At 40.0% G+C, this 41,248-nt stretch carries 22 protein-coding genes and 2 pseudogenes; 1 reads left to right on the top strand and 23 read right to left on the bottom strand.

Going from position 1 to position 41,248, the window contains the following annotated elements; all coding sequences use genetic code 11:
• Window positions 1-294: 294 nt before the first annotated feature.
• From BW716_RS29885 to BW716_RS29850, 7 genes are all read right to left on the bottom strand, one after another.
• Complete coding sequence (locus tag BW716_RS29885) at window positions 295-846, bottom strand: hypothetical protein (RefSeq protein WP_143709120.1); 552 nt, start codon at window positions 844-846, stop codon at window positions 295-297.
• Entirely contained in the window at window positions 836-2,029 is a 1,194-nt protein-coding gene (locus BW716_RS29880) for an RHS repeat domain-containing protein (RefSeq protein WP_179091330.1), read from the bottom strand. The genes BW716_RS29885 and BW716_RS29880 overlap by 11 nt, the downstream gene beginning before the upstream one ends.
• Before the next feature lie 346 nt (window positions 2,030-2,375).
• Window positions 2,376-5,096, bottom strand: a complete 2,721-nt coding sequence (locus BW716_RS29875; protein WP_143709118.1) for a hypothetical protein — start codon at window positions 5,094-5,096, stop codon at window positions 2,376-2,378.
• 854 nt (window positions 5,097-5,950) lie between these two features.
• On the bottom strand, window positions 5,951-7,021 hold the full coding sequence (locus tag BW716_RS29865; protein ID WP_083729736.1) for a hypothetical protein: 1,071 nt from the start codon (window positions 7,019-7,021) through the stop codon (window positions 5,951-5,953).
• 19 nt (window positions 7,022-7,040) lie between these two features.
• The gene (locus BW716_RS29860) at window positions 7,041-7,940 is read right to left on the bottom strand and encodes a hypothetical protein (RefSeq protein WP_083729735.1); all 900 of its coding nucleotides are present in this window, start codon (window positions 7,938-7,940) and stop codon (window positions 7,041-7,043) included.
• Window positions 7,941-8,068: 128 nt separating this feature from the next.
• Window positions 8,069-8,761 carry a hypothetical protein gene (locus BW716_RS29855; protein ID WP_083729734.1) on the bottom strand — a complete coding sequence of 231 codons (693 nt, stop codon included), beginning with the start codon at window positions 8,759-8,761 and terminating at the stop codon, window positions 8,069-8,071.
• A gap of 64 nt (window positions 8,762-8,825) precedes the next feature.
• Window positions 8,826-10,991, bottom strand: coding sequence for an RHS repeat domain-containing protein (locus BW716_RS29850; RefSeq protein ID WP_083729733.1), 2,166 nt, complete (start codon window positions 10,989-10,991; stop codon window positions 8,826-8,828).
• Window positions 10,992-11,110: 119 nt separating this feature from the next.
• Here BW716_RS29850 and BW716_RS39235 point away from each other — a divergent pair.
• Window positions 11,111-11,311: pseudogene (locus tag BW716_RS39235) on the top strand (transposase); the annotation flags it as partial.
• An 889-nt stretch (window positions 11,312-12,200) separates the two neighbouring features.
• Here BW716_RS39235 and BW716_RS29835 read toward each other — a convergent pair.
• From BW716_RS29835 to BW716_RS29760, 16 genes and pseudogenes are all read right to left on the bottom strand, one after another.
• A complete protein-coding gene (locus tag BW716_RS29835) occupies window positions 12,201-12,665 on the bottom strand; it encodes a hypothetical protein (protein WP_083729731.1) in 465 nt (154 codons plus the stop codon).
• 7 nt (window positions 12,666-12,672) lie between these two features.
• A complete protein-coding gene (locus BW716_RS29830) occupies window positions 12,673-13,101 on the bottom strand; it encodes a hypothetical protein (protein ID WP_143709117.1) in 429 nt (142 codons plus the stop codon).
• Window positions 13,102-13,363: 262 nt separating this feature from the next.
• On the bottom strand, window positions 13,364-13,690 hold the full coding sequence (locus tag BW716_RS29825) for a hypothetical protein (RefSeq protein ID WP_083729729.1): 327 nt from the start codon (window positions 13,688-13,690) through the stop codon (window positions 13,364-13,366).
• 139 nt (window positions 13,691-13,829) lie between these two features.
• Entirely contained in the window at window positions 13,830-14,060 is a 231-nt protein-coding gene (locus BW716_RS29820) for a hypothetical protein (RefSeq protein WP_083729728.1), read from the bottom strand.
• An 83-nt stretch (window positions 14,061-14,143) separates the two neighbouring features.
• Complete coding sequence (locus tag BW716_RS39230; RefSeq protein ID WP_220388864.1) at window positions 14,144-14,359, bottom strand: transposase; 216 nt, start codon at window positions 14,357-14,359, stop codon at window positions 14,144-14,146.
• Between the two features lie 1,017 nt (window positions 14,360-15,376).
• On the bottom strand, window positions 15,377-15,841 hold the full coding sequence (locus BW716_RS29805) for a hypothetical protein (protein ID WP_143709116.1): 465 nt from the start codon (window positions 15,839-15,841) through the stop codon (window positions 15,377-15,379).
• 39 nt (window positions 15,842-15,880) lie between these two features.
• Window positions 15,881-16,432, bottom strand: a complete 552-nt coding sequence (locus tag BW716_RS29800) for a hypothetical protein (RefSeq protein WP_143709115.1) — start codon at window positions 16,430-16,432, stop codon at window positions 15,881-15,883.
• Window positions 16,433-17,840: 1,408 nt separating this feature from the next.
• Window positions 17,841-17,996, bottom strand: a pseudogene (locus BW716_RS38255) (IS701 family transposase); the annotation flags it as partial.
• A gap of 524 nt (window positions 17,997-18,520) precedes the next feature.
• A complete protein-coding gene (locus BW716_RS29790) occupies window positions 18,521-19,165 on the bottom strand; it encodes a hypothetical protein (protein WP_083729723.1) in 645 nt (214 codons plus the stop codon).
• 17 nt (window positions 19,166-19,182) lie between these two features.
• Window positions 19,183-27,648: an RHS repeat protein gene (locus BW716_RS29785; protein WP_143709114.1), complete on the bottom strand. Its 8,466-nt coding sequence runs from the start codon at window positions 27,646-27,648 to the stop codon at window positions 19,183-19,185.
• Between the two features lie 103 nt (window positions 27,649-27,751).
• Entirely contained in the window at window positions 27,752-30,010 is a 2,259-nt protein-coding gene (locus BW716_RS29780; RefSeq protein ID WP_083729721.1) for a hypothetical protein, read from the bottom strand.
• A gap of 8 nt (window positions 30,011-30,018) precedes the next feature.
• Window positions 30,019-37,776 carry a DUF5977 domain-containing protein gene (locus BW716_RS29775; protein WP_083729720.1) on the bottom strand — a complete coding sequence of 2,586 codons (7,758 nt, stop codon included), beginning with the start codon at window positions 37,774-37,776 and terminating at the stop codon, window positions 30,019-30,021.
• Between the two features lie 111 nt (window positions 37,777-37,887).
• Window positions 37,888-38,127, bottom strand: a complete 240-nt coding sequence (locus BW716_RS36460; protein WP_143709113.1) for a hypothetical protein — start codon at window positions 38,125-38,127, stop codon at window positions 37,888-37,890.
• Between the two features lie 459 nt (window positions 38,128-38,586).
• The gene (locus BW716_RS29770) at window positions 38,587-39,885 is read right to left on the bottom strand and encodes a hypothetical protein (RefSeq protein ID WP_083729719.1); all 1,299 of its coding nucleotides are present in this window, start codon (window positions 39,883-39,885) and stop codon (window positions 38,587-38,589) included.
• A gap of 147 nt (window positions 39,886-40,032) precedes the next feature.
• Complete coding sequence (locus BW716_RS29765) at window positions 40,033-40,596, bottom strand: nucleoside monophosphate kinase (protein WP_083729718.1); 564 nt, start codon at window positions 40,594-40,596, stop codon at window positions 40,033-40,035.
• Window positions 40,597-40,616: 20 nt separating this feature from the next.
• A complete protein-coding gene (locus BW716_RS29760) occupies window positions 40,617-40,892 on the bottom strand; it encodes a hypothetical protein (RefSeq protein WP_083729717.1) in 276 nt (91 codons plus the stop codon).
• Window positions 40,893-41,248: the final 356 nt, after the last annotated feature.

The raw sequence follows: 41,248 nt of genomic DNA, 5'->3' as shown, positions 1-41,248 counted from the left end.
AAAAGTTTAAACAACTTCAATAAATAAAATGGAAATTAGTATTATAGTAACCCCTAAAATTTTAAACATACTATTTATTATTATTACTATTATCTATAATTGAAGTAGTGAATGCTTCGGAAAGCTTTACTTCACCCCCCAATAGGTAGGCTATTTTTCAATAAAAGATGTTACCCTTTTTATCAGTAACAACACCCTGTTCATTCATATTTCCTTCCTGATATACAATAGTAAAGTGACCTATGATACTCACTAGTATCATAGGTCACCGTCCTCTCCCGCTGACCTCTGCTATTAATATAGTATAAATCCAGTATTCCGAAATACATTCGTGGTCACAGGATCAACTCTTACAATATGTATATTTACCATTTTCTTTATAATAGCAACTGGTTGACTGTTAATCGTGAGAGTTACGCGTGAGGCCGGCAAAAAATCTTTCCCTTTCACATAATATACTACCGCTGGCATTGTAAGATATACTCCCAGAGAATCAATTCCCAAAGTATCACAATATGCAAAGTTCATCTCCATGTCACAAAATCGTCCTAATTCTACCGCCTCCAAATTAGCTCCTGGGTTCAAAATGCGCTGCTTTAAAATTATACTATCTTTTAGCTTTCCAGAAAAAAATAGACTCCCAATCAAATTACTATCATTCATTTGAAAGTATTTACGTGATTCGAAATCCATTGTGTCAATATTAAGTTTGGTCATATTATAAAACAAGATTAGACCGGTTTCACTTTTGACAACCTTATTAGCCGGAACAAAGAAAGAAATCCCACATGATGATTGCAGCAATATGAAAAACAAACCGAGATATGAGATTTTATTACCCTTCATTTTTTTTATTTTTTTCAGCATATTGTTTTAAATGATATTCTTTCTTATCTGCCTTATACTGTTCTTTTCTTTTATCACTAACATCTGAATCCGGCACCAGTCTTAAACCTCCTGGAACTTTCCGGTACTCAATTTTCCCCGACAGTATAAAGTTATCTCCATTTGTTTCTGCCATTTCGAGCAATTGAGAACCCCAATTATCATACTGGGCTTGGTTTAACTCTTTTCCTCTGCCTCCCATCAAGTTATTCTCAAATCCATCATGAGGTAAAAATCCTGTAAACCTTTCATTACCTGTTTCTGAATACATGTAATAGAAAGAAGAATATCTATCCGTAAGTCCTAATAGATGACCTGTTTCATGTGTCATATCTGCATATTGTCCTCGCGAGTTCATATAAACAGTATTACCTAAGGTTATTGATCTTCCATCTTTGTCTATGTTAGTGTTTTTATTGTCCACCAACGCATAATTATCTCCTTTTCCAAACTGTTGGATACCTGAATAAACATATTTCACATCAAATTCTATACGCCAAACCTTACCATTTCCGTCGCTATACTTTCCCGATTTAAAAGATTCTTTGCCTCTTTCATTATAATAATACGGTAAGTTGGCATTCCTATTTAAGTTACGCCCATCGATGTGAACGACTGTTTGAATTTTAATAACCCCGCTACCATCTTTGTTGCGAATAATACTTACTCTAGCATCCTCACCTTGATTATCTATATAAATTAACGGAGAATTTAACGCAAAAAGGTATGGTGAATTATCAGGATACTGCTTAACTAGTGGATCAATCGACAAAAATCGTCCTATTCTGGAGTCGTACATTCTTTCACCAAAATCTACTTGATTCCCTTCACCCTTGACTTCATTATCATTCTCCTGCCCATTAAACCCATACCTATACACACCTCCCGATTGCCTCCCCGGCATTAACATACCAAACGGATAATATTCCTGGCTGGAACTCATAGTTGGCTCATAATGATCTACCAAAGTCCCATCCGTTGAAATACCTACCCTACGATCTGACACCGTAGATAACACATTACCCAAATGATTACTTAACTCAAAGAACTTCTCTCCACGGCTAAAATTAATATTTATTCCTGATCCTAATCCTGTTATATTTACTCCGGGTAGCACATTCCCATCTTCTACATTGACTTTCATTGCGTTAATTCCCAATCGGCTGCTTCCGTATAAATTTGCCGCTGTCTGACTCAGGGACCCATTGTTAACCGTACTATCACCTTTCGTATAGATACTCATCACATTACCCGTAGCATCTCTTACATACCACGTCTCTACCCCATTCACCCGCTTACTGATCCTGTTCCCTCCTACATCATACGTATAATTGATCTCACTTCCATTCGATTTCTTTATCCTGCTTATCTTCCCATACAATGTCCATGCTATACTATCAATTCCAGCTCCCTGATCCGATATCAGATCGCCGATTGCGTCATATTGATAATGAATGCACTTTGAAAATTCTTCATTACTATATCTGTTATTAATACAAAATTAAATCACACTTACCAATAGAATATGCCAAATACACCAATGCTATCCAACCACCTACAAGAATTGTAATAAAGACAATTCTTCTAAAGCAGTTCCGTGAAAAAATCATCAGTATTATTAAATGAAAAGAACCATAAAGTAGGTAAAACCAATTCGGGAAGGATTGTAATAGAATTAAGTCAAATATTATAGCAACCAAAAAACCAATACCACCTGTCAAAATAATATATCCACCTCGAACCTTAAATCCTAACAGTATATAAACTGCACCAACTGCATACAATATATGCAAACATAATTGCAACAAAGATGTTTGAAATGTATGCACATAGATTCTGTAAGTATGAGGATCATTCGACTGGATGATGCTCAAAACATAAAAGGCAATAACTAATACCGAGTATGTCAGCAAGAGCAGACACGGCAATCTTTTAACTCTATGTAATAATAAATTCTTCATATTAATAATTATATTTCTTATTTGAATACCATCATGACTGGTTTCTACATTAGTAACCCTGTTTATCGCATCATAGGTGTACCTGTGATAAAAAGCATCCTTCTGCCCCGGTTGATAGTCTAACTGATTTGTTTTACCACTGATCAGGTCATAATGATATACTAATTTTTTAAACCGGTTATTTTGCTGCTGCAAAATACCTTGCTTATAGTCATGTAAAACTGTATCAACACTTCCTCCTATATCATAACTATAGAAGGATGCAGATGCAAACCCCATGGTATCTAATGCTACTACATCATTAAATAATGCTGTCCAGGAAATTCTATTCCGCAGGTTTCTTGGCGTAAGCTGTAATTGGGACAAAGAACTATAAGCATTATCATAATTAGTTCTTGCGATCTCTTTCCTGGATGTAGATGCCGCCGCCAACCAATTGGATAACAAAGTAGTATCCCTGCTGATGAAATCATTCATTACTGCAGCACTCGTCAGCTCTCCGACTTCATTTATTCTTCCAATCTCATCATAATTAATATATCTGTATCTATTTTCTTTCAATTGATTGCCATCCTGAGATAATATTATTCGTCCCAGCCTATCATACCAGAAATGAGTGATACCTCCATCAGGTGATATCTGAGCGACCTTAATATTTAATGTATTATAGCGGAACTGCGTAGCCATTGTATGTGGAGGAACAAGTGTTGTACCTGCAGCTCTGGCAGCCCTTACCCTATTCACCCAGTCAGTTGAACGATCGATGACTACACCTGCAGGAGGGATGATCTTAACAAGGTTCCCTGCCTGGTCATAATAACTCAGTGTATAATGATACTCACTCGTACTATAAGTCACGGTAAACACCTCCTGCTGACCACCCGCAATTGCCATCGCCAGGTAATCGACATCAAAGCTGCCATTCAGGGAATCCTTGTAGGAATTATAGATCTCGGTTCCCTTACTGACCGCAAAGAACTCATTATCCGTACAATTTGTGACACTATTCACAGCCACTGTTCCAAATACCGGTGTCGAATTGCCACATAACAATAGCCCCTTATGTAAGGTATAACAACCCTGCAGCCTGCCGTTACAACCTGTCTTTTTATGGATCGGATGTACGACAATGGCTGTTACACTATAATCAACCATATAACTGCTTTCCCACTTGTAATTGATCGCAAATTTATCGGTAGTTGAATAATCTGTACTCAGCGTATTCAGGGTTACTTTCACCGTGCTATCTGAACAACCTCTCAGACCTGATGGCTGGGTGAACATCAGGAAAGCACCATTATTATAACCGCCACTGCCTACATAACTACTGTCTCCCTGCTGTAAAACACAGTACATAATCATACTACTGCCCATCCTCGTCCAGTTGGATAACCCGATGGTTTTATCAGCATTGAACTTCCTAAACACCACCTGCGTCTTACCGCCATAAGTAAAGTTCTCTGCAGCTATCAATCCGCCATCCAGTGTCACAAACGTCGGCATAATCTGCGTTGATACTGAATCTAAGGGGACAGACATACATTTGTTGTACAGCACCCCTCCGCTATTTGATATGCCTAAGAAGCTATTGTTCGTTTTTCCGGCGGAAGTAGTATTGGCGATGTTTAATGCATAACCATCAGAGGTTTTATTGATATAATCTGAATAGTTACCTATTGGGGTGTAGCCATCCAGCGTGTGATAGCACCTGTTCAATTTTTTTACCGTACCATTATACCGGTTGAACATGGCCAATATCGGACGGTAATAAGATGAATAAATCGCACACCCAAAAGCCACCAATGTGTCTCCATTCTGGACATGCGAATAACCTTCGTCTCCACTATTATAACCAAACTGCCTGATCCATTGAGCGGTACCATCAGCTGAAACAACACCGATCATGCCATCAGTAAGACTACCATAAAAATTAGTTTTACCTATAAAGGCATAAGAACTATCCGTTTGCTGGATCACATCCTGTCCTATTTCTCCATTTGCTGTGTTAAATCCTAAACGCTTACTCCATACAACCTTTCCCGTGTCATTGGTCTTCACCAGCCAGAGATCTCTTTCTGCAGTTCCCGTATTGGTAACCGTACCTACAGCAATATAACCTCCATCGAAGGTGGGTTTCATCCGGTTAAAGTACTCGTTGCCATTGGCCTTATATTTCTTTGCCCATACTACATTTGCAAATGAGTCTTTATCAAAGCATACTTTGCGGATCAATAGAGGGTTAAATCGCACTTACCAATATAATACGCTCCCAATATTAATATTATCCAACCACCTATCAGGATTGTCATAGGGGCAATTTTTCTAAACCAACCCCGTGAAAAAATCATCAGTATTATAATATGAAAAGAGGCATATAGAAGGTAAAACCAATTCGGGAATGATTGCAACAATAATAAATCCAATAATGTAGCTACTAAAAAGCCAATGCCACCTGTCAGAATAATAATTTCACCCCGATGTTTAAATCTCAATAGTATGTTCATTGCGCCGATCGCATACAAGGCATGCAAACATAATTGCAGCAATGATTTTTGTAATGTATGAACATAGATGCTGTAAACATGGGAAAAATGCGTCCTGACTATGCTACAAATATAAAAGGCAATAACCGATAAAGAATATGTCAGCAAGAGCAGACTGGACATTTTTTTCAATCTATGTAATAATTGATTCCTCATAATAATTGAGTTTCTTTTACTGAATCGAATAATTAATCAATGAGTTGGATTTTTCCATAAATGTATCAACATCTGATTCCTGCTTTAGTGCAAGGCAGATTTGGTTCCTGGCTAAATCCCAACCCAATAACCGCATACCTGCATTGATTTTCAATTGCACTTTTGAAACTGAATTCAATGTCTATTTGCTGGCATCAGAGGCAATACATAGCAACTAATCTCGACTTCAGTATCCAAGTCAAAGCTACTTAAACGGTATAGCCAACTGCATAAAATCAGTTGGCTATACCCTTAAATGTGAATAGGATATTTTATTTCATCACTTCTTTAATTGCTAAAAAAAGAAAATGGCGATCCATAGTAAAACAACTGGTAGAAGCAGGGAAATTAAAAAATAACTATAACTTATTCCATAATTTGGAACTTTCCAGAGCCTGCATAAAACCAGGCTTTTACCTTATCATTGGCATTTAAAAAATAAAATGGCTTAATATACTTCTCTTTTTCAAAACTGACAACCTCCCAACTCTTGCCATTATCCCGTGTCTTTAATATTTTATTTGATACATCTGCATCACCTCGCTTCCCTGCAATAATCCACTCTTCCTCCTTGTTATTATAATACCCCTGGGGAAAGTACGTATTCTCTTTTAAATAGGAATATTCATATTTAACTTGATTATCCTTATCCAAAGAGTAAACAGCAAGATGCCCATCTTTGAGACCTGATAATTTTATTTCATTATTGTAATTCGTTAGAAAATAACAATCAAACTCATTTGGCAGTTTAATGACCTTCTTCGTACTATCACCTAAACTATATTCAACAAGTAAGTTCTTCCGGTAATCCTTATATTGATTTGAAGACAGGTAGAATAATTTACGCCCACGCATAACAGCATCAAATATGAGCAAATTAGATTCGCTAATGCTCCATGACCGCCCAAAGTTTCTTGACACCTGTATATATGTCTTGATCAAACTACTATCTGATGTGACTGCTAAATAACCGCTATCTATGGAAAACAGTCGCCCAATTTTTTGAGGAAATGATTTTTCCTCTTTCCAATTCGCCCCTAAATCATCGGAAGAATAAGTAAAGGAATGCTTACTTTCTTTACTAGACTTTATGGCAAAAATTTTACTCCCAGCCTGTATAATATCCGTAAAACTACCTTCTCCAAAATCCTTCTTTCCCCATATCCTACCCGCATCGGTCGTTTTATATAACAACGCTGTTTTGGCTACAAATGCAAACTGATTGCTATCTTTTTCCGGAAAATCAGGATTATGTGTTACAATATCTGAACTACCCGCAATAAAGCCGACATCCTTATTGTAGAACATTAGTGCGTTAAGCCCTAAATTTTCTGTCTCTAATCCTTTGGACTCAATCATATCAAACTTATTAATACTCCTGCCGCAAGACAACATATTAAAAAGTATCGCTGCTATTATTATTAAACTTGCCTTCATTTTATTGTGTGTTGCACTTTTAAAACCGGAATGTTGGAAAAAACATATCTCTTACTACACCCATAATTTTATGTTCAGGGTCTGCCCAGCCTTGCGGATTCGTTTTGGCTGCATCATCAAAGAACTTTTGATTTTGAAGATAATACCCATGAACCAGGCTTGTAATCTTCTCCATGTTTACCGTTGCTTCTTTTGCCTGCTGAACTGCAAAAACTGGATGAACTAAATAATATACAAACTGGTCGGCCCCTATCTGCTCTGCCTGTTTTAAACCTCTATCACTAAATAAGTCTTCTGGTTTGGGAGTCAGCAATATGTTGACCTTATCCATAACAGGTAGGGAAAGCACACCTGCATCCTCATATGCTTTCACATGTGTATCAAATGCGAAGTCTGTAAACTTGCTATTATCATTCTCAAGTACTTTGTCTTCTGCTTTGTTAGAAATTACCAGTTTATTTTCAATTGCCTGCTGCAAGTTGACTAAAGCCTTATCAAGCCATTCTATCCCTTGTGGAGATAGCTTTTGATTAGTTTCCTTCTTGAATTTATTAATGTAAACATTACCGTATCCTAAGTAGTAAGTTGGTACTGACTTGCCTGGATTTCTTTTCATGAAATCCTGTGCTCGTTGAACATAATAATCCATTGACACTACCTTGACTGGAGCAGGTGCAGGTCTGGCAGAATCGCCCTTGATATCGGTATTCCAAATTGGATTTTCCTCAAATACCGAATAAGGGCTAAAACTTACATTAGGTTTTGGATCTATATTCCATCGCCTTCCAATCCTCGGATCATACTCCCAGAACTCCGCAGTCGTATGATTGCCAGCACCGGCGATTTCGTCAACTTTTTCCTGCCCATTAAAACCATAACGATAACTACCGAGTGAATAATGCCTATCAGGTTCCAACATTCCAAATGGAATAATCCTGTGTACTCAAGACCTCTACAGGGCAGTAAAAATCAGTTATAGTCGAAGTTTGATAATAAATTTATTTTTATATTCTACAGTAAAAACAAACATTCGCTCTTATTAACCTTTTAAATGGAGTAATTATGAATAATCAAAATTGATCTACTCTCTATAACCCTCTGTAAAAAATCTGCAAATACATCCCGCTCTTTTTTCAAGAGCACATTCTCTGTTTTCTTTTTTAACAAACCAAGTAATACCCTTGCATGTTTAACATCAATAATATGAGGGGGGATAGTAAATTCATCCGTGTGTTCTCCCATTAGAGGCAAGTGATTGGCACTTTCGAACTGCTTATCATATTGGTAGTGATTAAAAAGAAGTTCAAGATAATCCGAAAAAAAATAAGAATAAAACTCCGTTGAAAAACTTATCTGTGGGGAAGTAAACCATTCACTTTTGCCAAAGTCAGAACAACGATAATACATATGAGCATTATCAAAAACAGAATAATCCGTCGCAGTCCGACCAGAATCAATGTCTTTCTGAATATTGGACAATTCTACTTTCATTCTCCTTATTGACTCTTCAATATATTCCATATAAGAAAATGATTGTCGATAAGAATTGTAATAAGTAGCAAAAGACGAGGAAGAATCTATCACATACCCATCTAAATCCTCTTGCATTCCCCTTACTAAAATAATTATAGAATCTCGCTGCAGACTTTGCATCTTATCAAATTCTTCAAAACACTGTTTATTCAAAATAGAAAAAGAAAGTCTTAAATCTACCAATTCCTTATCTGTATTATTATTCATAGTCCTATTATTACAGGAAAAAATAAACAAAAGTAAGAAAATAGCCAAATTGCTGCTTAACCAATTAATTAGTCTTCTTCTCATTTGTTGTACTCGTTTTTATTTCAGTCATTAAATTTATTGTTGTTTGATGTGCCTCCTTAAATAATCCTTGTTTCAAAAGTAGCGCTCCTCCCTGTTTTACCAATTTTTCATATTGCTTGGTAAAATAAGCTGGATCTCCCTGAACTGCTTTTAAATAAGCATCCTTGTCCACTTCCAAGATACTAAATTGCGGATGTCCATCCTTTGAAGGATTGGCAGAAGCGTTATTGTATGCCTGTTGAAAACCACGATCAATTTGGCTCCTCAATGTACCAACATCACTATTCGCACTAAGAGTTTTAACCTCATACTGTATACTTAATTTATCACCTGGATTAATATTAATACTGGAAGAACTAGGCGAGCCATCTGGATTGTTATTGTTGATAATAAGACTCATTGGATTCATACCTTTTCGAAAATACGAAGTGATAGTGAAATCCTGAGTTCCTGACTGAAAAGCATAGTGAAATTGAATACGCGCATATGATACATCATAATTAGAAGCAAAATAGCTATACTCATAATGTCCAGCTATACCTTCGCCAGTCACTCCCAATGCACCAACAAAGCTACTAGGATAAAGCCCATGAGCAAGTCTCCAATATGCGCCTGGACCAAAATTCGATCCTGAGCTATTTACTGCTTTTGCAATCATTCCACCAGTACCTGGACTAAAAAACCCACTACCGTAATGTCTAATTGCAAGAATAGTATTCTCGAGGTTGGCTTGACTTGGCTTTGGATCCCCAGGGCCTTCCCCATTTACATCAATGAGCCTTATTGGATTATCCCCCGCAAACAAATAAGGAGAATAATAAGGATATGAAGAACTACGAGGATCAATACTTAAGAATATCCCGACCCTTGGGTCATAAATCCTTGCTTCAAACGTTATCTGATTTCCTTCTCCCTTCACCTCATTATCATTCTCCTTCCCATTAAACCCATAACGGTAAGAACCACCGGTAACTACAGAACTCCTCCCCGGCATTAACATACCAAACGGATAATATTCCTGGCTGGAACTCATAGTTGGCTCATAATGATCTACCAAAATCCCATCCGTTGAGATACCTACCCTACGGTCTGACACCGTAGCTAACACATTACCCAAATGGTTACTTAACTCAAAGAACTTCTCTCCACGCGTAAAATTAATATTTATTCCTGATCCTAATCCTGTTATATTTACTCCCGGTAACACACTCCCATCTTCTACATTGACTTTCACTGCGTTAACACCCAATCGCCTGCTTCCGTACAAATTTGCCGCTGTCTGACTCAGGGACCCATTGTTAACCGTACTGTCGCCTTTCGTATAGATACTCATCACATTACCTGCAGCATCACGTACATACCACGTCTCTATCCCATTCACCCGCTTACTGATCCTGTTCCCTCCTACATCATAATTATAGGTAATCTCACTTCCATCTGATTTCTTAATCCTCCTTATCTTTCCATAAACTGTCCATTCTATACTATCAATTCCAGCTCCCTGATCCGATATCAGATTGCCAATTGCATCATATTTATAATTCCCTGCTGTCTGACCATCTATATCATTTGCATAATTAGATGCTCCCACAGAGTCGTACACAAAGTCCAGCTGATTTGTCCCTGTCTTGTATGTATATCTTAAGGAATCCATCCCTAACGGCGTGCCCGCAAAACTATGATTACCATTCCGCCGGTAGCTAAGAATATTACCATTCGCATCATAACTCACACGTTCCTTAAAGTCTTCAAATACCTCCGGTTCCCATATATTCGTACTAGTATTCAATCCTCTCGATACCTGCATCCCCGTGAGCCGGTTCAGTACATCATAGCTATAATTGGATTGTAACGGTGTACCTACTGACGGAAGATTTTGGCTAATGGCGGAGATATTGCCATTAAATAAAGGCTTCAGGTTAGTACCGGATGCAAAGGGATTGACTGTGCCTATGGGCGAATAGTCCCTTCCACCATAATAATGTAATGCAAATCCAAATACATCCTTTGCTACCTGCGTTCCACTACCGCCATCGCCTCCCGGATCATAACCAGGGGTCACCGCAGTACTATTTACCCCTTTTAACCAGCCCTGAACTGTATATGCATAATCTACTCCCTGTACCTGTTCCTGACCTAAAACCATCCTACCTAAAGGACCATGCTTATAATACTGGTAATATGCATCATTATCCCAATTAATACTATCATGACTCGTCTCTACATTCGTTAAACGGTTCTGCGCATCATAGCTGTAACGGTGATTTATGGATTTGCAGAACGGGTACTCAATGGCGCAACCTAAGTAGTGAATTTCTTTACTGGCAGATAGTTTACTATTATTTTAATAAGTGGAAGAAGAATGGATTATTTAAAGAAGTTATGAGAAAGTTTGTTCGAAAGCAACGAGTGAGACAAGGTCTAAAATTTCCTTTGCGGCTCGGGAATATGCCTTTTACATATTGAATTGAAAAGGGCATTTTATTGTGCGCAAGGGTTTTAAAGACATGACCTCGCTGACGCATATATTTTTCCAAGCCGATTGCCTTCGGCTGGTTCTGTTGGGTGGTGGCCATATCTTATATTTATACGTCTGTTTTACACTCAACTAAGTTCTTATTTTTTTAACGGTTTTTCATAATTCTAACTTGTCAATGCAGAATTAAAAACAGCCGGATGTTGTTCATCCTGCTGTTTAACTCAATTTATTAATAGCTCAACGTCTATTTCAACTACAAATTATCACTGAGATTAACGGCACTATTGTTTTCTTTTAATAAATAAAACAACTGCACATCCCGCAACACTTAAAATCCCCATAATCAATGTTGAATAATAGCTATCTTTATGCGAAATAATTATAGCATCAAAATGTAAATGCATTAATAGCCATAATGAGATGGTGGAAAATATTCCAAATATTCCTAAGAATAAAAATACAAGCCGATGTGATTTACCAAACAACATTATAATTGTTAAGATTAGTAAAGGATAAAGGCTCAGTATTGCCACGTAAAATTCCGGAGAATACTTCTCTCGGGTAAGATAGTAATAGAACGATGTTCTATTACTATCTGTATCTAACTTTATATGATCATACTTTATATTAAAAACAACAATTAACAGTACAACAAAAAACGAAATTATAAAAGATAGATTCTTTCTCATTTAATAATTTTTCTCAGTGTTGATCAGGGATTTTTAAAATAAAACTGCGTATAGCAAATCAACAGCTTAGCCCAATGGGCTAAGCTTTAACGTTGAAGAGGCCATAATACTATGCTTATCATTGCTGCTCTTTAAAACATGATATTCGATCTTATCGATACTTACAGATTTCCCCCAATGAAAAGCTTCATTTGACCCACAGTGCCCCATCCTTCAAATCTATCGAATGAGGAACATTATTTCCAAAACGATCTTTAACATACCCTTCTGCTTCTGAATTGCCAAGTTCATATGCCCTCAGTAAATAATACGTTCCCAGAACATATGTCGAAGAATCATAAGTTTTTAGATGTTCTGGGCATCCCACCTCATTATTAATTTCGTAACAATCAAGGCATGCACTTGCATTCTTGTATTTATTGCACATAACTTGAGCGTAGTAAAGCAAAGCCCAACGGTCCATGCGTTTAAAAGAAAGCTCAAGCGCAAGCTTTCCATAAGATATGGAATCACCATCTGCCAAAACATTATGTTGCCAACCATAAATGCTATCAACAATTATCCCCTCTCCACTTTGAGTACTATTATCTTTAGAACTACTACCAGCGCTGCAAGCAATAATTAACAAAAGAAGCCACCATTTATTTTTCATACAAAATTCATTTTTGAATATCTAATTTTATGTCATTTGGGCACTTGGGTTTTCTTCTGTTCATCCGCCTTCCGGTGATCAACTTCCTCCTGGCGTAGATGAGACTGAGGAAAAGCAAATGGAACTCTATTAATAACCCTTCCATTTTTAATACGATGAAATCATTCATTACTGCAACACTCATCAGCTCTCCGACTTCATTGATCATACCCAGTGCATCACAGGTCCTATAAATGTACTTATTATCAGGGCGCTGCTTTGCATGCTGCGATAATGAAAGATGGCCCAAACGGTCGTACCAGAAATGGCTCTCACCTCCATCCGGTGATACCTGCGATACTACCTGGTTAAGCGTATTATGACGGTACTGCGTAGCCATCATGTAAGTTGGCACCAATGTTATCCCCTCTGCCCTGGCAGCCCTTACATTGTTCACCTGGTCAGTTGAAGGATCTATAACTACACCTGCTAGTGGAATCTCCTCTACAAGATTGCCCGCCTGATCGTAGTAGTAAAGTGTGTAATGATACTTACTCGTATTATAATAAGAATAAAACGTAGTAAATGGGAAGAAGGTGTCTCAAAAGTAAATGAGGCCCCTTTTACTTTTGAGACACCTCTGATCTTATTCATTACATCCAAAATAAATTAAGCCCCCCTTACTAAAAATGCCCTAATTTTCATTAGCATATCTATAATTAATGGGGATGATTTGGACCGCTACCCATAATATAGTTAATCAAATTAGTAATAGAACCAATCATTATAGCTGTACCTATTAATAAAGCTATTATTCCTGCTCCTCTTGCCCAAAATCTATAATTTTCATTTTCAGCCACATGCCTAATTTCTGAATTAATAAACCACCTTGCCAACAAACTCTTTCTATAAAACCAGACTTTCTCAGGCTGTAATTTAAAAATGTGGATCATTATACAGATCCATCCAAATAATAAACAAAGTATTCCCAATAAGAAAAATATAATATCATCAGCTTTTAAGGGCAATTCTGACCATTGTTTCATAAACTTACCAAGTTAAATATGTGTTAAATTTAAACTTATTATAACTCTCGCCAACACCTGCACCAGGCTTAACAACGCCAACTCCCCACTCAATTGGTTCGTAGGATCTGAGGGCTAGGAATATTGCCCCCCAATACCCTCAACTCTCAGACTGTTCCTGTCCTGTTAGGAAATTATCCAATTGATCTTTTGTTTCATCACGATGATTTAACCAGTTAATCGTAAAACTAAAAGATCCTCCGGTAGGACCATCCACGGCTCGTCCTCCCCCAACAAAAAATATTCCGTTTCTACCTAGCGTTCCACTTATTCCTAAAGTAAAACTGAAAAGCAATGGATAAATACCAAGCGCTTGTTTGATCAATCCCATATTCCATGCTTAGTTAGCAACTGGACATTCCTTTTTTACACTTAACCGGAAACAAATCTGAAAAGCTATCAGCAAATTGAATTTCAATTTGTGGAACAAGCTGCCTGCTGTTGGGATTCATTATAATTACATTCCTGGCATCGCCCGTCAAACATTCTTTTACCTTTCCACCACAGTTGACCGCCACACTTTTTACACCTGTAACCTTGCTGCCACTTAAAGTCTGAGAGGTATTGAAGAGAGGCTTCTTCGCTTGGAAAGTGGTTATGAAAACTATCTACTTTCACCCCTTTAAACATGCACTTTTTAGAGCTATTGAAACACTACGCATCATATTTACGTAATATTTAAGTAACGACCTCTAAAATGGGTAATTCTATAAATAAATTTCATGTAACTCAATTATTTGAAAAATAATATCCCCAAAAGAGCATATAGCAAAAACAAGCAAATTACCATTCCAAGGTTTAATCTATTATAGAACTTGTATTTAGCCCTATCATGTTTTGATAACTTATTCATTGGCACAAAAAGAGGGAAGCCATACTTCTTCAATAATTTGTGCTTTTTAACAAAAAAAAATCCATTAATAAAAACAAGAATCGCAGCTGTAAAAAATGTAAACAAGTTAAATATTGTAAAATATGTCATATTGCTGTGTTCAATCAATATTATTTAAACTCTTTGAGCCATGTCAGCAGATCGGTATTATTATCCCAACTCGGGGCCTCTTTATTAATAACATCTACATATACCTTTTCAAGAGTCGCTCTTTTTTGCTTAGAACCTACTCTTGCATATATTTCAGTGGCCAGAACAGATTGGTGCCCAAGAAAGTCTTGGATGAANNTTCATCCAAGACTTTCTTGGCCACCAATCGTTAACCTCAACAGAAATATATTCCTTCTTAATAGGATATAAGCAAAAGCGAGATGAACAAAAGCCTGATAACTCTCAATGCATCTGTCATACCTTGTTATTACCCGTTTGAATGCATTCAGCCAGGAAAAAAAACGTTCTATCTTCCATCTTCGCTTATATCTTCTAAGCTAGTGCCCATCTTGAGTAGAAGGCTTAATTCTATTATTTTTATGAGGAGCAATCAGTTCAACACTTTTCAATGCGAGCCTTTGATCGGGCGGATCACCGTCATAAGCACGATCCCCGATAAGTCTTCCGGGTTGTCCCACCGTGTAGGTTTGATCGATGGTAGCTTCGACAAGGGTGTTATGAAATGAACTCTAATGATAACTTACCAGTTCGAGCATCCGAAAATATGTTTGGGCATCTAAAATATAATTTAGACGCCCGGTTAATTACTTATCGCAACTGATAATAGTCTCAATCAAAGAACCTTTACTATACTTTTCTCTTAAGTAAATATTACCCTGCTCATCATAATATTTCCAATCTCCATTCCGAAGTGGTCTATAAAACTTTCTATACCTTACGCCATTCCCATCTCTTCCTGCTTTTCTATAGAAAACAGTATCCGTATACAATTTAGAGGATTCCAGATATTCGCCTTCCATCTTTTTTTTGAAAGAATTGTCCCATAACAAAAATTTCAACTGCCCTTTTTCACTCATATCAAATACTTTAATCAACCTACTGCTATCTGTGGATCGATCTGTTATAACAGACGAGTCTTGTTTATTAAAGATCTGAATATATTGTCTGTTGATATCTAAAAATAGTGCATACTTTAGGTAAACCCTTTGACTATACCCATTAAATGCACCCAAAAGGATAGTAAAAAAAATCATTAAACTTTTACTCACTGATTTCATTTTAAAGTTTCAACCCTGTAATCTGCACATTTACATTACGACTAGCTGGTGTTGGATAAACCGCCCTGGTTGTACAGTCAACCTGGATCCATTTATTTTATACACATTTAGAAGACTATTCTTTGCAGCCACCAATGTTTCTCCACTCTGGACGAGGGAATAACCTTCGTCTCCACTATTATAACTAAACTGCCTGATCCATTGAGCGGTACCATTAGCTGAAACAACACCGATCATGCCATCAGTAAGACTACCATAAAAATTAGTTTTACCTATAAAGGCATAAGAACTATCCGTTTGCTGGATCACATCCTGTCCTATTTCTCCATTTGCTGTGTTAAATCCTAAACGCTTACTCCATACAACCTTTCCCGTGTCATTGGTCTTCACCAGCCAGAGATCTCTTGCTGCAGTTCCCGTATTGGTAACCGTACCTACAGCAATATGACCTCCATCGAAGGTGGGTTTCATCCGGTTAAAGTACTCGTTGCCATTGGCCTTATATTTCTTTGCCCATACTACATTTGCAAATGAGTCTTTATCAAAGCATATTTTGCGGATCAATAGAGGATTAAATCGCACTTACCAATATAATACGCTCCCGATATTAATACTATCCAACCACCTATCAGGATTGGCATAGGGGCAATTTTTCTAAACCAACCCCGTGAAAAAATCATCAGTATTATAATATGAAAAGAGGCATATAGAAGGTAAAACCAATTCGGGAATGATTGCAACAATAATAAATCCAATAATGTAGCTACTAAAAAGCCGATGCCACCTGTCAGAATAATAATTTCACCCCGATGTTTAAATCTCAATAGTATGTTCATTGCGCCGATCGCATACAAGGCATGCAAACACAATTGCAGCAATGATGTTTGTAATGTATGAACATAGATGCTGTAAACATGGGAAAAATGCGTCCTAACTATGCTACAAATATAAAAGGCAATAACCAATAAAGAATATGTCAGCAAGAGCAGACAGGACATTTTTTTCAATCTATGTAATAATTGATTTCTCATAATAATTGAGTTTCTTGTACTGAATCGAATAATTAATCAATGAGTTGGATTTTTCCATAAATGTATCAAAATCTGATTCCTGCTTTAGTGCAAGGCAGATTTGGTTCCTGGCTAAATCCTAACCCAATAACCGAATACCTGCATTGATTTTCAATTGCACTTTTGAAACTGAATTCAATGCCTATTTGCTGGCATCAGAGGCAATACATAGCAACTAATCTCGACTTCAGTATCCAAGTCAAAGCTACTTAAACGGTATAGCCAACTGCATAAAATCAGTTGGCTATACCCTTAAATGTGAATAGGATATTTCATTTCACGACTTCTTTAATTGCTAAAAAAAGAAAATGGCGATCCATAGTAAAACAACTGGTAGAAGCAGGGAAATTAAAAAATAACTAACAAATAGTTTTCCATCATAATAAGGATACTTTTTCAACAATCGCTCATACCGTTTATTTCTTAATATCAACAAGTAGTTCAAAAGAACACAAGGCACGATAAATAAAAAAAATAAGTGAATAGCGTATTTAAAGTCCCGGATAAAAATGAAAAATGGACTTTATAAAAGTATCTCTTAATTACATGCCGCTGCAAAATTGCCATAAACAAAGCGAAATTGGAGGTCATCGCAATAGACATGAATATCATGCTACCTAATGCCCAATCACGTCTGGTATTGGGTTGTGATTTTGCACGTTCTATACAATCCACCCAAATCCTATAATATAATCCTATCATTTTATATTTCATGTATTAAAGCCACCAAATATTAAACAGTATCTACTTCTACTTTGACAACCTAGGATGAGTCTTTTTCAATCTTTTCTAATCCTCTCTGATCTTGCCTTTTTCTGATTTGGTCCATCACTTCATCAGAAGAAAAACTTTTCTTAGAATAGACTCTTATTATGATATCTCTTATATCATAATGAACTCAGTAATGGATATTCATTATTATACAAGATTTTTTCGCTTAGTATAAAATGTAGTGCCATCATTACCAATACCATATGATGATGCCACGCCCTCCATCCTCTAACCTGATATTCACTCATAGCTGTTTCCTGGAAGGATCTCTCGATAAAATAACGCTGAGATTGCATTCTGACCAGTAGGACAATAATGATAATCTTTCATTATTTACGTCTACTAAATTGTGTTACAATATCTTGAACCGGATATAAAACACCCGCAGCTAGCTATAACGAATTAAACTCTCAAAACTATTAGACGGACCCNNGGGTCCGTCTAATAGTTTTGTTGACTTTCTGGTCAGCCCTTCAGCTATTTGGGCTCCCTAATCTTATTCAAGGCTTTATCTAATAATTTATAATCATCCGGAGGTTTTTCCCTACAACACCCATGTCTATCCATTTTGATTTTCCGTAAACAACCTTTATAAATTCAAAAACTTCTTTCGTCAAATCAGACGCCACTATTTGGGTATCATCTGTAACTTCCTCATTGCCTTTTTTTTCATTTTGGTATCAGCAGAAATCCCTGTTATTTATCCACATTTTCCCCCACAGCTTCGCTGTGGAAAAACTTACCAAACTATTGTTAGTATCACATGGTATTAATGAAATCCTTATTTTTCGAACGACAATATATCACCAAACTTTAATCATCATATTCATTATAAGTATCGTCGATAGTAATACTTTGTAGATGTTATAGGCCATAAATAATGAGCATGACTAAAGTCTTCTTTAAAAGTCATATTAGGTATAAAGTCAGTTATTACAAATGTGAATACGAATGGCTGTCCATGATATTCTTTTTTTGCATGACTAATTATCTCCTCAGAATAAAAAGGATTATTTCGTTTAATGTCCTCATATGTACTATCATAATAGGTAGTTGTAATTCGACTTATATTTCCTCCCCGAATAATTGAATATATACCGATACTCCTTAGGAAATAAATCCGCTTTAAAATTTCATTTTTGAATTTACTGATAGAATAGCTTTGACTAAGTGTATCCAATTTTCTTGTGGTAAGATCATTATAATCCCATAACATATTTCTATACATATGAAACTTATATGTTTTTTTATAAACCACAACCCAGAATAGACTTGGACCATTAGCCCCATAGGGGCAATAAAATGACAAGTCATCGTCATTTATTTCTTTAAGCAGATAATTACAAAGCTCTTCCTTTGGCTTATTCCATTTTCGATATTCTATTTTTCCCCTTTTAAAAAAAATAAATATCAGAAAAACTAAAATTAGCAATACAAAAAAAATAATTACCCGATAACGAATTCTAGATTTCATAATATATACATTAAGCATCAATTATTCCTGAACCAAGTAGGCCTGTTAGTATTATAAGATCTCCATATAAAATTCCCTTTAGCTTGTGGCCTCAGGAATCGCTCCTGATAAAAAAATCCTGCATTTATTGCACGAATATCTGCCTCAGAATCTGGTGCATGATTTCTTATCATTTCGTGCCGGTCATCGCCCCACATCACAAGATCATGACACATGTTCATTCGAGCAGCAGCAACTCCGAAAAGAAAATTACCAGCATCTGGCAGGTTATATATATAGTTCAAATGGTAATCCTTACTTCCATTAAAATAAAAGAATCCTCCATTAAAATCCCATATGCTATAATTATCATCTATAGTTCCTCCAGCACTTTTTTTATTGGGATCAAAATTATCCCCTTCCCTATCTGCCAGGTTATGAACCAGATAATTTTGTCCAAAATCCAATGGGCCAAATGCACCTCCAATTCCTGCTAAAATGTGGCTTATAATGGGTATTCGTACGTGACTAAACCATGCCTTATTAATTATATAATTTACATTTTCTGGTGATAAGATCCTTACCATTTGATCGCCAACATTGAAACTACTAACCTGAAAATAATCATCTTTCCCACCATTAAGAAACACCCTTTCAGTTATATTCTGGCTTTTACCATTTATCACCTCTGTATGATTATATAAAACAACACCATCCTCTTTTTTATTAGTTTTAGTCACAATACCTTTTGAATTGAATATAGCAGTATCTCCCAACTGATCGAAATTCGCTATTGGATTATTAGTAAATGTTGCATATAAACTTAGGTCCGTTTCTGGTTTAGGGTCCTTATTCCACCTTCTTCCTATCCTTGCATCATACTCCCAGAACTCTGCTGTATAACTATTAGCATTACTAAAAACCTCATCACTTTTTTCCTGTCCATTGAACCCATAACGATAGTCCCCGGCACTACTCATTCCTCCTCCAATACCTCTACCTGGCATGAACATACCAAATGGATAATACTCTTGTGAAGATAGAAGATATGGTTCATAATGATCTATATTATTTTCTTCCAGGGACGCACCTATTTTATGGTCAGATACTGTAACTAATACATTTCCAAGATGATTACTCAGTTCATAGAATCTTTTACCTCTGGTAAAATTAATATTTATACCAATCCCTAACCCTGACATATTTGTTGAAGGCAAAGTACCTTTGTTTTCAACATTGACTACCACTGAGTTAATCCCCAATCGATTGGTTCCGTACAAATGTGCTTCTGTCTGACTCAGGGACCCATTGTTAACCGTACTATCACCTTTCGTATAGATACTCATCACATTACCCGTAGCATCACGTACATACCACGTCTCTACCCCATTCACCCGCTTACTGATCCTGTTCCCTCCAACATCATACGTATAATTGATCTCACTTCCATTCGATTTCTTTATCCTGCTTATCTTCCCATACAATGTCCATTCTATACTATCAATTCCAGCTCCCTGATCTGATATCAGATTGCCAATTGCATCATATTGATAATTCCCTGCTGTCTGACCATCTATATCATTTTCATAATTGGTGGCGCTCACAGTGTCATATACGAAGTCCAGCTGATTGGTTCCCGTCCGGTAGGTATATCTTAAGGAATCCATCCCTAACGGCGTGCCCGCAAAACTATGATTACCATTCCGCCGGTAGCTAAGAATATTACCATTCGCATCATAACTCACCCGTTCCTTAAAGTCGTCCAATACCTCCGGTTCCCATATATTCGTACTGGTATTCAATCCTCTTGATACCTGCATCCCCGTGAGCCGGTTCAGTACATCATAGCTATAATTGGATTGTAACGGTGTACCTACTGACGGAAGATTTTGGCTAATGGCGGAGATATTGCCATTAAATAAAGGCTTCAGGTTAGTACCGGATGCAAAGGGATTGACTGTGCCTATGGGCGAATAGTCCCTTCCACCATAATAATGTAATGCAAATCCAAATACATCCTTTGCTACCTGCGTTCCACTACCGCCATCGCCTCCCGGATCATAACCAGGGGTCACCGCAGTACTATTTACCCCTTTTAACCAGCCCTGAACTGTATATGCATAATCTACTCCCTGTACCTGTTCCTGACCTAAAACCATCCTACCTAAAGGCCCATGCTTATAATACTGGTAATATGCATCATTATCCCAATTAATACTATCATGACTCGTCTCTACATTCGTTAAACGGTTCTGCGCATCATAGCTGTAACGGTGATAGAAAGCATCCTGCCGACCCGGTTGATAGCCTGCTGCATTCACCTTTCCACTGATCAGATCATAGCCATATACCATCTTCTTAAACCGGTTATCACTCTCCTGCATACCTCCCTGCTTATAATCCTGCAATAAAGTATCAACATTCCCATGCACATCATAGCTATAAAATGTGGCTGTTGCAAAACCCATCGTATCCTGAGCTGCAGCATCATTGAATAATGCCGTCCAGGATACCCTGTTGCGAAGATTCCCTGGGGTTAGGTATAACTGAGATAACGAGCTATACGCTACATCATATGTCGTTTTCGTAATCTGTTTACGCGAATTATTCGCTGCGGCCAACCAGTCTGATAACAAAGTAGTATCCCGGCTGATGAAATCATTCATTACTGCAGCACTCGTCAGCTCTCCGACTTCATTGATCCTACCCAGTGCATCGTAGGTCGTATAACTGTACTTATTATCGGTGCGCTGCTTTGCATGCTGCGATAATGAAAGACGGCCCAATCTGTCGTACCAGAAATGGCTCTCACCTCCATCAGGTGATACCTGCGATACTACCTGGTTAAGCGTATTATAACGGTACTGCGTTGCCATCGTATGTGCTGGCACCAATGGTATTCCCGCTGCCCTGGCCGCCCTTACCCTGTTCACCCAGTCAGTTGAACGATCTATCACCACTCCTGCCGGTGGAATCGTCTTTATAAGATTCCCCGCCTGATCATAATAGTAAAGCGTATAATGATACTCACTCGTACTATACGTCACGGTAAAAACCTCCTGCTGACCACCCGCAATTGCCATCGCCAGGTAATCGGCATCAAAGCTCCCATTCAGGGAATCCTTGTAGGAATTATAGATCTCAGTTCCCTTACTGACTGCAAAGAACTCATTATCCGTACAATTTGTGACACTATTCACAGCCACTGTTCCAAACACCGGTGTCGAATTGCCACATAATAACGGTCCACCATTGAGTGTATAACACGAATCACCTACAATACAACCGCTCGTATAATGAACCGTACCTGCATCACTGGTACTCGTATTAAAGTCCGTTACATTGCTGACCGATTTGCTCCTATAGGTATCCCACGTCGCTTTTGTATTTGTATTGATCACTACGCTGTCATCTGCATTTACAAAGAGACTATCACTACAGCCTATCTTCCCCGTATAGTGGCTTATCATTAACACCCCATTATTCCCTATATTCCCCGCTGATGCATAATTGCCGTCAGGACGCTGTATTACTGAACTCAATTCCACGGCAGTATCCAACCTTATCAACTCTGACCATTCCAGATTATTATCCTTATCTACTTCCCGCCATATCACGCTTTCTATACCTGAGGATACGCTCTCTACTGCTACATATCCACTATCCCCTGTCGGGTACAGCGGCATAGACTGTACCAGGTTATCTCCTGATATCTTCCCAAACTCTTTATAATAAAGCACATTCCCCACTTCATCAATCCCCATCACAAGATGATGGTTCTCCGTCGTGGATATTCCATACCCCGTTATATTGAACATATAACCATACGGCTTCTTATAGATCTCCCCTCCAAAACTGGAGACCCAGCCATTAGTATGGTTCCGGTAATAACGCTTTGTTGATATCTGTGACCCGGTGGACAAATCCATTTTAAGAACGAACGTCTCAAAATATGGAACGGCATACGTGCTTCCCAGTACTACAAGTGTATCATTGTTCTGTAACAGACTGTAGCCTTCCTCACCACTGCTGTTACCTATTTGTTTTACCCATAATGCATTGCCTGTGCTATCAAGCAAACCTACTATAAAGTCTGCTACCGTATTGGCAATGTTGTACTTGCCGGTAAATGCATAACCGCCACCTGTCGTCTGGATGATATCTGTGCCGACCTCCCCATACGTCGTCGAATATTGCACGGATCTGCTCCAGGAGACGATCCCTCCACTATCCAGCTTGACTATATATGCACCCTGTACATAAGAGGCGCCACTCGTTCTCCCTATAGCTATAAATCCCCCATCTGACGTCTTTCTTACCTTCAAAAAGTAATCATCCAGTGATCCCCCATAACGTTTCGCCCACAATATATTCCCCAGTGAGTCTGTCTTTACCAGGTAAGCATCCGTATCAGAGTCCTGGTCCGTAGAATCTGCGACTGTCTTTATACGGCCCGCTAACAAATACCCCCCATCCACTGTGCTGATCACGTCACTAAACATCGATATACTGTCACTCGCATAGACATGTAACCCTCCGGTAGGATCTCCTATTTTCTTACAGACTATGCTGTCTTTTGAACTGTATAAGGTACAGGTATCCTCAATAAACGCCAGGTATTCCCAGGCCTGTTTGGAGAAGCCGGTATGAGAGTTCATATAAGCGGCAAACAGGGAATTTACCTGCTGCTGCTTTGTGCTATCCCCATCCTCTTTTGTTGGTTTTAGTGAAGGATAGGTTGATTTAAAACTAGTATAAAGATCATTGATAGTTGTACACGAAACACATGCTGCCGCTGTATTACATTGTATCAGCGCCGGGATGGTGATCGCGGGTGTCACATAGGTACAAGCTGCGTTGTCAGGATCACAGGCAGACAATAATGCATCTAACTGACTTTCTGTTAAAGCCGTACTGCGCGTCCGATTCAAATAAGCGGAGAAAGTACTGTCTGTGTTTTTCTTAAAAGCGTTGTATTCTATTTTCAGCGTATTAAGCGTATTACATTCACATGCTGTTGGCTTGGTATAAGTCGTACTTTCTGCATATACTGCCTGTGCATCATATGGAAGCGGCGCTGTTACCAGCAGGTAATTACAGTTTAATGTATCCGTAATATTATGTGCGTTGTTGTATTCATCTATTATAGCCTGAAAACTGCTGTATTCATTTGTACTACCAGGTGCCACAGTACTGGATCCCATTACATGGGTCGCATCTGCTCCTGCTTTACAGACAGCCAGCATCTTTGGAATAAATATCTGATTGATGACTGCGGTATCATAATAAGCACAGGTTTGCAACTGGCTGAGCCAGGTACTTACATAGCTCTGACAATTGGATGCGTATGTCGCTGCTAAATTCGCAGCTACTGAATCTTTTGCTTTTGTTGAATCACCGCTGGCGATATAACTGATGCCTGAAGATGTTAAAGCCTTTGAATAATCTGTAAAATGAACTGACTTCCCGGCGGCGATCAGCTCATTGGTGGTAGCGGTACATTTGGTCAGCTGGATTAAACTATCCAGCATACGTGTTTTTGTGGCTAAATACAATTCCCTGAATGTACGCCATGCCATATCCAGGTCACCGTCACACATGGTACTTTCGTTAAATGCACTCGCCATCGTTTTGTAGCTGGCTACGCAATCACTGCCCATTCCATCACATTTTACACCGATGGTCGATACACTGTACATAGAGATTCCCTTAGTAGTATCAGCAACATCTGAATAGAACTTCAGTTTCTTATTCAGCATGGTAGACTGCGTGGCTGCCATAGGGTCTATATTAGCTGTGACTGATTTAAATGGGATATTATTATTGCCTGTAGGGTTCAGGAAACCGGAATCCCGCGCAGCAGCGTAAGTATTTACTGCCTCAAATCGCCTGTCCCACAGGAGGCTGCTCTCGTAAGACTGGTAAACCAGGAATTTGCAATACTCCGGATGGTATTGCAATAATGAATTTGCCCAGGATGGTTTGAACTTCGCAGAAAAGTCTTCTGCACTGAGTGACTGTGGTAATACAAACCCACCCACACTTTCGTCATACACACTATCTACAGTGCCTGTGGAACTCTTGTAACTAAGGGTCTTCAGGCTATAAAGTGGCTCCGAATCATTATCGTCAGAGTAGAAGATGGAATAAATATCACTTGAATCTTCTACATTGGCATACTGACCTGAGGATGGTGACATATCTTCCAGCATGGCTGTTCTCATCTCATCGACTGGTGAGGTGGTGTTACAAAGCGCATTACAGGCGTCTACGGCCTCATTATAGGCGGTGAGTGCCTCCGCACGATATCCTGCACTGTCCTGGGTCGAGATACCTGCCTTCGTCAGATATTGGGTACGGAAAGCATTCCAGTCACCTACACTGTCGCGGCAGGATTGACAATCGGGTACACATGTTGTATTTACCTGCAGATCACGCTGCTCCTGGATGATTTGAGACAGGGTGGTACACAGGTTGCGCAACATAAAGATGCTGTCACGATAATAGGCCATTGCTTCACGATTCACTGTCAAACGCTTCGTGATCATGTAGCTACCTTTCTCCAGGTTTTGAAGGGTGAAATCTGCTACGAATGATTCAGGCGTTCCACAATTGGCAATGATCGAATCTGCTTTGAAATTATGGTAAGTGACCTGGTATGGGCTGCCACCCAGGTGTTGGTTGTACACGTCGTCTGTGATGGTGATCTCAAGATCATATAAGCCATTATAACATACCGTATCTCCATTACAATCTGGTTTACGAAGTACCGGAGGCGTTAAGGTATAGTGGAAATGGTAATCCCCTTTCTGCGTCACCAGTTGGCTATGTGTACTTTCAAGGGTCAAATCTTTGATCGTGTTACTACCAGCCCTGGATAAAGTATCTGTGACTGTAAATCCTATATTGGAAGAAAGATTCTCCAGGTCAGCACTGTCTGCCACGCCAGCCAGTGCTGTCGCCACTGTACGGCCATGCATATCTACATAAGAGACGGACATCTGCCCATTGGCATCCTGCACTGTGTTCTTAAAATAATGAGACTTGTCACCGGCTTCTGTGCCAAACAATACATCCAGATCATTATCATTAGGTGCATCATAATAATATTTGGTCTCATGGTTGCCTCCCAACCTAAAGGTCTCACCCAGCCCCCCCTGCCTGCTGATCCTGTTAGTATTATCCTGGGTATATACTGTTTCTGTAAACGCATACCCCCCTGCATCTGGTATATAGCGGTTCATGCCTTCATCCTTCTGTGGATTATTGGAAGAATAATACTGGTTGGCACCGCTCTCTGTGGACATCTTTGCAGCACTTGCTGTCAGGAATGCCTCCGGAGTAGGCAAGGTATCATAATTACTCTTATCGTATTCTCCATTCAGACCCCGGTTGAAATTGCGGGAATATTTTATTACTGAACTCAATGTAGGAGAAGGCATGACCTGGATCGTTTCTCGGCCCTGATAGTCATATAGTTTCTCTCCAACAATTGTCGTATTTGTTGTATTATCTTTTGTGACAGTCTGCCGGTTCCTGAGTGAACCATCATAATAAGCTACAACCACATTTCGCTTACCTTCTTCTGCAAAACTCACCTTTGAATTCCAGTTCAGGGAACGCTGGTGTCCTACAAAATCAAAACTGCCCAGGCCACCGCTGAATGCAGAACTCCAGGGCGTTTCTATCCTGGCATAACTACCTTTATCCTGCACGGCACGGGCCCGGAAAAACAAAGTACCTTTCCCATCATACAATAATGGAATACTGTATGTAGTACCCGTGATCGTTACACGGGAAGCATTGTTCCTGAATAACAATACCGGGTTAATAGGATTACCATATTTATTAGCTGCCAGTGCACTGGAATCTACATAGGTCCATTCCAGGTCATATTCATCTGCACCGGTTAGTGCTGGCCAGGTAACGGTCAGTTCATCGGTAGAATCAGTATTTGCAGTGGCAGTATATGAAATTGACTTTACAGCATCATCCGTACAATTCAATGCATACGTCACCTGTACATCCATCTCATTTTCCAACAACAATGAATTTATCACTTTATCATTATCATTGGAAATATTCAGACTCAGTAACTTCAAGGTCACCTGATGTGTATTGTTAAACACAAAACTACTGCGGCTTGTATAAGCAACATTCTTAGAATAATTGATTTGGAGTGATTGGTCTACTGAATCAATCACACTGTCCGGACGTTTATAAATAACACGCACCGTAGCCACTGCGTTGAACGTATCGGGCAATAGCCTGCCTGAATATTCATTGATATGGAAAACGATAATATTCTTTGCAGAATAAGGTGTATCCAGTTTTGTATTGCCTGAGAAAAACACCGAATCTTTCACTTCAATACTCGCATTGACAACCAATTCGCCCTTACTACCATCCAGGCTTTTTTTCAGGACGGTGATCCTTTGGGCATGACTACTTATCGCCACAAAAAGGCATAGGGATAAAATCAGCCATTTATAAAATTCTTTCATAATCATTTCAGGTTAGGGGTACCCAATAATATTTTGTAATCTCCTGCAACCAACATAGCGAGTGTGAATATTAATAAGAGACGCTTCATCTATTTAATATCTTTTAATAATCATTCAACAACGCACTCCTTGACTCTGTGATAGTCATCACCCCTCTCTCCGTCTCCTTCTTCAAACGGATCAAACTACCATCATCATCATACTCATAAAACGCCGCATAGTTATTCTCATCCAGTTCCGCCATCAGTCGGAGTGTTTCTGCATCGTATACATAAGACTTCATGTTCGCATTGTAAGGATGAATGCGCAGGTCATCGAAGTAGACAGTATTACTCCCCGTATTCTGCATATTCACTGCCAGCGCAGTGGCATCTGTTGCCACATCCACGACCACTTCATAACGTTCCCAGCCTTCAATGATATTTCCGGATGGCGTTGCCACCGTACTGATATTACCTGCTGCACGACCAACTACTATGCTTACCTGATTACCGGTGTAAGATGTACCATCACACTGTCCGGATTCTTTCACCCATACACTTACCACCATACGTTTTCCTGCTATCGGAGAGAATGAAGGTATTAAGGCATCCGATCCAGCTACGATTCTCTTCAATACGGTACTACCATTGGTACTACAGGTATTCGCCGTTGTAGTATACCCTAATTCGAATGTATTATCGTCAGCAGCTGCGACTGTCGCTGTAATGCCCGCACTACTGCCTGCATTGACACGGAGACTGTAACGGCCTGTATGTGCTTCGGTCGTATCAAATGCGCTCTTGTACGCAGAGAAATCAAAGTTTCTTGGTACGGAACAGACACTGTCGCAGGTACTACCTATATAGTCATAATCTTCAAACCCTTCATAACCGATCTCACGGAAACGGGCATTCTGTACCACGGCTGTTGCCAATGCATCCTGGTAACCATATATAGCGGCGTTATACCTTCCTAAGGGATCTTTGTTCTCCATCTCTGCGCCTTTCCGGTTAAATAAGGTGCTCTCACTATTCCATACCCATCTGGAGACTGCGGTATCCTGTGCTTGCCAGGTACTATCTGTCGTCATCTTCCAGAAACCAGCATAATTCAGGAATGTTCCATCTGTACGAATATGGGTACTGTCTGTCGGGTCTGATTCTTTTCTGGGCCCATAGTAGGCAAAAGATCTGTATGGTTGCCAGTTGCCCGTCAAGCCATAGGTATATGGGTTCACGCTGGTATCTGTGACGGCACTGTAGCAAATACCGGATGCCACATCTTTACAGGTATAGCAGCTATCAATATATAACTGGGCAACTACACCCGTATCTGTTGCAAATGTCCAGGTGATATCCAGGTACGGGCGTTTTGTTGTATCAGCATTTCTTTGTGAACAAAACGTAGCATACAAGGAATAAGGATCTGTAAACTGAGACGGAAGTGTCTTATCGTTCTTCAGGATAATGCCATTGTCCAATATACGTTTTGAACCAGTTAAACCAGAGACCAGATCAAAGGAGAAATCCTGAAAATGATTATCCGCTGCCACTACATCACCTACAGACGATCCTCCAAGTACATGAATGAGTACAGGGTCCATTTTGTACGTCCAGGGATCGGAAGAAAAATACAGGGTACCGATGGACTGGTAATCTGTTTCTGACCTGATCACATGGGCGTTTGTATATGTAGACGGATAAAACCCCGTAGGATCAGCAAACAGGTTTAAGGTAGCTGAAAGAATAATCGCATCATCCGGAATATTTACAGCACTGTCAATCGCCATCACGGATGTCAGCTGATAAGTACCCGTACTGTTTGCTGAAAATCCTACCCGCATGTTAGTCGCTGCTGTATCCATTCCATACTTTGCAAAGCTGGTCACCGTGGGGAAGATATCACTGGTGGCTGATATCATGTAGGTATTCACGGAACGGGTCACCAGGTACTTTTTATGTACGGGCTTCCCATAGTTGAAAGATACTTTACCAGAGTTATCACAGTCTGTGCTGGCCAGTTTTGTGAAATTCACGGTGCCATTGTTGACAGCATTCAATACGACGGCACAATCTCCTAACCGCGCCTTGTACTGACTGCCGGAAGTAGCTGTAGTAACGGCATAGAAATAGTTATTGATATTATTCGTCAGGATCGAACAGCCTGAATAGGACACTGAATAACCAGCAGCATTTGCATCTTTTATCAGCGTGGATAGCAGGATATGATCTGACTCCTTAATGTAAAGCCGGTTGGACGCGATCAGGTAATCGAACAACGGCTTCAGGCAGGTACAGGCACAGGTGGCTGTCGCCCCCTGTCCGGAGACCCTAAGTCCTGTTATAATTATTATGAGTGTCAGAAAAAAATATTTCCGCATATATAAGATTATTGTAAATACAGTAAAATGTTGATCGTACTTCCGGTGACGGTCCATGTTTGTGTACCGGAATAAACATTCTTAGCAGTACCATTTACAGAAGCATAACCCGCCGTCATAGCAGCGATGGTAACAACAAATGTAGTTGCAGTAGTACTGTACGTTTTTGAAGTGCCATTGGTGGCCAGCAGGTCTGTTCCATCATAAGTACCACTCATAATCGTTGTTCCGGAAGACGTCTTTATAGAAATAGTACCATGGGCCGTATTGGCAGTATGTCCTGATGGAGACGGATTAATATTGACAGTGACTGTTTGCGCTGTACATGTCCCATTCGTATTGGCATAGGTCTGACCATTTGCTAATGTATCGGCTGCTGCTTTTGAATTTGCATCGGCATAGCTCACGGTAGAGGTATATTTACCGGCAGCTACGCTGTAAGTAACTGAACTGCCTGTATATCCCGTTCCACAATTGTTCCTCGTATAGGTGCGGCTCATCGCATCGTTCGTATAGGTACAGGTACCATTCGTATTTGCATAGGTTTGGGCGTTGGCTGTCAGATCCGCACTTGCCAAACTATCTGCACTCGCCTGGCTGACCGTACTGCTATACTTGCTGGCGGCTACGGTGTAGGTCACAGAAGAACCAGTTCCATTTGTGCCACAGTTGTTCCGTGTCTTGGTAGATGTTACGGCTGTATTATAGAAGGTACAGGTACCATTTGTATTTGCATAGGTCTGGGCATTGGCTGTCAGATCCGCATTCGCCAAACTATCTGCACTCGCCTGACTGACTGTACTACTGTATTTATTCGCAGCTACGGTGTAGGTCACTGAAGAACCCGTACCACCGGTTGCACAGTTGTTACGGGTTTTCGTAACGCTTACTGCTGTGTTATAGAAGGTACAATAACCGTTTGTATTAGCATAAGTTTGTGCATTCGCAGTCAGATCCGCATTCGCCAAACTATCTGCACTCGCCTGACTCACTGTACTGCTGTATTTATTCGCAGCTACGGTGTAGGTCACTGAAGAACCCGTACCACCGGTTGCACAGTTGTTACGGGTTTTCGTAACGCTTACCGCTGTATTGTAGAAGGTACAGTAACCGTTTGTATTCGCGTAGGTCTGTGCATTCGCTGTCAGATCCGCATTCGCCAAACTATCTGCACTCGCCTGACTCACTGTACTACTGTATTTATTCGCAGCTACGGTGTAAGTCACGGAAGAACCCGTACCACCGGTTGCACAGTTACTTTTGGTCTTGGTCACACTTACCGCTGTATTGTAGTAAGTGCAGGTTCCATTTGTATTTGCATAAGCCTGTGCATTATTCGTGAGGTCCGCATTCGCCAAACTATCGGCAATCGCCTGACTCACTGTACTGCTCCATTTACCTGCTGCTACCGTGTAGGTCACTGAAGAACCGGTGCCACCAGATGCACAGTTGTTACGGGTTTTAGTAACACTCACCAATGTATTATAGAAGGTACAGGTGCCATTTGCATTCGCATAAGCCTGTCCCAGTGACGCCAGTCTGATCTTCGCCAGTGAATCTGCAGCTGTCTGACTGACTGATGAAGAATCTGTACCTGCTGCAAGGTTGTAGGTGACTGATCCTCCTGTACCACCTGAAGCACAGTTGTTCTTTGTGTAGCTACCACTCTGTGCAACGCTATAATAATAACAGGTGGAATTATTTGCCTGCGATTGTGCCTCAGAAAGTGCCCATGCATAAGCGGTTGAATCAGCTGCAGCCTGGCTTACATAAGAATGAGAGAAACCTGCTCCTACTGTATAAGAAGCAGTAGCACCCTTCGACCCCGCAGCACAATTGTTCTTACTTGTTGTAGCAGTTTGTGCTGTACTTGCATAATAAGCGATACATACGCCATGTGCATTGGCGTACAACTGTCCGCTATCACTCATCAGCTTCTGCGCCATGGAGTCTGCAGCGGCCTGGCTTACCGTTGAATAGAATTTATTGGCAGGCACCACATAAGAAACGGCATACCTGCCTATATATCCGCTGGAACAATTACTAACAATGTAAGACCTGCTCAGCAGATGGTTACCATAAGTTGTCTGTGTCACCCCACAATCCGCGGCATCCCCCCCTGCATACTTTGCATATGCTTCAGGTACACAAGTGGTCACTGTACCGGACTTCCTGCTATCAGGTACTTTCCAGGTTGATTTATATTGTACTGCTGCGGCAGCAATTACTTTTGACGTACTATCTATCACCAGCTTGTAACCAGTACTGGTTTGTACAAGCGGGTTTTTCAATAATGATACATTACTGATGGCTGCACCTATATTCTTTCTCCCTGACTTCACCACCTTCAGGGTAATATCATTCCCTGTAAAAGGTTGTCCATTCTCATCTACAAAATAGATATCAGGACTACCACCGTTCTGCTCATTGGCATCCACTGTATACATCAGCCCTGTAGCAGGGAAGGTGGCCACATGAGGCGCACAATCTTCTCCACCTGTTTTAGGCTTACTGTAGATCAATATCTTATCACCCCCTGCAAAGTAATCTGTTACTTTAGCTGTTGCAGGCAGACCACTTGTAATACGACCCTGCCTGATATAGATATTTTTCAGGATCACCCCGGTATTCTTATAGGCCCCACTCATCCCATCGTAGGCCCAGCCGGCCGGCATGGTGAAATTATATATAGGATCGTTGAACTCATTTTGCGTGCTGGTCAGGAGTACATTCCCCGTTTCGCTGTCGTACAGCAAATTGCGGGTACTGATCTTACTATCCTTATCCGTTACCACCACACTATCCAGTATACCATGACGGTAGATCACTTTGGATACTGCCGCTGAATGATACATGGTCTCTTCTTTATTATATACACTCAACGCTACAGGTATAAACATGATCGGAGGCCATGGGAAGGTGAACATATCTCCATTCACCTGTACGGTCACAGCGGTAGATACAGAGCGTTCTTCCCGCATATCCGTCATCAGCTCCATGTCCTTACCAATTACAGCAGTAGTGTCAATCACCCCTTTAGGTGTCATGGCCATCACTGTATTATTAAGATGCTTAGTCGTTGCCTGCTGATCATCTACACGATAATAATTAGTAGTAGAGGCAACGGGAGTAGTCGCATTTGTTTCACTATAAGAAGCCTGTGATTTCAATCGACCATTCATATCATTCAACTCCACTTTGAAACCCTGACTGACAGCGATATAATGTTTTGAATTGATACGCAGCAGGTTGCTCAGTGCCGGTTTATAACGTTTCTTGTTATCTGCCAACAAGGTCATATCAGTTAATGTAGGGAAGTCATAACTGGTATAGTAGCAGTTCTCACCATACCCATTTGCAGAACGGGTTTTATTTGCATGGATGGTTCTCACACGCACTTTACTATAACCTACACCTGGAGATGGAAAGAACGATTCTCCCAATGGCAGCTCTGTATAACCATTTACAATAGGTGCCAGTGCAGCTACCTGCTGGTTATATTCCAATGGTGTTCTCCATGGGTTTTCATCTGCACCGATCATTGGCTCATAAGTAGCCACCCCACTGCTGATAGTATCTGTTTTACCATTGATATCTTTGGTAGTGGTATAAATATATTCCTGACCGTATACAGATTCTTTCTGTTTGGTCATCTCATTCCAGTTGTCAAATATCCGGATGCGTTTTACACGAATACCACCACCATACTTTTTATAGTAAGGGTTATTGAGGCGAACATAACTGCGGCTCAGGTCTACTGACCTCGCCCAGTTCTTGGTCCTGGCAGCTTTGTCGAACGTAGCTAACATCTGTACGATATTACTTGCCTGACTAGCCAATATCTTGATCACATCTACTGCCGATACATCATCCCCTGTTTCAGAACCCGGATATGCTTTGGATGGCAGGTTCATTCTCAGGTAAGAGAAGGCAGCCTTCGTCAACGGGCTATAGAGACTTGTAGCCATGTCTATTTCACCATTTGTGCTGATAGCTTTCACACGGATATAGATGGTTTTACCTCCGTTAAAGAAACCATATTTGCTTTGATCCAGCGTAGCGTAGACAGGTACATACTCGCTGCCACTACCATATTTATCAGCAGGCATTTTCACATACAACCTGAAATAGACTTTTTCCATTCCTTCCAGGTAACGGGTATACACTTCTGCATTGCTGCTTACCGCTTTCGGTACATTGATCGATACGTATTGATTATCATACTGACCATTGTAGAGATTACTTTGCAGGTCGTCCGTTGAGTTGGGCGCACCTAAAGAGAAACCAGCAATGGTATACATCTGTGCAGCTCTCTTATTTTGTACATAAGCGTAATCATCACTTTCATAATCCACTTTGATACGACCACCTGCTGGCAGCTGGATAGAATCCAGCGTCCAGGCACCCACGTTTTGTGCAGCCAGTGTACTATCCTGTAATGAATATGGATAATCATTGTTATTGACCTGAGATGGGTTCTGACCAGATGGTTTGTAGGTACCCCAGCGATCCACCTCCTTACTGTTATAATCAGGATTCACGCCATTATAAAAGAATACATAAGGATGACGCTTACCCTTCTGGTTATTATTATAAGTGAACCAAACTTTCTTCAGGGTCAGTTTACCTTCGGCATTGATCCTACCGTTGGCTCCTTTACACAGATCATAGCTGTATTCAAAGTGAACCGTTTTAACAGGCTTTGGATTTGCCTTCATCAGTTCTGACTTTGTATACAAATTGATCTCTTCCAGCTTACGGCCATAATTACCTTTTTGTCTTACACCATTCTCATCTATGGCAGGCAGGTCATCACGACTGGCCAGTTTAAAGATGGCCACCATGTTCTTGGACTCAATAGAGTGCAGGTACCACAGTTCTTTCTGACCGTACACATAACTACCTTTATCATCGCGGTTATCTGTACGCTGGCCCTGGTTCAGGGATGCCTGATTCGGGATAGCAGGTGCAGGTGAACGCCAGTTGTACGGATTATTGATACCTGCTATCTTGGTATAGTTAAATTTGATTGCGTCACCTTTATCATCTGCAGTAATACCATTTCCTGTTAAATCCTGGTAGTCGGGAGACAACAGGGCAGTCAACAGGAAGGTATGCGCATAGGCTGGCATGAGTTCACTGGAATAATAATGGTCATTACCACTGCTATTACCCGTTGAGTTCTCAGCACCAGGTGTATATTTTACAAGGCCACTGTCTGCATTTCCTTTGGAAGCATCTACAGAGAAAGTGGCTTCTTTTTGTTGCAGGTTATAGATAGGCAGACCATAGATGTATCGCTTACCATCTGCATTGGTCACATCAATTTCAGAAATGTGATTCTTCTGGCGGAAAGAATTTACGCGTTTCTCTATGGAAACACTATCTACCATCAATGTATCTTTTGTAGATGTCAGATAAAGGTTTTCTGTCGGGACACGGATGCGATCCTGGGAAGGGTATTTCCATTCCAACATCGCACGCATGGAACCTTTATTATTATTATAATCCACGCGCACCTTATAATACTGGCCTGCCACAAGGTTTACTTTGGCAGAGTCCAGCGTTGCTACTATTCCAAAGTTGTCGATCAGGCTGGTATCATTCAGGAACAACCGGGCACCATCGTCATGATTTAAATAAAAAGTGTAATCACCGGTAACGGGTGCTTTGATACGGCCTGTCCATCTGGCGGACCACCTGGTATTTAATGGCGTCACATCGGCAGCACGGTCATAGTTAAAGACCGTCTGATTTGGCATATAAATTACTGTATCTACTTTTTCATACAGTTTCTTTTCAAAATTTCTATGAATAAAATACTGTCCCTGCAATCCCACGCCGTCTCCATCTACATCATCTGAAATAACAGCTGGACAAGGGGTCAGGCTATAATAATTCTCTGAATAGTTCTCAATAAATCGAGGAAACCCAGCCACACCGGCTTCTTCAGCCGTAAGGTAAGAGATGACCTGGTTTCTTTTCTCACGCCTTGTTCTCATAGAACTAAGGGTATCCATTGCCTCATCAGCCACCCATTTTTTATGCTGGTATATGCTCAGGTATTTGGTTGCCTGCAGGGTTGAGCTGCTGGTACTGGACTGGTTTAATTTCACGGTCACGACATCATCACCACCCAGTTTTGTATAATATTCCTTATCATTCACAGTCATCTCACCGGGGTTCCTGAAGTATGATCCTTCGTAGGTACCCAGAGAACTGGTAAATGGAGTTTGGGTATAAAATATATTATCCTTCAGCCACGCACCATTTTCAGTATAAGCATAAGTAAGACCTATTGTAGCACCGGCATGTACCAGGCCTCCGGCAGAAAGGTCAGCACCTGCGGTACCTGATACAAATTTAGTTTTGTTGTAGTGATCAAATACATGACCGATATCGCTGCGGTAAGCCCTGAAACTACCCCCTGTACCTTCACCTGACATCGCAAACACATCGTAGGTATAGGATGGAATACCAATATTAGGCACGGCGGGTTTCTCACGGTAAGGAATATCCTTTTCACGGTTATAATCCATCAATACACTCGTATTATTACCGGCACCCTGGTAGTTCAGATAACCATAAGCAGGCAGTGATCTATGCTGATCAGCTTCCTTTATTTCCTGTTTTGCATAGTAACCTTCAAATGCAAGCGTAGAAGAGCTTACCGAAGCATCGGTCCCTACTTTCAAGGTAAATGTCAGGTTGGTATTTGTATAAGGAAGAGTGACTGCAGGAGAATAAGAAGGATATGCAAAAGACATGATCGTACGACCTGCACCTGTGGAGCTGCCCCATTGATTGGTGGTAGTGGTCACTGTCTTACCGTCACTTCCGGTTTGATTTTTAGTTGAACTACTGGTCATGCTCGTACCCAATCCCAACGTCAGTGCTTTCATACCACTTCTGGAATTAAATCCTGTGCTAAGACCAACACTGCCACCCATGGTTCCGGTTTCCTTTGTCCTTTCCCAATTCTTTTTGTAATCCAGGCTGGCACCCACTGTAAAGCCATCTGTAGAGCTATTTGTAAGAGACAATCCTGCGGTTAATTTACCCATGGAGGCAGAGCCTACATTGATACTGGGACTAAGACCGGTTTCCATACCCCAGCCTTTGTAATTATTATAATTAATGCCGACACTCGCAGTAAGGGATAAAGAAAGACTGGCAGAATCACTACCGGTGAGCTTATTCAGCGGAAGACCCAGCAGCTCTTCAGACAACGCTACAGAAACACCTGCACTTACATTGGGTTTCATAGCAGAAACCTGCTGTATGGTATCTGTACCATTGAAATCATCGGGTAAGCCTCTCAGGTTTCTTGTGATGGAGCCCGGGTTCAGGTTCCAGCCAAGACCTACCCAGCTTGCATCCTGATCCATGCCTACGCCACTGTTATAACCCAGTGCCAGCGGATAACCGCCTACATCCAGCAATGGAATAGAATAGGAAAAATCTCCGGAGAACAGGTCGACCATGTTATCACTGTTCACCGAGTGGAAGTCCTGGCTTTCGGGTTGTGTAGGGCCACCGATAAATGCTTTGGATGTCATGGTACGACCAGCTGGGGTGTTTTTTTCAGCGGGTAGTACTGCTGCATTTTCCCTTACCGGCAATGGGGTTCTTGTAGTTGTTACGCTGACAGGAAATACCACAGGAGCGCCAAATGCATAATTCGGCAACACCGTTTCGAGATACATCACAACAAGCATCAGAGAAGCAATCAAACGCTTGCTTCCTGCGACATGTTTTAATATCATTTACGCTTTATTTATTGTTGTAGATAAATTTTGCATTCAAGTATTCCTTCCTGCCATTTTGCAGACGGAATAGATAATGTTGGTCATTGGTAAGAGCTTTCAGTACGATCTTTAACTGGTTAAGGTGATCGTTCTGGACAACGCTGTCTGTATAGGCTGATTGGTTGTGACATCAGTCATTATCACCTCTATCTTTACGAGGATAGGTGAAGACGATGTACTCACTAACAGCATGTTCCAGAGATGTGCTTTTTGCACTACTCCTGTAGGTGGCAATTGAACCGTCATGCTTACCTGGGCAACAGAATTAAGAAATAGCAGTATTAGTGCTATCAGGGCTAAGCGTCTCATTTAGAATTTTTTGGTATAGGTATATAGCATCTCATTCCATCTGGTAGGTATCGCTTCTTGAATGGGTTATAGAAGAATATCTATTTGGTGGATAGGGATATTTATTGGTATGTTTTGTCCCTTAAACAATTATACATGACACAGCACCTCCTCCTGTTAAGGAGAAAAACATCACTTATTTAACAACCGGGTAAAATCGTACTTCTGTAGATATCTTTAAATACTACAATAAGGGTTAATTTGTTGCTTGGTTTTGTTTTTTAAATTATTGTCCTTAATCGGCAACGTATACAGTCGGTTAAATGGTATGGGTACAGTACGGTGGGTCGGTATAGTCAACAACGTACTTATCAGGACAAAAGTATATAATAAAACGTGATTTCCAAATGTAAGTATAAAATATTTTCTCAATGATAGAAAAATGGCTGTACCTCAATCTTAGATACAGCCATTTTTTAATTATCTCACATCCTTTAGATTCACATCGACCTTGTCTCCATCCTTTCTGACATTCACTTTCATCTCTATTTCGGCCGTTGCGCCGGTAGTAGCATTGGCTGATTTATAGACATCACTTGAAGATAATACAGCTCCACTTGGATGCATTAAATAGCTTGTTCCGGCATAATAACTGTATGAATATGTGTGAGTATATCCAAAACTGGTAAGCAGGATATACTCTCCGGGCATCAGGTTTGTAAATTCAAAATGACCTTTGTCATCATACACGGTCGTCTTTTTTATACATGCCTCCACATTAGGATCGATAGGTACCGGTGGCAGCTTTTTACCTTTCGCTATCTTTTTATTCACCTCTTTCCATTCTTCGAGATAGGCAGAATTAGGCAGAATAGACACCACCGTTCCTTTAGGTGCATATTGTGCTTTGTTAATATTCACGGCTGCAATTCTTTTTACACTACTATGATCTCTTGCAAAAGCAGTACCTACGATCACACTGTTTCCCTTCTCTAATTTCTGCAAAGCTTCTTCTTTGTTAAATTTATTGGCGATCGGCTGGTAATCCAGTTCTTCATCTATGCATATTTCGGTGATACCGCCACCCGCAGGCATTTCTCTTTGCCATATTCTGTGACTTTTTTTATCAATGATATAAGTGTATACCGCACCGGTGGATTCTTCCAGTATATTCACCAGCCAGCTTTCGTGATTACCGGTTTTAGGAGAGCGTTGTATATAGCTTTTTACATCTTTTATAATGTAGTTGGACAATACACTGTCAGGGTTTTCTGTATAATAGAATTCCGGGATCACCGCCTTATAACCGACATCCAGCGGTAATGTTGTGAAGAACAGATCTGCCAGGTTAAAATCCACAAATTTACTGGCAGGTTTAATAGCTATCTGCTTATCCTTATCACCATTTACGTAGTGATATTTACCTGTAATGGTGTTTCCGAAATTCAGGTCTATTGAGTTCTTGATCCCTTCGGACTTGAAGGTAAGCGGGCTGAATGTTTTTGCATCGGCTACTGAAGTTCTTTTTCTATACCATTTATCATTTTCATCTTTGTAGTTAGCTACAAATTTTATCTCATTCCCCAGGATGGTGATATCATTTGTATAGGTTCCTTTTTTTGTCCAGGTATCCCCTTTTACATAATATATCGTGTACAAAGATCTGCCGGATTTTAAGTAGGACGTATTCACGTCCGGGTTACCGGGTAAAACAGTTTTCTGACTAAAGACGGCCAATGGCAATAGAAATAGAAATACCGATTTCAAGGTTGTTAGCATGGGTTCTTGTTTACGTACTAAAAAGATAGGTTTAGGTGCAAAAGTAATACTTTTAAATAAATCAGTGCAGGAAGTGCCTCCTTTTTGTAGTGCTCCCAAAAGTATCTAACTTTTTGGGGGCACATTTTTTTGAGGAGGCGCTTCTCTTTAAATTGTTTCTTTTATACTCTTTGTAATCTCTTCAATTGATCCAAGTCCATCAATATTCACCACCTCTAATTTCTCCTGCATATATTTAATTGCCGGTCTTGTTTGTGTTTCGAATATTTCAATCCGTTTCAAATGAGTGGCCGGATCCTGATCGTCTTTTCTATCTGATTCCTTTGCTCTTTTGAGTGCTCTTACCAATAATTCTTCTTTGGGTACTTCGATATTGATAACTTTATTTACCGTTAGTTGTTTTTGGGTGAAGAGATCTAAAATGGTGTCAACCTGGGGCCCTGTTCTTGGATATCCATCGAGGATAATTCCTTTTTGGTGTAGGTTTTCATCGATGATCTGACTGATTAAACCGAGCATGATATCATCAGGTACAAGATTCCCATTCTCTTCATAGCTTTTTGCTATTTTCCCAAAGGGGGTATTTTCAGATTTTTCTAGTCGTATTCTGTCTCCTGTAGAAATATGAATAAACCCTAAGGTGGTTTCAAGTATGGCGCATTGGGTACCTCTTCCACTGTAGGGAGGTCCGGTTATGATTAAAATTTCCATTATAAGGAATATTTATTTTTTTACAATAACAGTCCTACCATCAATGATACTTTCGGCCCACTCAACACACCATTTCTGCGCATCTGCATTGTTCCTGCCTCATTTCTCTCTTTGAAATAATCATTTATCTGATCGAAGGTCAGGATACTCTTTTGCTTTACCTGTATCATATACCCTGCCTCAAGACCGAATGATAGTCTACGCCAATGGCTACTGGCAGCTAATACAGGTTGTAATGCCGAAGCCTTTCTTACATATTTGACTTCTACCCTGTCTGCATCGTAAGTGTGGGTCACTGTCTCTGTGTAAAATTACAGGTTGTAGTGGGAAGCCCACCTGTCGAGTAAACAATGGATGCAGTTTGTGCATAGGATTTTGGAATTATGTATGCGCACATACATAATAGAATTAAAAGGATTCTCTTCATAAAAAATACTGAAAAAATAGGGTGAACAAATAATGATAAAGAGGGTCAACGAATTACTTATGTAAAGGTAAGAAGGAATAGCTAAAAAGGATAATTGCTTATTAATCATTAAGCACCATTCAAACCCAGGATGTATCAAAAATAAATGAATCTCCTTAGAACTGCATAAATGGAAACCTGGCTCCATCAGGTATCCGAATGAAATGAGCGTGTATCTTACTTTTG

This window comes from [Flexibacter] sp. ATCC 35208 (assembly GCF_001975825.1).
Taxonomy (GTDB): Bacteria; Bacteroidota; Bacteroidia; order Chitinophagales; family Chitinophagaceae; genus Chitinophaga.
Note: the sequence above shows the minus strand (reverse complement) of the source record. Positions and strands in the feature narration are given on the sequence as shown.

Bases quoted from the DNA above. Each gene is read 5' to 3' on its own strand.
- BW716_RS29775 (WP_083729720.1), bottom strand. From the start codon at position 37,776: ATGATATTAAAACATGTCGCAGGAAGCAAGCGTTTGATTGCTTCTCTG.
- BW716_RS29865 (WP_083729736.1), bottom strand. From the start codon at position 7,021: ATGAAGGCAAGTTTAATAATAATAGCAGCGATACTTTTTAATATGTTG.
- BW716_RS29780 (WP_083729721.1), bottom strand. From the start codon at position 30,010: ATGCGGAAATATTTTTTTCTGACACTCATAATAATTATAACAGGACTT.
- BW716_RS29850 (WP_083729733.1), bottom strand. From the start codon at position 10,991: ATGGTTTTAGGTCAGGAACAGGTACAGGGAGTAGATTATGCATATACA.
- BW716_RS29855 (WP_083729734.1), bottom strand. From the start codon at position 8,761: ATGAATAATAATACAGATAAGGAATTGGTAGATTTAAGACTTTCTTTT.
- BW716_RS29765 (WP_083729718.1), bottom strand. From the start codon at position 40,596: ATGGAAATTTTAATCATAACCGGACCTCCCTACAGTGGAAGAGGTACC.
- BW716_RS29790 (WP_083729723.1), bottom strand. From the start codon at position 19,165: ATGAAATCTAGAATTCGTTATCGGGTAATTATTTTTTTTGTATTGCTA.
- BW716_RS29820 (WP_083729728.1), bottom strand. From the start codon at position 14,060: ATGGGATTGATCAAACAAGCGCTTGGTATTTATCCATTGCTTTTCAGT.
- BW716_RS29785 (WP_143709114.1), bottom strand. From the start codon at position 27,648: ATGAAAGAATTTTATAAATGGCTGATTTTATCCCTATGCCTTTTTGTG.
- BW716_RS29860 (WP_083729735.1), bottom strand. From the start codon at position 7,940: ATGTTGGAACCTGATAGGCATTATTCACTCGGTAGTTATCGTTATGGT.
- BW716_RS29835 (WP_083729731.1), bottom strand. From the start codon at position 12,665: ATGAAAAATAAATGGTGGCTTCTTTTGTTAATTATTGCTTGCAGCGCT.
- BW716_RS36460 (WP_143709113.1), bottom strand. From the start codon at position 38,127: ATGAGACGCTTAGCCCTGATAGCACTAATACTGCTATTTCTTAATTCT.
- BW716_RS29885 (WP_143709120.1), bottom strand. From the start codon at position 846: ATGAAGGGTAATAAAATCTCATATCTCGGTTTGTTTTTCATATTGCTG.
- BW716_RS29770 (WP_083729719.1), bottom strand. From the start codon at position 39,885: ATGCTAACAACCTTGAAATCGGTATTTCTATTTCTATTGCCATTGGCC.
- BW716_RS29825 (WP_083729729.1), bottom strand. From the start codon at position 13,690: ATGAAACAATGGTCAGAATTGCCCTTAAAAGCTGATGATATTATATTT.
- BW716_RS39230 (WP_220388864.1), bottom strand. From the start codon at position 14,359: ATGTTTAAAGGGGTGAAAGTAGATAGTTTTCATAACCACTTTCCAAGC.
- BW716_RS29880 (WP_179091330.1), bottom strand. From the start codon at position 2,029: ATGAAAGTCAATGTAGAAGATGGGAATGTGCTACCCGGAGTAAATATA.